Annotated in this window: 48 protein-coding genes, 4 tRNA genes, 2 other RNA genes and 1 pseudogene (1 of these 55 only partly in view); 43 read left to right on the forward strand and 12 right to left on the reverse strand. The window is 45.9% G+C overall.

Annotated features, from left to right (window positions below; translation table 11 throughout):
* The first annotated feature begins 76 nt into the window (after positions 1-76).
* The 3 genes from DWZ40_RS12515 to DWZ40_RS12525 all read left to right on the forward strand — a co-directional run bounded on the left by DWZ40_RS12515 (position 77) and on the right by DWZ40_RS12525 (position 5930).
* Positions 77-1033, forward strand: a complete 957-nt coding sequence (locus DWZ40_RS12515) for a HAMP domain-containing sensor histidine kinase (RefSeq protein WP_347560083.1) — start codon at positions 77-79, stop codon at positions 1031-1033.
* Positions 1034-1122: 89 nt separating this feature from the next.
* Positions 1123-2973: an ABC transporter substrate-binding protein gene (locus DWZ40_RS12520; protein ID WP_118543353.1), complete on the forward strand. Its 1851-nt coding sequence runs from the start codon at positions 1123-1125 to the stop codon at positions 2971-2973.
* A 5-nt stretch (positions 2974-2978) separates the two neighbouring features.
* Positions 2979-5930 (forward strand): response regulator, encoded by a 2952-nt coding sequence (locus DWZ40_RS12525; RefSeq protein ID WP_118543354.1) that lies wholly within the window; start codon positions 2979-2981, stop codon positions 5928-5930.
* 54 nt (positions 5931-5984) lie between these two features.
* On the opposite strand, the gene DWZ40_RS12530 is transcribed toward DWZ40_RS12525, so the two are convergent.
* A complete protein-coding gene (locus tag DWZ40_RS12530) occupies positions 5985-7745 on the reverse strand; it encodes a diguanylate cyclase (RefSeq protein ID WP_118543355.1) in 1761 nt (586 codons plus the stop codon).
* Positions 7746-8076: 331 nt separating this feature from the next.
* Between DWZ40_RS12530 and DWZ40_RS20340 the strand changes: the two genes are divergently transcribed.
* The gene (locus tag DWZ40_RS20340; protein ID WP_279220670.1) at positions 8077-9051 is read left to right on the forward strand and encodes a response regulator; all 975 of its coding nucleotides are present in this window, start codon (positions 8077-8079) and stop codon (positions 9049-9051) included.
* Between the two features lie 12 nt (positions 9052-9063).
* Here the strand turns inward: DWZ40_RS20340 and DWZ40_RS12540 are convergent, their stop codons facing one another.
* Positions 9064-9930: a YitT family protein gene (locus tag DWZ40_RS12540; protein ID WP_118543357.1), complete on the reverse strand. Its 867-nt coding sequence runs from the start codon at positions 9928-9930 to the stop codon at positions 9064-9066.
* 149 nt (positions 9931-10079) lie between these two features.
* Positions 10080-10520: a peptidylprolyl isomerase gene (locus DWZ40_RS12545; protein ID WP_118543358.1), complete on the reverse strand. Its 441-nt coding sequence runs from the start codon at positions 10518-10520 to the stop codon at positions 10080-10082.
* A gap of 129 nt (positions 10521-10649) precedes the next feature.
* On the opposite strand from DWZ40_RS12545, the gene DWZ40_RS12550 reads away from it, so the two are divergent.
* On the forward strand, positions 10650-10967 hold the full coding sequence (locus tag DWZ40_RS12550) for a DUF3837 family protein (protein WP_118543359.1): 318 nt from the start codon (positions 10650-10652) through the stop codon (positions 10965-10967).
* 1 nt (position 10968) lies between these two features.
* Here DWZ40_RS12550 and DWZ40_RS12555 read toward each other — a convergent pair whose 3' ends face one another.
* Positions 10969-11340, reverse strand: a complete 372-nt coding sequence (locus tag DWZ40_RS12555; RefSeq protein WP_118543360.1) for a hypothetical protein — start codon at positions 11338-11340, stop codon at positions 10969-10971.
* 61 nt (positions 11341-11401) lie between these two features.
* Here DWZ40_RS12555 and DWZ40_RS12560 point away from each other — a divergent pair, with 61 nt between their 5' ends.
* Positions 11402-11923, forward strand: a complete 522-nt coding sequence (locus DWZ40_RS12560) for a DUF5058 family protein (RefSeq protein WP_347560084.1) — start codon at positions 11402-11404, stop codon at positions 11921-11923.
* Positions 11924-11951: 28 nt separating this feature from the next.
* Here DWZ40_RS12560 and brnQ read toward each other — a convergent pair whose 3' ends face one another.
* On the reverse strand, positions 11952-13316 hold the full coding sequence (brnQ, locus tag DWZ40_RS12565; protein ID WP_118543361.1) for a branched-chain amino acid transport system II carrier protein: 1365 nt from the start codon (positions 13314-13316) through the stop codon (positions 11952-11954).
* 200 nt (positions 13317-13516) lie between these two features.
* Here brnQ and DWZ40_RS12570 point away from each other — a divergent pair, with 200 nt between their 5' ends.
* The 16 genes and pseudogenes from DWZ40_RS12570 to rplT all read left to right on the forward strand — a co-directional run bounded on the left by DWZ40_RS12570 (position 13517) and on the right by rplT (position 31732).
* Complete coding sequence (locus DWZ40_RS12570) at positions 13517-14407, forward strand: LysR family transcriptional regulator (RefSeq protein ID WP_118543362.1); 891 nt, start codon at positions 13517-13519, stop codon at positions 14405-14407.
* A gap of 626 nt (positions 14408-15033) precedes the next feature.
* Complete coding sequence (pheS, locus tag DWZ40_RS12575; RefSeq protein ID WP_118543363.1) at positions 15034-16077, forward strand: phenylalanine--tRNA ligase subunit alpha; 1044 nt, start codon at positions 15034-15036, stop codon at positions 16075-16077.
* 20 nt (positions 16078-16097) lie between these two features.
* Positions 16098-18518, forward strand: coding sequence for a phenylalanine--tRNA ligase subunit beta (pheT, locus tag DWZ40_RS12580; protein WP_118543364.1), 2421 nt, complete (start codon positions 16098-16100; stop codon positions 18516-18518).
* Between the two features lie 153 nt (positions 18519-18671).
* On the forward strand, positions 18672-18899 hold the full coding sequence (gene secG, locus DWZ40_RS12585) for a preprotein translocase subunit SecG (RefSeq protein WP_118543365.1): 228 nt from the start codon (positions 18672-18674) through the stop codon (positions 18897-18899).
* A 57-nt stretch (positions 18900-18956) separates the two neighbouring features.
* The gene (rnr, locus tag DWZ40_RS12590; RefSeq protein WP_118543366.1) at positions 18957-21104 is read left to right on the forward strand and encodes a ribonuclease R; all 2148 of its coding nucleotides are present in this window, start codon (positions 18957-18959) and stop codon (positions 21102-21104) included.
* 105 nt (positions 21105-21209) lie between these two features.
* A complete protein-coding gene (gene smpB, locus DWZ40_RS12595; protein WP_118543367.1) occupies positions 21210-21671 on the forward strand; it encodes an SsrA-binding protein SmpB in 462 nt (153 codons plus the stop codon).
* Positions 21672-21910: 239 nt separating this feature from the next.
* Positions 21911-22951, forward strand: a complete 1041-nt coding sequence (locus DWZ40_RS12600) for a branched-chain amino acid aminotransferase (protein WP_118543368.1) — start codon at positions 21911-21913, stop codon at positions 22949-22951.
* A 187-nt stretch (positions 22952-23138) separates the two neighbouring features.
* Positions 23139-23478, forward strand: a transfer-messenger RNA (tmRNA) gene (gene ssrA / locus DWZ40_RS12605).
* Positions 23479-23582: 104 nt separating this feature from the next.
* Positions 23583-24578: a DUF5688 family protein gene (locus DWZ40_RS12610; protein WP_118543369.1), complete on the forward strand. Its 996-nt coding sequence runs from the start codon at positions 23583-23585 to the stop codon at positions 24576-24578.
* Between the two features lie 288 nt (positions 24579-24866).
* Positions 24867-25466 (forward strand): annotated as a pseudogene (locus tag DWZ40_RS12615) (DNA/RNA non-specific endonuclease); the annotation flags it as partial.
* 243 nt (positions 25467-25709) lie between these two features.
* On the forward strand, positions 25710-27329 hold the full coding sequence (locus DWZ40_RS12620; protein WP_118543371.1) for a hypothetical protein: 1620 nt from the start codon (positions 25710-25712) through the stop codon (positions 27327-27329).
* 491 nt (positions 27330-27820) lie between these two features.
* Positions 27821-29758, forward strand: coding sequence for a threonine--tRNA ligase (thrS, locus tag DWZ40_RS12625; RefSeq protein ID WP_118543372.1), 1938 nt, complete (start codon positions 27821-27823; stop codon positions 29756-29758).
* A 157-nt stretch (positions 29759-29915) separates the two neighbouring features.
* On the forward strand, positions 29916-30230 hold the full coding sequence (locus tag DWZ40_RS12630) for a DUF1540 domain-containing protein (protein ID WP_118543373.1): 315 nt from the start codon (positions 29916-29918) through the stop codon (positions 30228-30230).
* Between the two features lie 386 nt (positions 30231-30616).
* Positions 30617-31111 (forward strand): translation initiation factor IF-3, encoded by a 495-nt coding sequence (gene infC, locus DWZ40_RS12635; RefSeq protein ID WP_118543374.1) that lies wholly within the window; start codon positions 30617-30619, stop codon positions 31109-31111.
* A gap of 33 nt (positions 31112-31144) precedes the next feature.
* A complete protein-coding gene (gene rpmI, locus DWZ40_RS12640; RefSeq protein ID WP_118543375.1) occupies positions 31145-31342 on the forward strand; it encodes a 50S ribosomal protein L35 in 198 nt (65 codons plus the stop codon).
* Positions 31343-31375: 33 nt separating this feature from the next.
* Positions 31376-31732, forward strand: coding sequence for a 50S ribosomal protein L20 (rplT, locus tag DWZ40_RS12645; RefSeq protein ID WP_118529968.1), 357 nt, complete (start codon positions 31376-31378; stop codon positions 31730-31732).
* A gap of 62 nt (positions 31733-31794) precedes the next feature.
* Here rplT and DWZ40_RS12650 read toward each other — a convergent pair whose 3' ends face one another.
* Entirely contained in the window at positions 31795-33267 is a 1473-nt protein-coding gene (locus DWZ40_RS12650; protein WP_182431735.1) for a sensor domain-containing diguanylate cyclase, read from the reverse strand.
* 220 nt (positions 33268-33487) lie between these two features.
* On the opposite strand from DWZ40_RS12650, the gene DWZ40_RS12655 reads away from it, so the two are divergent.
* The 12 genes from DWZ40_RS12655 (at position 33488) to DWZ40_RS12710 (ending at position 42889) form a co-directional block, all read left to right on the forward strand.
* Positions 33488-33571, forward strand: a tRNA-Leu gene (locus DWZ40_RS12655).
* Between the two features lie 30 nt (positions 33572-33601).
* Positions 33602-33674: transfer RNA gene (locus DWZ40_RS12660), tRNA-Asn, on the forward strand.
* Between the two features lie 4 nt (positions 33675-33678).
* Positions 33679-33762 (forward strand) — tRNA-Leu (locus tag DWZ40_RS12665).
* A gap of 238 nt (positions 33763-34000) precedes the next feature.
* Positions 34001-34084, forward strand: a tRNA-Leu gene (locus DWZ40_RS12670).
* A gap of 127 nt (positions 34085-34211) precedes the next feature.
* On the forward strand, positions 34212-35222 hold the full coding sequence (locus DWZ40_RS12675) for a deoxyguanosinetriphosphate triphosphohydrolase (protein WP_118543377.1): 1011 nt from the start codon (positions 34212-34214) through the stop codon (positions 35220-35222).
* A 15-nt stretch (positions 35223-35237) separates the two neighbouring features.
* A complete protein-coding gene (gene dnaG, locus DWZ40_RS12680) occupies positions 35238-37013 on the forward strand; it encodes a DNA primase (RefSeq protein ID WP_118543378.1) in 1776 nt (591 codons plus the stop codon).
* 62 nt (positions 37014-37075) lie between these two features.
* A complete protein-coding gene (gene rpoD / locus DWZ40_RS12685; protein WP_118543379.1) occupies positions 37076-38194 on the forward strand; it encodes an RNA polymerase sigma factor RpoD in 1119 nt (372 codons plus the stop codon).
* A 62-nt stretch (positions 38195-38256) separates the two neighbouring features.
* Positions 38257-38964: a class I SAM-dependent methyltransferase gene (locus DWZ40_RS12690; RefSeq protein ID WP_118543380.1), complete on the forward strand. Its 708-nt coding sequence runs from the start codon at positions 38257-38259 to the stop codon at positions 38962-38964.
* Entirely contained in the window at positions 38942-39739 is a 798-nt protein-coding gene (locus tag DWZ40_RS12695; RefSeq protein ID WP_118543381.1) for a Nif3-like dinuclear metal center hexameric protein, read from the forward strand. The genes DWZ40_RS12690 and DWZ40_RS12695 overlap by 23 nt, the downstream gene beginning before the upstream one ends.
* Positions 39740-39808: 69 nt before the next feature.
* Entirely contained in the window at positions 39809-41464 is a 1656-nt protein-coding gene (locus DWZ40_RS12700) for a nucleoside kinase (protein WP_118543382.1), read from the forward strand.
* A gap of 98 nt (positions 41465-41562) precedes the next feature.
* An RNA gene (rnpB, locus tag DWZ40_RS12705) (RNase P RNA component class A) lies at positions 41563-41909 on the forward strand.
* Between the two features lie 86 nt (positions 41910-41995).
* The gene (locus DWZ40_RS12710; RefSeq protein WP_118543383.1) at positions 41996-42889 is read left to right on the forward strand and encodes a hypothetical protein; all 894 of its coding nucleotides are present in this window, start codon (positions 41996-41998) and stop codon (positions 42887-42889) included.
* Here DWZ40_RS12710 and abc-f read toward each other — a convergent pair.
* On the reverse strand, positions 42859-44835 hold the full coding sequence (abc-f, locus tag DWZ40_RS12715; protein WP_118543384.1) for a ribosomal protection-like ABC-F family protein: 1977 nt from the start codon (positions 44833-44835) through the stop codon (positions 42859-42861). The genes DWZ40_RS12710 and abc-f overlap by 31 nt on opposite strands.
* A 176-nt stretch (positions 44836-45011) precedes the next feature.
* Here abc-f and DWZ40_RS12720 point away from each other — a divergent pair, with 176 nt between their 5' ends.
* The 5 genes from DWZ40_RS12720 (at position 45012) to DWZ40_RS12740 (ending at position 50087) form a co-directional block, all read left to right on the forward strand.
* Complete coding sequence (locus tag DWZ40_RS12720) at positions 45012-45686, forward strand: redox-sensing transcriptional repressor Rex (RefSeq protein WP_118543385.1); 675 nt, start codon at positions 45012-45014, stop codon at positions 45684-45686.
* 186 nt (positions 45687-45872) lie between these two features.
* Entirely contained in the window at positions 45873-47387 is a 1515-nt protein-coding gene (locus DWZ40_RS12725) for an NAD(P)H-hydrate dehydratase (RefSeq protein ID WP_118543386.1), read from the forward strand.
* Between the two features lie 26 nt (positions 47388-47413).
* The gene (gene alr / locus DWZ40_RS12730; protein WP_118543387.1) at positions 47414-48583 is read left to right on the forward strand and encodes an alanine racemase; all 1170 of its coding nucleotides are present in this window, start codon (positions 47414-47416) and stop codon (positions 48581-48583) included.
* A 151-nt stretch (positions 48584-48734) separates the two neighbouring features.
* Entirely contained in the window at positions 48735-49082 is a 348-nt protein-coding gene (locus DWZ40_RS12735) for a type II toxin-antitoxin system PemK/MazF family toxin (protein WP_118543388.1), read from the forward strand.
* A 90-nt stretch (positions 49083-49172) separates the two neighbouring features.
* Positions 49173-50087: a hemolysin family protein gene (locus tag DWZ40_RS12740; protein WP_118543389.1), complete on the forward strand. Its 915-nt coding sequence runs from the start codon at positions 49173-49175 to the stop codon at positions 50085-50087.
* Between the two features lie 187 nt (positions 50088-50274).
* On the opposite strand, the gene DWZ40_RS12745 is transcribed toward DWZ40_RS12740, so the two are convergent.
* Positions 50275-51315, reverse strand: a complete 1041-nt coding sequence (locus DWZ40_RS12745; RefSeq protein WP_118543456.1) for an IS30 family transposase — start codon at positions 51313-51315, stop codon at positions 50275-50277.
* Between the two features lie 1324 nt (positions 51316-52639).
* On the opposite strand from DWZ40_RS12745, the gene DWZ40_RS19590 reads away from it, so the two are divergent.
* From DWZ40_RS19590 to DWZ40_RS12760, 4 genes are read left to right on the forward strand one after another with little or no spacing between them, the layout of a single operon-like run.
* Positions 52640-52813, forward strand: coding sequence for a hypothetical protein (locus DWZ40_RS19590; RefSeq protein ID WP_182431736.1), 174 nt, complete (start codon positions 52640-52642; stop codon positions 52811-52813).
* Positions 52814-52858: 45 nt separating this feature from the next.
* Positions 52859-53116: a hypothetical protein gene (locus DWZ40_RS12750; RefSeq protein ID WP_118543390.1), complete on the forward strand. Its 258-nt coding sequence runs from the start codon at positions 52859-52861 to the stop codon at positions 53114-53116.
* Positions 53117-53176: 60 nt separating this feature from the next.
* Positions 53177-53539, forward strand: coding sequence for a hypothetical protein (locus tag DWZ40_RS12755; protein ID WP_118543391.1), 363 nt, complete (start codon positions 53177-53179; stop codon positions 53537-53539).
* A 42-nt stretch (positions 53540-53581) separates the two neighbouring features.
* On the forward strand, positions 53582-53836 hold the full coding sequence (locus DWZ40_RS12760) for a hypothetical protein (protein ID WP_118543392.1): 255 nt from the start codon (positions 53582-53584) through the stop codon (positions 53834-53836).
* A gap of 53 nt (positions 53837-53889) precedes the next feature.
* Here the strand turns inward: DWZ40_RS12760 and DWZ40_RS12765 are convergent, their stop codons facing one another.
* The 4 genes from DWZ40_RS12765 to DWZ40_RS19595 form a co-directional block, all read right to left on the reverse strand.
* Positions 53890-54678 (reverse strand): hypothetical protein, encoded by a 789-nt coding sequence (locus DWZ40_RS12765; RefSeq protein WP_118543393.1) that lies wholly within the window; start codon positions 54676-54678, stop codon positions 53890-53892.
* 169 nt (positions 54679-54847) lie between these two features.
* Positions 54848-55063: a hypothetical protein gene (locus tag DWZ40_RS12770; protein ID WP_118543394.1), complete on the reverse strand. Its 216-nt coding sequence runs from the start codon at positions 55061-55063 to the stop codon at positions 54848-54850.
* A 633-nt stretch (positions 55064-55696) separates the two neighbouring features.
* A complete protein-coding gene (locus tag DWZ40_RS12780; RefSeq protein WP_118543396.1) occupies positions 55697-56137 on the reverse strand; it encodes a hypothetical protein in 441 nt (146 codons plus the stop codon).
* A gap of 14 nt (positions 56138-56151) precedes the next feature.
* A protein-coding gene (locus DWZ40_RS19595; RefSeq protein WP_182431737.1) for a hypothetical protein crosses the window boundary here: on the reverse strand, positions 56152-57671 show its 3' portion. 1093 nt of this gene lie beyond the right edge of the window; 1520 of the gene's 2613 nt are visible here — the last part of the coding sequence; its start codon lies off the right edge, out of view; the stop codon is at positions 56152-56154.

Consider the following 57671-nt stretch of genomic DNA (forward strand, 5'->3'; position numbering starts at 1 on the left):
TCAGGATTATGAAACGCAATGAACCAGATCATCCAAAGATCATCCAAAGGATTATCGGGAGACTATCGGAAGATCATTGGAAGATCGTATCATTGTACTGGATGCAGAAGGAAAGACGGACTGTGAATACAGCACGGACGAGTCTCTGGCTAATGAGATTACGGAGTATCTGCAAAAAGACATTATCATGGATTTTGCCGGATATGAAGAAAGATCTTATTCAGAACGGTTTGCCAGGGAGTTCCTCCAGCGTATGAGCCATGATATACGGACTCCGATCAATGGAATCCGAGGCATGGTCGATATGGCAGACCATTATGCAGATGATATGGAGAAGCAGGCGGAATACAGGACAAAAGTGAGAGAGGCATCTAATCTGTTGCTGGAACTGGTAAATGATGTCCTGGACATGAGTAAGCTTGAGTCTGGCGAAATCGTTCTGGAAGAGATTCCATTCAATCTGAGCAGTATTTACAGGGAAGTACTTGTTGTGATTGAGCAGATGGCTGCAGAACAGAATATCCGGATTGCGTGGGAGAAAAAAGAAATCACACACCGCGATTTTATTGGTAGTCCGGGATATGTGAAACGTGTGATGATGAATATTCTGTCCAATGCGGTGAAATATAACAGAGAAAATGGACACATCTATATCAGCTGCATAGAAATTCCATCCGAACATCCGGGAATGACGACAATGAAATTTGTCTGCCGGGATACAGGAATTGGAATGACTGAGGAGTTCCAGAAACATATTTTTGAACCATTTGCACAGGAATATACAGGAAGCCGAACCAAATTTGCCGGAACAGGTCTGGGAATGGCAATTGCAAAGAATCTGGTCGAGAAAATGGGGGGAACCATTTCCTTCGAAAGTGAAGAAGGCTTAGGAACTACATTTGTGATACTGGTTCCATTCCGGATTGATACAGACAGGAACAGCAAAGTTGAAACTGGAGAAATGGACAAAAGACAAAAAATACTGATTGTAGATGATTCGAAATTTAAAATGACCGTCAGCTGTATAATCTGAAATTGCATACGTTGTAGTCTTCATTAAAGAAAGATGGCTATATAGGAATTGTTGGATATATTGACAGGGCAAATTAAGGAGAACTCGTAATGAAAAAGATAAAATGGAACAGAGTTTTGGCTGTACTTTTGGCAATGGTGACAGCCGTATCACTTCTGTCAGCATGTGGCAGTAAAAGTGCAGAGAAAGAAGATGCAGACACAATCACGGTGTACTTATGGAGCACAAACCTGTATGATAAATATGCACCATACATTCAGGAACAGCTCCCGGATATCAATGTTGAATTTGTCGTAGGTAATAATGATCTGGATTTTTATAAGTTTCTTGATGAAAACGGTGGATTGCCGGATATTATAACCTGCTGTCGCTTTTCCCTGCATGATGCAAGTCCACTGAAAGACAGTCTGATGGATCTTTCCACAACCAATGCGGCAGGTGCTGTCTATGATACTTACCTTAGCAATTTTATGAATGAGGATGGAAGTGTAAACTGGCTTCCGGTGTGTGCAGATGCCCATGGTTTTGTAGTGAATAAGGATCTTTTTGAAAAGTATGATATTCCTCTTCCAACAGATTATGAAAGCTTTGTCTCTGCCTGTCAGGCATTTGAAGAAGTGGGGATCCGTGGCTTTACTGCAGACTGTTATTACGATTATACCTGTATGGAGACATTGCAGGGGCTGTCAGCATCAGAGCTGTCTTCTGTAGAAGGACGCAAGTGGCGCACCACCTACAGTGACCCGGATAATACAAATCGAGAAGGTCTGGATAGTACCGTCTGGCCGCAGGCTTTTGAACGTATGGAACAGTTCATACAGGATACAGGGCTGAGTCAAAATGATCTGAATATGAATTATGATGATATAGTTGAGATGTATCAAAGTGGCAAGCTTGCCATGTACTTTGGCAGCTCAGCTGGTGTGAAAATGTTTCAGGATCAGGGCATAAACACAACATTTCTTCCATTTTTTCAGGAGAACGGTGAAAAGTGGCTGATGACTACACCATATTTCCAGGTGGCTTTAAACCGCAATCTGACACAGGATGAGACACGTCGAAAGAAAGCAATGAAGGTACTGAGCACAATGCTTTCAGAGGATGCGCAGAACCGGGTCATTAGTGATGGACAGGATCTGTTAAGCTACAGCCAGGATGTGGATTTTAAGCTTACGGAATATCTGAAGGATGTGAAATCTGTGATTGAAGAAAATCATATGTATATCCGCATTGCGTCAAATGACTTTTTTTCTGTTTCCAAGGATGTGGTTTCCAAGATGATCTCAGGAGAATACGATGCAGAGCAGGCTTATCAGTCATTTAACACCCAGCTTCTTGAGGAAAAATCCACTTCAGAGAATATCGTGCTGGATTCAAAGAAAACGTATTCCAATCGCTTCCATACCAGTGGAGGCAATGAAGCCTATTCTGTTATGGCAAACACTCTGCGCGGTATTTATGGGACGGATGTGTTGATCGCAACTGGAAACAGTTTTACAGGAAATGTGCTGAAAGCCGGATATACAGAAAAAATGGCGAGAGACATGATCATGCCAAATAGTCTTTCGGCTTACAGCAGCAAGATGAGCGGAGCCGAACTGAAAGAGACAGTCAAAAATTTTGTAGAAGGCTATGAGGGCGGATTTACTCCGTTTAACCGAGGCTCTCTGCCTGTGGTCAGCGGCATTTCCGTGGAAGTCAAAGAAACAGATGATGGTTATATATTGAGCAAAGTTACAAAAGATGGAAAAAAAGTTCAGGACGAGGATACTTTCACGGTAACCTGCCTTGCGATATCTAAACACATGGAAGCTTATCCGGCAGATGAGAATATTGTGTTTGATGGAGAAGATGCCACTGTAAAAGATACCTGGACAGGATATATTTCAGATGGTGATGCCATTCTTGCAGAGCCTGAAGACTACATGACTCTGAGGTGAGAAGAATGGATATTAAGAATCATAATAAAGGCAGAAAGAAACTTGTCATGGGAAAACCATTCCAGATAGCTGTCTTTACAGCTGTTTTACTGGGAATTGTTCTGATGGTTTTTCAATATTTTGGATTTGTATCGAAAACCATTTATGAGGAAAGTGTTTCTCATCTGACGGAAGTTTTTCATCAGTCTGATAACATGCTGAGAGAACTGACAGATAAGAATCTGACTTATCTTCATATGTGGGGTGAGAATCTGCAGAATATCTCCAGTGAAGACGAAATTCGTAATTATATAAAGAAAGCGCAGGAAGATGCCAGATTTTTAGATTTCTTTTTTCTGTCAGCTGACGGGGACTACAAGATGGCGACAGGGGAAACCGGGTACCTTGGATTACAGGAAAACATTGAAGAGGATATCCGGCAGGGAAATGATGTGATAGCGAATGCAGCAGTTCCCGGAAAATCCCAGTTGCTTGTTTTTGCCACTCCCAGGGCGCATGGAATCTATCAGGGATTTGAATATGATGCAATTGCCATTGCGTATGAAAACTCTGATATTGTAGATGTGCTGGACATTTCTGCTTTCAATGGAAATGCCCAGAGCTTTGTTGTTCATCCGGATGGCCGTGTTGTGGTCGATCATTCTTCTGAGTCATGGGGGAATGTGTACAATTTCTTTGGTGTTCTAAGAGAGCATTCCAATATGTCTGAAAAAGAGGTCAATGAGCTTTCGGAGAAGTTTAAAGCGGGACGCACCGATGCGATGCTGGTAAATCTGGATGAAAGAAACTATTATCTGGTCTATGAAAAATCAGATATTCAGGACTGGGTATTTCTGGGACTTGTACAGGCGGATATTGTCAATGCCAGTATGAACAGTTTGCAGCGTAGTACAATGCTTCTTGTGGCTGCGGTTTTGTTCTGTATTGCCGCCTTTTTTATCGGCCTTATTATTCAAAAAAACAGGATAAGCCTTAGAAGAAAGGACACACAGATCCGGTACAGAGACGAACTTTTTCAAAAGCTGTCAATGAATGTGGATGACGTTTTTCTGATGCTGGATGCAAAAACATATCAGGCAGACTATATAAGCCCAAATGCGGAAAAACTGCTTGGTATTACGGTAGAACAGATCCGCAAAGATATTCGTGTTCTGGGAAACCTGCATCCAGAGGAACATGAAAATCCGGAGGAAAATTATCTTGAGGAAATCCAGGTGAATGAACAAAGAGAATGGGATTTTGAATATGTTCATCAGAAAACAGGGGAAAAACGCGGGTTCCATAATATTGCAATGGGCAGTGAGGTAAATGGGAAAAAGAAATACATCCTGGTTATGTCAGACCGTACTGCTGACTGGAAAATGAATCAGGCACTTTCTGAGGCAGTCCATGCGGCGGAGACAGCAAACAGGGCAAAGAGTACTTTCCTTTCCAATATGTCTCACGATATCCGGACGCCAATGAATGCGATCATCGGCTTTACCACACTGGCTGTAAGTAATATTGATAATCAAGAAAAAGTCCGGGATTATCTGGGCAAGATTCTTTCCTCCAGTAAACATCTGCTTTCACTGATCAATGATATCCTGGATATGAGTCGGATTGAGAGTGGAAAGATCCATCTGGAAGAAACGGAGGTCAGTCTGTCGGATGTGCTTCATGATCTGAAGACCATCATCAGCGGGCAGATCCATGCGAAACAGCTGGAGCTTTATATGGATGCAATGGATGTTACCAATGAGGATGTCTATTGTGACAAGACGCGTTTGAATCAGGTGCTGCTGAATCTTCTGTCCAATGCAATCAAGTTTACTCCTGCAGGCGGAACTGTATCTGTCCGGCTGAAACAGTATCCAGGGACGGTAAAAGGCAGTGAACTATACGAGATCCGGGTAAAGGATAACGGAATCGGTATGAGTCAGGAATTTGTACAGAAGATCTTTTCTCCTTTTGAGAGGGAGCGGACTTCCACTGTGAGCAGAACCCAGGGCACAGGACTTGGCATGGCCATCACCAAGAATATTGTGGATATGATGGGTGGCACTATTGAGGTCCGGACAGAGCAGGGGAAAGGTACCGAATTTATCGTCCGTCTGCCATTTCGGACTCAGCCTGAGAATCACCGTATAGAGAAGATTGCAGATCTGGAAGGTCTTAAGGCTCTGGTTGCAGATGACGATTTTAATACCTGTGACAGTGTGACAAAGATGCTTGTGAAGGTTGGAATGCGTTCGGAATGGACACTTTCCGGTAAGGAGGCTGTTCTGCGTGCAAGGCAGTCTATGGAGCTTGGGGATGCATTCCATGCTTATATTATTGATTGGCGTCTGCCGGATATGAATGGTATTGAGGTCACCAGACAGATCCGCAGCCTTGGTGATGATACGCCGATCATTATCATGACTGCTTATGACTGGTCAGAGATCGAAGTGGAAGCCAGGGCTGCAGGGGTGACTGCATTCTGTGCGAAGCCTCTGTTCATGTCAGATATCAGAGATACCCTGATGACTGCTATCGGCCAGAGTCAGGCTGAGCAGGAGAATCCCGTTCTTCCTGAGACAAGCTTAGATTTCAGAGGCAAGAGCATACTGCTTGTGGAAGATAATGAACTGAACAGTGAAATTGCGGTGGAGATCCTTAAGGAATATGGCTTCCTGGTTGATACTGCAGAAAATGGGGCAGAGGCAGTGGAGAAAGTTAAGAATTCAAAGTCATGTAATTATGATCTGGTGCTGATGGATGTGCAGATGCCGGTAATGAACGGATATGAGGCCACGAAGCAGATACGTGCCCTTACTGATCCGGCGCTGGCGGGAATTACCATCCTTGCTATGACTGCCAATGCTTTTGACGAAGACAAAAAGATAGCACTGGAATGTGGTATGAATGGATTTTTATCCAAGCCAATTGTTATAGAGGAATTGATCAGTACGTTACAAAACAATCTGGTAGATTAGTAAAAAAAACTGCTAAGAAGTTCGGTTGACAGCTTTTTAGCAGTTTTTTTTTATTTATTCGGAAAATTTATCACTGTAACGAAGCTGCATATCTTCCCAATCCATGAACAATACATAAAATACTTTTCCGTATTGCTGGCTTTCTACGATTCTTCCATGATCAAGCACGGAAAGATAAGTTCCGTCAGCTTTTCGAAGATGAAAGTGAATATAGTCATTGTCATTGCCTGCGTTAATCTGTTCCCAGATACTTGTTTCAATCTGTTGTTGTTCATCTGGTCGGATCAGATTGCGGAACCTTTTTTGAGTAAGCCTGAATAGTTCGTCCATGCTCTTATAACCAGTCATATGAAGAAATTCGTGGTTTGCATAAAAGAGCTCATCATCTTCTTTGTCTGCTCTGTATATGATAAATGCACCTGGAAGGTGTTCAGAGATATCCTTCAGCGCAAATCCAAGCTGTTTGCGCACTCCTGACTGGAGACCTTTTCTGTAAGCCATACATCCGTTTTTTCCATGCAGTTTTATTTCATAAAGAGCTGCATCTGCACATCGCATAAGCTGTGAATGGCTGGCTGCAAATGTTGGATATTCTGCATATCCGAGAGATATGTAAAATGCAACTTTTTTACCGTGATGTGAAAACGTTTTTGGAAGCTTAGTGAATTGCTGCAGCTGTTTATCTGCTTCATTAAAGGTACAATTTGGTAAAAGAATGCAGAATTCGTCACCACCATTTCTTCCAAGCAATGCATCGGATGGGAAAAAAGCTTTCATACTGTCTGCCAGACTCTTTAATGCTTTGTCTCCGTAACTATGGCCATAGATATCATTGACAAGCTTAAAGTCATCAATATCAAGGAGCGCAGCCACAAAATGTGTTTGTGGATTTTTAGAAATTATTTTTTCTGCTAATTCATCAAATCCATAGCGATTATAAATATTTGTAAGAGAATCTGTACGCGCCAGTATTTTATATTTGTTCTTGTGTTCTTTTGCTACCAGCCATACCCTGGTAAGCACTGACAGAAGAAGGCTTATAGTAAGAAATATTCCACTGATCATTATCAGTAGTGTGTTATTTCTCCATCCGGTTTTAGGAGTTATCTCAAATTTCCAGGTTTCATTTCCTATTATAAAAGCGTAAGAAACCGGATGAACTATTTGACCATTTGACTGATAAACCACTTTATAAGTATCACTCCAGGGAGTGTCTGTTTTTGAAATTTTGTATTCATATCCAAAATTTGAAAGTGCATTGACTGCATCTGAAAAAATATCCGGAACACGCAGGATAACAATGGTAAATCCCCAGAAATACTCTTGTCCGCCTTTATCTTTCAGGTAGACTGGATTGCGGACTGCAATTCCATAACCGCCCTGGTTTAATTTGAAGGGTCCCTGCGTAACAATTGTATGGTTATCTCTTGCATAACAGGAAATCTCTTTACGGTCTTTATCATGGAGCAGATCAATCTTGCCTGCCTCATTTCCTTCAGCAGGATAAATATCTGTTACAACACCATTAGGAGCGAGCTGCATGCTTTCAATAGAATCAGACATAAGATTCCCGGCAATCGTGTCAAACTGATGGATTTCGCCATTTTCACTGATTAAGATCTGTTCCAAAGCATTTGTAATTTCAATTCCATCTGCAATTTCATTCTTTATGTGTTCACCATAGGTGGTTGCGTTTAATTGTGCCAATATGTGTCTCTGATTTTTTTCATGGGCGTCTGTTCTGTATACAATTAAACCAACAAGGCATATGCCCAGTAAAAAAATAATAAGAGGCACAAGTGTTTTTTTCTTCACTTGGTTCACCTCATTTTATTCATTGGAGTTTTTATAATAAAGCATTATATCATAGAAGTTGAAAAACGGAATAAGTTTTAAAAAAAATGACAGTATAATGACAATATGTTTTTGGGCGTTAAAACGGTAATGTTTTTCTTGTGTACAGAAACCAGTTTTTTGCATAAAATGAGGTGCACTGTCTGTCTGACAGTGCTTTTTATGATATTATTTCATAGACGTAATAATAATGGTTTTATCAGGAAAGAATGAGGAAAATAAAAGTATAAAAAATGTAAAACGTTGTTTGATAGCAGTGGTGTCAGGTGTACTTGTTGTTGACAATGTGCTGATGGATTACCAGAAAACGGTGCTGTGTACAACAATTACTCGTGCGGAAAGTTCTCTTACAAACAAAATACAGGGAACCGGACTTAGAATGGCTATTACTAAGAATCTGGTTGAGGCAATGGGAGGTACCATTGATGTGGACAGTGGATTGGGACAGGGAAGGTGTTTTGAGGTTTTCATGGATCTGAAAATTGCAGAGGATAGAACGGTTACTCTGGCGGCACAAGAAGAAACAGATGAGCAGGATGGGAATATCCTTCAAGGAATGAGGTTCCTATGTGCAGAGGATAATGAACTGAATGCGGAGATCCTGATGGACATACAGATGCCTGTTATGAATGGTTATGAGGCAACGAAAGCAATCCGCAGAAGTTCCCATAAACTGGCAAAGACGACTCCGATCATTGCCATGACTGCCAATGCATTCTCAGAAGACATTCAGCATTCCCTTGCGGCTGGCATGAATGCACATGTTTCAAAACCGGTTGAAATGGATACGGTACTGTTTTCCGATACGATACAGAAGAATCTGCAATATGCCAGAGAGAATGCAACGATGGAACAATTGGAACAGGCAGTACAGATGAGCTGCAGCAAAGAAATGATCCACGCTCTGTCGCAAGGCTATCATAGCGTGCTGGAGGTGGGAGGAAGAAACATCAGTCAGGGACAGCGGCAGTTATTGGCCATTGCAAGGGCTTTTGTGGCAGATCCAGGCATTTTAATCCTGGATGAAGCTACATCCAACGTGGATACCCGCACGGAGAAAGCAATCCAGAGTGCCATGCACAAGATTATGGAAAACCGCACGAGTATCGTCATCGCCCACCGGCTGAGCACGATCCGTGATTCGGATTTTATCGTTGTTATGGACCAGGGAAAGATTGTGGAACAGGGTACCCACGAGGAACTTTTGGAGCACCATGGGAAGTATTACAGCCTGTACATGACTCAGTTTGCCGGTTTTGCTACATGAGTAGCCAGGCGATCATTCTTTTTTCCAGTGTTTTGGCTGGTACCGCATATCAGATACATTATAGATGGTAATGAAAGCGAGCGGATCTTCCCGGCTGATGTACTTCATGAGCTTCTGGTATTCACTCTTATCTACAATGGTGATGATCTCGTTGTGCTTTTCCATGTTGTATGCGCCGATCGCTTCGTAGATGGTGGCACCGCTGTGCAGCTCATTGATAATAAACTGCCGAAGCTTTTCTTCCTTTTTTGTAATGATGCACACGCGCCGCTTTACGTTATGATTGAAAATAAAGTGATCCAGGATGATGCCGTTGAAATAGGTGCCGAGAATGCTGAGAACAACCGTTTTCTTGTCGTAGACCAACGCTGCAGACAGCGCTACGCACATGCCGGATAAGGACATGGCCCGGCCGAGGTCCATATGAAGGTATTTGTTCATGATCTTGGCTACAATATCCAGGCCGCCAGAGGATGCGTTCCGGTTAAAAAGAATGCTTAATCCGATACTTACGACAAGAATATAGCAGAGGACATCGAGCTCCTGGCTGTCTGTCAGGGAGCCAATTCCTGGGAATAATGTCTCAAAACAGGCAAGAAAGACGGGGAGCATAATGCTGGTGTAAACAGTTTTGGCGCCGAATTCTTTTCCGCAGGTAAAGAAACCGATGATGAGGAGCAACACGTTTAAGATCATCGTGATCGCGGAAAGTGAGAGCGGGACGAAGTTGGAAAGTACAATGCCAAGGCCGGAAATACTGCTGACAGATGCATGGCTTGGGAGCAGAAAAAAGTAAACAGCCGCTGCGATGATGGCCACGGCCATGGTCAGAACAGCGGTCTCTTTCGCCAGGGATAAAGGATTATGATGTTGATTCATGACAGACCTCCAAAAACAAAAATGATCCAGCTTATTTTATCACGGAGAAACCGGTGCGGCAACCTCCAATTCGGTATTACTTTAGGATAACAAACCATGAGCCTCTACTTCAGGTATAAACTTAAGTGGAGGCTCATGGCTTTTCGTTATTATTTTACTTCAACCAGTTCAATCTTGAAATTCAGCTCTTTTCCAGCCATTTCGTGGTTCGCGTCGAAGGTGATAACAGTTTCTGTTTTTGCGGTTACACAAACTGGGAACTGCTGACCGTTCTGGTTTGCCAGATAGATACGCTGTCCTACCTGCAGTTCCTCAGAACCAGGAAGATCTGCAATCTCAACTTCAAAAATAGCATCCGGGTTTGGCTGTCCATATGCTTCTTCCGGCATCAGATGGATCTCCTTAACTTCTCCAACTTCCATGTCTGCAACAGCAGCGTCAAAGCCTTTGATCATCTGTCCGGCGCCGCAGACAAATTCCAGCGGTTCGCCGCGGTCGTAAGAAGAATCAAATTGGGTTCCATCGTTAAAAGTTCCTTTGTAATGTGTGCGGCAGGTTTTGCCGACATTGCGTCCTGTGATTGTATCCATAGATATTTTCCTCCGTTTAATTCATGCATCTTTCAGTATACTAAAAAAACAGTGAAATGGAAAGAGAAATAATAATTACAATTGGAACAAAACGTGTTATCCTATGTTTAGAGAGGAAGGAGAAAAAACATGGTTCATGCACTTACAGTACAGTCGGTAATTTTAAAAACTACAATTTTTACACCACCCTCCCGCCTGATCAACACCAACGAGTTGACTGCAGCGGTTGGTATGGCGTATCAAAAGGCGGGAGCTGCATTGCCTGATGTATCGGTCGGATATAAGATTTCAGAGTTGATCCATAATATTCCGCAATCCGTGTTTGACGCAGCGGGAGAGAAACTGACGGGGGCGATTCAGAACTATGTTTACCGCGATGAAGATGAAGTCACGGAGGATGCACGGATCACATTGCGGATGGGATACGAAGGAAATACGAAAGGCTAGGTCACGCCTTGTAGTGCTTGAGCCGGTATAATTTCATGGCAATTTCAATCAGGATCCGGTCGAACCACTGGAGGGAATAACCGAGGTTGATCGCGACTCTGGCTTCGGAGTAGCTTTTGGAAATATCGCGGATGTTCTCATAATACTGTCCGATTCCCAGCGTGATCGTGAATGGGCTGACGTGGGAAAGCTGTTTTTGCAGGCGTTTAAAGGTCTGCTCCAACTGATCGGCAAGTGTTTCCCGTTCCCCGGCGGGTACAGAGATGATAAATGCGATCAGGTCGCTCTGACGGAAATATTTGGCCTGTGGGAAGGTCTGGCGCATCTGACGGATGGAGTGACGGAAGATGATCTCAGTTGCTTCTTCCAGCATCCGGTTTGTGTTGGAATCCAGCGGGTCGATAAAGTATTTTTTGATGTTGTTGATAAAATGTATGGACTATTTGACAATCGCGAATGCTCCGGTTTTCTGGGGGCTATGTGGCATTACGGTCGCAATTTCCTTTGCGCAGGCGCTTTTGTTTATGCGTCAGGCATCAAAAACTTCGGCACAGGTTGGACTGGAGGCAGAGCTTCCGGGGAAAGCGTTTAAGATCGGTCTGATCTCGGCTATCGGACCTGCATGCGGCGTTTTCATTGTCATGGTAGGTCTTATGGCTTCCATCGGAGGACCCATGGCATGGCTCCGTCTTTCCATCATCGGTGCGGCAGCAACAGAACTTTCTGCATTTTCCGTATATGAAAATGCTGCCAGAAGGGTGACCCTGGTAGAATTTGTAAAGGATAATCTTTTACTGGTTACAACGGTGTTCGCAGTGCTGAGTCTTTTGATCATACTGGTTATTCTTCGGCTGCTGATGAAAGCAAAGAAGGCACTGGAACAGGCGGAGACTGCCAATGCGGCAAAGACAGAATTTGCAATGGACAATGATAATAATAGAACTGTAATATTTTAAGATTTTAACAGCAGAAAACCCTGCAGCTTTATGCAAAAGCCTGCAGGGTTTTCTGTCTTTTCCGGGACAGAAGTCCGAGAAAAAGTCCGATCACGGCAGGAAGAATCCAGCCGAGATTTAAATTATAAAAGGGAAGAAACTGTGCGGCAAACCCGATTGCTGCCTGCAAATGGAAGTGTGTCTGCATCGGTTCCGGGAGTGCTTTGAAAAAGTCGAACAGGGAGGCACACCAGGTGCATACGGTAACCCAGAAGTAGATCTTTGGGTTATGATCAAAGTGTTTTCCGAACAGCGCCAGCAGGATCAGGGCAATGGCAGGCGGGTAAATAAGCATCAGGACCGGCACAGAATACCGGATGATGGTGGAAAGTCCTGCGTTTGAGATCAGGAAAGAAAATGCGGTAAAGAGTACAGCCCAGGCTTTGTAGGAAAGCCGTCCTGGAAACATTTTTTCGAAGGTTTCCGCGCAGCTGGTCACCAGGCCGATGGAGGTTTTTAAGCAGGCAAAGGTGATGGTGACAGCCAGGATCATAAGCCCGGCCCGGCCAAGGTAGTGGTTGGAAATCTGGGACAGGGCGATGCCGCCGTTTTCGGAGACAGCGAATAAGCCGAGAGACTGGGCACCCATGAGGATGGTCAGCATGTAGATGAAAGCCATCAGGAGTCCTGTCAAAATCCCGGAATGGAGCACTTCACTGGCAATCGCCGTATCATCCTGCACACCCATCTGCCGGATCACCTGAATGACTACGATGCCGAAAGCGAGACCGGCAATGGCATCCATGGTGCCGTAACCTTCGGAAAGTGCATGGAACAGGGCTCCATTCTCATAGGAAGCATCGGGTGCCGTGGAAAAGACCGGTGCGCCCGGATGCAGCAGGGCAGATACAATGAGAATCGCCAGGAAAAACAAAAACAGCGGGTTGATGATCTTGCCGATCCAGAGCGTGATGTTGCCGGGGCGGAGGGAAAAAAACAGTACCAGTGCAAAGAACACTGCAGAAAAGAGAAACAGTGCCATGCGTGGGGATACTGCAGTGCCGAGCATGGGAGCAATGCCGGTCGTAAACGATGTGGTGGCACAGCGTGGAATGGCAAAGCATGGACCAATGGTTAAGTAGAGCAGGCAGGTGAAAAAGCAGCCGTACCGTTTTCCAACCCTGGAAGCCAGCGCCTGCAGGCCGTCTGAATGGGTGTTGCCGATGGCTGCAACACCAAGGATCGGAATGCCCACGGCAGTCAGGATAAAACCAGTCATGGCCGGAAGCAGGTTGCGTCCGGCTAACTGACCTAAATGAACCGGAAAGATCAGATTCCCGGCACCGAAAAACATGCCAAACAGGGTGGTGGCTACCAACAGCCTCTGTTTGAAAGAAAGATGCATTTGTTTCATAATGGTTGAACACCTCAAATCTTTAAATTATTTATAATCGTTTTGTAATGTGAAGCATCAGCAAAATCGGTTGCTGACTTCGCAATGTGTGAGCAGTAGATTGATATTTATTGTACTGTCCATCTTGCGGTTTGGGAAATCCATGTTTATAATAGAAATATGACAAATTGTAATACCCTGTAAAGGAAAGGAATTGTGTAATGGATGCGAAGAAACTGGAAATCTTAATGACAGCAGTAGACTTAGGCAGCTTTTCCAGGGCATCGGAGGTGGTCGGATACACCCAGTCGGGGCTTACCCATCTGGTGAACAGCCTGGAGCGTGAAATCGGTTTTCCGCTCATCATCCGGAGCCACAATGGAATCGCCCTGACAGAGGAAGGGCGGGAACTGATGCCTGCGATTCGCCAGTTTTTGCAGGCAAATGCAAATCTGGAAAACCAGATCCAGAGCATCACAGAGAAGCAGACAGAAACGATCCGCATCGCGGCTTACGCCAGCATTGCCATGTTCTGGATGCCGGAAATCCTGTACCGCTTCCGCCGGATCTGCCCGAATGTCGATGTTGATCTGCGCATGGTGGATCATGCGCTGGAGCCATTTGAACTTTTACAGGATCACAAAACAGATGTGATCTTTGCCAGCAGGCAAAACTATGGGAACTGTGAGTGGACGCCCCTTTATCATGAATTACTTTACGCGATTCTGCCGAAGAATTATCCGCTTCATGGACGTACAGAATTCCCACTGAAGGAGTTTGAGGGAAAAGAATTCCTGATGCCGTATGGGCGGTTTGATATTGATGTGCATGCGGCTTTTCGCGCAGTCGGGGTGAAGGCAAAGGAACAGACCGTGTATGTTGATGATGAGACACTGATCCGTATGGTGGGAAAGGGTCTTGGCATTTCCATGATGTCAGAACTGATGATCCGCGGCAATACCGATGATGTCTGCTGTGTCCCGGTCATGCCAAAGAGTATCCGCGAGCTTGGCATGGGAACGGAGAAGGGTGTGGAACTGCCGGAGAGTATGCGAAAATTGAAGGCGTGTGTGGTAGAATATACATCACAGTTAAAAGGCAGAGATTTCTGAAACTGAAAATCCGGAAGCAAGCAGTGCTGCTGGCCGTTTTTGCCGTTACGATCCACGCAGGCATGCACGGTATCAGAAAAAGACCTTGACTTTTGTGCACAGAATGGCTAAAATATTTCATAGATTATGGATGTCCGTTTCGGACAGACATACCTGCAATCACAAATAAAACTAAGAAAAGCGAAGATCGTGTATTTAAGATCCTGTTTCCGGTCAGAGAGAAGAGGTCATCGGCTGTGAGCCTTTTTCCGTTCAGACAGGTATCCGAGTTTCCCACGGGAGCTGCATTGCTGAATGGCGAGGTGCTGTAAACGCTGGCTGAGTAGGCATTGCCGTCTGGTGTACGTTACATACCGGAAAGTGTCTGCGGCAGTTTGTGTCTGTCTGCAGGAAGCTGGGTGGTACCGCGGTAAGAATTATCGTCCCTTTGCGCATTTGCGTAAGGGGATTTTTTTATGCCTGAAATCCACGGAAACCTGCAAATTGCAGATTTGCATAGATGTGAGCGAACGGTATGAAATGTTTCCCCCAGGCAGGTGCGCAGGATTGCAAACATAAGTAGTAACTGCGCAGACCTATTGAACAGTTACCATAAGTATCACAATTATGGATAAAGGAGAAGAATCATGCAGGATTTAAAAGAGCTGAATGAAGTGATCGCTGCGATCAAAGAAGAGATCCGTCAGGGCGCAGATGCTCTGACCACTTCCAGAAGTGTCTATGAGTTCAAGAAGACCTTCCTGGACAATAAGCAGGGCCGGATTGGTCTTTTGATGAAAGAAATGCGCAATGTGGCAAACGAGCAGAAAGCGGAGTTTGGTAAGACTATCAACGGCGCAAAAGAGTGGGCAAACCAGTTCTTCGATGAGCTGGATCAGAATTTAAAAGAGAAAGAGCAGCAGCAGCGCTACGAATCCGAGAAGATCGATATTTCCATGCCGCCGGTTAAGATCCGTTACGGCAATCTTCACCCGGTAACCACCGTGCGCAACCAGCTGACCGACATTTTCGCATCCATGGGCTTTGAGGTGTATGAAGGAACCGAGATCGAGACCGATTACTACAACTTCACCGCGCTGAACACCCCGCAGGATCATCCGGCACGCGATATGCAGGATACCTTCTATCTGTCTCCGGAGTTCTTGCTTCGTACCCAGACTTCTGCCGGACAGGTTCATGTCATGGAAGCAAAGAAGCCGCCGATCAAGGTTGTTTCCCCGGGTAAGGTATTCCGTTCCGATGACGATGCAACCCACTCCCCGATGTTCAGCCAGATGGAGGGCCTGGTTGTCGATGAGGGCATTACCCTTTGCGACTTAAAGGGCATGCTGGACATGTTCGTACAGAGAATCTTCGGTGAGAGCACCAGAACCAGACTTCGCCCGTCCTACTTCCCGTTCACGGAGCCGTCTGTTGAGGTTGATGTCAGCTGCTTCCAGTGCGGCGGCAAGGGCTGCAGACTGTGCAAGGGCACCGGCTGGATCGAGGTCCTGGGTGCAGGCGTCGTAAACAAGAAGGTGCTGGAGAACTGCGGCATCGATTCCGAGAAATACAGCGGCTTTGCGTTCGGCCTTGGCCTGGAGCGTATTGCTATGCTGAAATACGGCATCAACAACATCAAGATGCTTTTTGAGTCTGATCTGCGTGTGCTGGATCAGATCGATGACTGATCAGGACAGGAGGATTAGAAATGCTTGTACCATTAAGCTGGTTAAATGACTATGTAGATATCAATGTTTCCGCAGATGAACTGGAGACCAAACTCTTTGACTGTGGATTTGAAGTAGAAGAAAAATGGCAGGTGGGTAAAGACATCAGCGGAATCGTGGTTGGTTACGTGGAGTCCTGCGAGCCGATCCCGGAGACCCATCTTCACGTGTGCCAGGTCAACGTAGGCGGTCCGGAGCTCTTACAGATCTGCTGCGGCGCGGACAATGTCAAGGCAGGTGGCAAGTACCCGGTTGCTATGGTTGGAGCACAGGTTTATGCAACTGCAAAAGACCACGTTACCATTGAAGGTGTGGCTACCATTAAAAAAGGAAAATTAAGAGGCTATGAGTCCCACGGTATGCTTTGCTCCGGAACCGAGCTTGGCTTAAACGAAGACCTGTATCCGGGTGCCGGCTACAACGGACTTCTGGTTTTGCCGGAGGATGCTGAGATTGGCGCTGATGTAAAGGAACTGACCGGATTAAACGACTGGATCTTCGATGTTTCCATTACGGCAAACCGTCCGGACTGCCAGAGCATCTTCGGTCTGGCAAGAGAGGTGGCAGCAGCACTGGGCCAGCCACTGAAGACTCCGGCTCTGGACTATACCGAGACTGAGGTAGAAAAAGAGGGCTTTGAGGTCACCGTAGACGCACAGGATCTCTGCCCGCGCTACATTGCCCACTATGTATATGATGTCAAGCTGGGACAGTCCCCGGCATGGATGAGAAGACGCCTGGCCCTGGTCGGCAACAACTCCATTTCCAACATCGTTGATATTACCAACTACATCATGCGTGAGCTGGGGCAGCCGCTTCACGCATTCGACTGCGACTATCTGGAGGGCAACGCAATCCAGGTAAGACGTGCAGCCGAGGGTGAGAAGATCGTTACTCTGGATGAGAAGGAGTTCACCTTAAATCCGAATAATCTGGTCATCTGTGACGGCAAGAAGCCGGTTGCACTGGCTGGTATCATGGGCGGCTTAAATTCTGAGATCCGCGATACGACCACCGAGGTTATGTTTGAGTCTGCAAAATTTGCCCGCGACAACATCCGCAGAAGCTCCCGTGCCCTGGGCCAGTCTTCCGACGCAAGCCAGAGATACGCGAAGGGTGTCGATGAGTACGCAACCGAGATGGCTATGAAGCGTGCCCTGCATCTGATAGAAGAGCTTGGTGCCGGAAAGGTTTCCAGGACCCACAAGAACGTCAACACCGGAAATTCCTTAGAGCCGGTTACCTTTAATACCAGCATTAAGAAAGTAAACGGAGTTCTGGGCATTACCGTTCCGGACGAGGATATCGTTCGCATCCTGACCGGCTTAAACTTCCAGCCAGAAATCAACGGCGACGAGCTGACCCTGCACTTCCCGGCATACCGCGAGGACATGGAGGATTACCCGGATGTCGCAGAGGAAGTCATCCGTATGTACGGCTATGACCACATCAAATCCACCTTCCTCCCGACTGCAAAGGTAACCATCGGTGGAAGCAACCTGCGTCAGAAGACCATCCTGAAGGTAAAGAGAGCACTGTGCAGCGTTGGCGCATTCGAGGGAATCCATTATTCCTTCTTCTCCCCGTCTGATTTAGACCAGATGGGCTTTGCAGAGGACGCACCGGAGCGTAAGGCGATCCGCATCATGAACCCGATCAACGAGGATCTGTCCCTGATGAGAACCACCCTGGCTCCGCAGATGATTCACGCAATGGGACGCAACCAGAAGAGAGGCATCTTCGAGGGCCGTATTTTCGAGATCGGAAACGCATTCATTCCGAAGTCCCTGCCGCTGACCGAGTATCCGGAAGAGCGTGAGACTCTTTGCATCGGTGCATTCGGCAAGAACGAGTCCTTCTTTACCTTAAAGGGTATGGCAGAGACCGTTGCAGATGTGCTCCATGTTTCCTTTACCTACGAGAAGGCAGAAAAGCCGTTTTTACATCCGTACCAGACCGCAGCAATTTTCTGTGAGGGCGAGGAAATCGGTTATCTCGGCAAGGTAAAATACGAGATCATGAAAGACGAGGCAATGCGTGAGGATGCCTATGTTCTGGAGATCAGCATGAAAGCTCTGGAAAAATGGTATGGCAAGGCTCCGGTATTTGAGCCGCTTCCAAAATTCGCAGAGGAGAAACGTGACCTGGCTCTGGTTATGGACAAAGAAATTACCTGCGGCCAGGTTGAGACCTGCATCCGTGAAGCATGCGGTTTCGTTAAGGATGTCACACTGTTTGACGTTTACGAAGGAAAACAGATCTTAGGAAACAAGAAATCCATGGCATTCACCGTTTTGTTCACTCCGAAGGACGAGGCCTTTGGCGCAGACAGCGTAGACGGATATGTAAAGAAGATCCTCAAACAGCTGAACAAGACCTATGGTATTGAGTTAAGAAGCTAAGTGCAGAAAACAAAAAATGTACTGGAATCTGACACAAATGATGTTAGAACTGTCTTTTCTGTGCATTCTGGGGCTGGCAGCGAGAAAAACGCTTGTATTTTCAGTCTGGCTATGTTAGAATGTCAGTGTTTGACTATTAGGAGGTGCATTTAGATGCTGAAAACGATTTTATCCGTGATCTTCGTTCTTATATGTCTGGCTTTGACCGTGATCGTATTACTTCAGGAAGGAAAGTCTGAGGGTCTTGGCGCGATCGGCGGTATGGCAGAGACTTACTGGGGAAAGAATAAGGGACGTTCCATGGAAGGAACCCTGGAAAAGTTCACGACATTTGCTGCAGTAGCATTTATGGTACTGGCAATCGTATTAAACTTAGTCTAAGCATAAGAAAAAGCACTCTTGGAAACAAGGGTGCTTTTCGTTTAAAAGAGAGGAATTATGACAGAAGAGTTATTAAAAGAAAGAAAAGAAGCAATGCTGGCCTTGATCAACGATCCGACCTACGTTCCCATGAAGATCAAAGAACTGGCTATGCTGTTAGATGTCCCGCGGGAAAAACGGGATGAGTTAAAAGAAGTTCTGGATGCCCTGGTGGCAGACGGCAAGGTTGGCCTTTCCAAGCGCGGCAAATACGGAAAACCGGAGGCATTTACCATGGTCGGAACTTTTTGTGGCCATGCAAAAGGCTTTGGTTTTGTGACCGTGGAGGGCATGGACCAGGACGTGTTTATTCCGGCAGAAAAAACGAAGGATGCCATGCATGGCGATACGGTGCAGATCACGGCAAGCCCGGCAGCAAAGGGCAAACGCCCGGAGGGAGCGGTGATCAAGGTGCTGGAGCGTGCAAACCAGACCCTGGTGGGCTTTTACCAGAAAAATAAAAATTTTGGCTTTGTGGTGCCGGACAACCAGAAGATCAATGCCGATGTATTTATTCCGCAGGGCAAGGATATGGGTGCGGTGACGGGCCATAAGGTTGTTGTGCGTCTGACTGATTTTGGCGGGGAACGCAAGAATCCGGAGGGCATTATCACGGAGATCATCGGCCATGTAAACGATCCGGGAACCGATATTTTATCGATCGTAAAAGCTTACGGCATTCCGGAGGAATACCCGCCGGAGGTCATGAAGCAGGTGAGCCGCATCCCGGATGAGGTGGATAAGGCTGACATGGCTGGAAGAAAGGATATCCGCGACTGGCAGACGGTTACCATCGACGGGGAAGACGCGAAAGACCTCGACGATGCCATTACCATCAGCCGGGAAAGCTACGGCTACAAGCTGGGTGTCCACATTGCGGATGTCAGCCACTATGTGACCGAGGGCAGCCCGCTCGATGAGGAGGCGTTAAACCGCGGCACCAGTGTCTATCTGGTAGACCGTGTTATCCCGATGCTTCCGCATAAGCTTTCCAATGGCATCTGCTCTTTGAATGCAGGAACAGACCGTCTGGCATTAAGCTGCATTATGGAGATCGACCCGCAGGGCCGCGTGCTGGGGCATGAGATCGCGGAAACCGTGATCCGGGTTGACCGGCGCATGACCTACACGGCAGTCAATGCCATTGTGACCGACCGCGACCCGGACACCATGGCAGAATATGCGGATTTCGTGGATATGTTTGATTTGATGAAAGAGCTGGCCGATATCCTGCGTGAAAAACGGCGTCAGCGCGGCTCCATCGATTTTGATTTCCCGGAGTCCAAGATCATTCTGGATGAAAAGGGAAAGCCGGTGGACATCAAGCCATATGAGCGGAACGCGGCAACCAAGATCATCGAAGACTTTATGCTGATGGCGAATGAGACCATTGCAGAGGATTATTTCTGGCAGGAAATCCCGTTTGTATACCGGACCCACGATAACCCGGACCCGGAGAAGATGAAACGTCTGGGCGTCTTTATCAACAACTTTGGCTACACCATCCGCACACACGACGGGGAAGTGCATCCGAAAGAACTGCAGAAACTTTTAAAGAAGATTGAAGGAACCGAGGAAGAGGCACTGATCAGCCGTCTGACCCTGCGCTCCATGAAGCAGGCAAAATACATGCCGGTCTGCAGCGGACATTTTGGCCTGGCAGCAAAGTATTATACCCATTTCACGTCCCCGATCCGCCGTTATCCGGATCTGCAGATTCACCGTATCATTAAGGAAAACCTGCGGGGCGGCTTAAGCGAGAAGCGCATCGCCCATTACGACAAGATTCTGACCGGAGTGACCATTCAGTGCTCCGCAACGGAGCGCCGCGCGGAAGAAGCAGAGCGCGAAACCATCAAGCTCAAGAAGTGCGAGTATATGTCTAAACGCATCGGTGAGATCTTTGAGGGTGTGATTTCCGGTGTGACGAACTGGGGCTTCTATGTAGAACTCCCGAATACCGTAGAGGGTCTTGTGCATGTCAACGAGCTGCACGGAGATTACTATGTGTTCAATGAAGAGCGCATGGAACTGCGCGGGGAAATGAGCGGAAAAACCTACAAGCTTGGACAGAAGATCCAGGTGGTGGTAACCGGAACCGACCGGTTAACCAAGACAATCGATTTTATTCCGGCGAAGAATATGGAGCTTCCGGAGGAAGCGTAGAGGAAACAGGGCTGCTGCTGTGCCGGCAGAGAAGACTGGAACACGGACAGCAGCGCTGTTCCTGGAAATTCCACGAAAACCGGAGAAAAGACAGGAGGTTTTGTTGTGAAAGAAGCAATCAAACTGGTGGCCAACAATAAGAAGGCCTATCATGATTATTTTATTGACGAGAAATTTGAGTGCGGCATTGAGCTGTTCGGAACCGAAGTCAAGTCCATCCGTATGGGAAAGTGCAGCGTGAAGGAAGCGTTTGTCCGCATCGACAAAAATGAAGTATACATTTATGGCATGCACATCAACCCATATGAGAAGGGCAACATCTTCAACAAAGACCCGCTTCGTGCACGTAAACTGCTCATGCACCGCAGCGAGATCAACAAACTGGAAGGTAAGATCCGCGAAAAAGGACTGACCCTGGTGCCGCTCCAGGTTTATTTTAAAGGCAGCCTGGTAAAGGTCGAGATCGGTCTGGCACGCGGTAAGAAGCTGTATGATAAACGCGACGATATTGCGAAAAAAGATGCGAGACGTGAAGTGGAGCGGGATTATAAGCAGAAACTGCGGTAAACTTTTTTGTGGGAAGAAAATCTGCAAGATAGATCTTGTGGTTATGAAAAACTGCATGGATATAAGTAATAGTCATATCTAATATGAAGCACATGTATAGTCAAATTGAAAATCAACCATTGATTTTCAGAACAGTCAGGGCTATAATGTTCATTAATCAATCGATTACAAATCTTCCCGCGGATGACAAAACGGCAAAAGCAACAGGATACCGCATCAGGGTCCATGGGAAACCAGAGATGGAGGATAAGACAATGGAAAAGAAAAATCTTGACTGGGGCAATATCGGATTCAGTTATGTAACCACTGATTACCGTTATGTGTCAAACTATAAAGACGGAAAGTGGGATGAAGGAACCCTGACTGAGGATCCAAACGTCGTGATCAACGAGTGCGCAGGCATCCTGCAGTACTGCCAGGAGTGCTTCGAGGGCTTAAAAGCATACACCACCGAGGATGGCAGCATCGTAACCTTCCGCCCGGACTTAAACGCAGAGCGTATGATGGACTCCTGCGCAAGACTGGAGATGCCGCAGTTCCCGAAGGAGCGTTTCATGGATGCACTCGATAAAGTCGTAAAGGCAAACGAGGCATGGGTACCGCCGTATGGCAGCGGAGCAACCCTTTACATCCGCCCGTACATGTTTGCATCAGGTCCGGTTATCGGTGTAAAACCGTCTAACGAGTATCAGTTCCGTATTCTGGTAACTCCGGTAGGTCCGTACTTCAAGGGCGGCGCAAAGCCGATCACCATCTGTGTCAGTGACTTCGACCGTGCTGCACCTCACGGAACCGGTCATGTAAAAGCTGGTTTAAACTATGCAATGAGCTTACATGCACATGAGGTTGCACATGACAACGGATTCGACGAGAACATGTTCCTGGATCCGGCAACCAGAACTTATGTAGAGGAGACTGGCGGTGCAAACTTCTTATTTGTAACCAAAGACGGTGAGCTTGTAACTCCGAAGTCTGATTCCATTCTGCCGTCTATTACCAGACGTTCCCTGGTTTATGTAGCAGAGCACTATCTTGGCATGAAGGTAACCCAGCGCCCGGTAAAACTGTCCGAACTTGGCGATTTCGCAGAGTGCGGTCTGTGCGGTACCGCAGCTGTTATCTCCCCGGTAGGCAAGGTGGTAGACCACGGCAAAGAGATCTGCTTCCCGAGCGGCATGGAGAAGATGGGACCGGTTACCCAGAAGCTGTATGATACCTTAACCGGCATCCAGATGGGCAAGATCGAAGCTCCGGAAGGATGGATCCACAAGATCAAATAAGAAAATCAGGCAAGAAACATTTGATTTTTAAACCAGAAGTTGAAAATTTAGACACCCGGATCTCGTTGACAAAAACGGATCCGGGTGTTACAATATCACATACTTGCAGCGGCGGTTTCACTTCTTTGCGATGCGCCTGCAGCAGGTATTTGTTATGTATCACCGCTGAGTCACGGTGAGCCAGTAAGGGGTTGTACTGGTTTCGACGGGGGTCATGCAGCTGGTGAAGCTATCCGCATGCGGTGCGTCAAACGGCAAAATTAAAATTAAACGCTGAAGATAATTTAGCATACGCAGCCTAATGGCTGCTGTCAGCCTTAGTGCACTCACACATTAAGAGTCTGGCATCGACTATGTGAGAAACGACATGCATTAAGCTTTGCGTGCATGGGCGTATCATGAAGCTACTGAAACTGCGAGGGTGTCTGTTTTCGCGCGGCAGAGGGAATATCAAATAACAGACTATGATAGTAGAAGAACAGGGAATTGATTTTCGGACAGGGGTTCGATTCCCCTCAGCTCCACGCTAAAAGCCGCGTATTTACGCGGCTTTTTTTATCAAAAGAAACAGTGGAAAAAAGAACGTGAGTTCTGCATAATGAAATATAGAAAACGAAAAGGAGAAGACGGTATGAACTATGAGGAATTTAAAACAGAGTTTATGAAGCGGCTTACGGAAAAGATGGCAGGCATGGAAAACATCTGGAAGTTTAAGCTGTTTGAAGATGGGGCGGTTTCTGAAAATCCAGAGGAAGGTGCTTTTATCCGGGCAACGAATGATAAATACAGCCAGACAGAGAGCGATACGCTGATTGGAGATTTTCTGCGGATCGCGCCGGTAGATAAAACGGAGGGCGGCGAAGCCAGATTTGAGATGAAGTACCTTTACGAGAGCTTTCAGGAAGCAGGATGGGACTTCATCTGGAAAATTGTGGAGGCGAATATGCGCTGCGCGAAAAACATCGACATCAAAGACATCAGCAGTGTGATCGATCAGTATGACCAGATCAAAGGCAGGCTGATTTTGCGCCCGCTGAATTATACAGACAACAAGTATGCATTGAAACACTGCATATACAGACAGGTTGGAGATATGGCGCTGGTTTTATATCTGCTGCTCTCAGACAGCAGTGAGTTTGGCCTCACAACGACGAAGATCCAAAAAGAAATTGCAGAAAAATGGGAAAAGAGTACCGAAGAACTCATGGAGACGGCACTGATCAATACCAACATTCGTTCCGTGCCAAGAATGTACAACAGTCCGGCAGAGTCTGCAAATCCGAAGTATCAGACCGGTGCGTACATGTCGGTAGGAGCAAAAAGCAGACTTGCAGCCGGGATGAACAGCAGCATATTTACGACATATCCGAGTGTGAATGGCGCGATCAGTTTCTGGTATCCGGGCGTACAGAAGAAACTGGCTGAGATGGCTGGCGGGGATTATTATGTTGCATTTACGGGAATCCATGAGTTTCATATTCATCCGGTGGGCAGTACGACCCCGCGGGAAATCCTGGAACGGATCAAGCAGATGAACCGCTACATGAACAAGAAAGAAGAAATTCTGAGCAGAAAGGTCTATCGTTATCAGGCCGAAACGGGAGAATTAAAAGAACTGGAATTGTAAGGAAGTAATATGGGCAGAAAAAAGAATGTTTATAATCAGGCAAAACGAGGAGTGAAGCGTTATCAAAAGGCAAAACAGGGGAAAAAGGGCAGAGCAGCAGTGCTTGCAGCTGTGGCGATCATTCTCGCGGCGATCGGTGTCAGCCAGAAAGACATTGGGCGGCTGGAACAGGCAGCAGAACGGGTTCTTGATGCATATGAGACGACTGCGGAAACATCTGTGCAGGGACAGGGAAATTCTGCACCGGGACAGCAGACGTATGATGTGGAAAATCCTTCCGGTGTTCAGATTGGTGCTGGCGTAGAAGTTTATGTGGACCTGGCGGCTATCCCGCCTTATTCCGGTGATCCTTATGCGGTTGTGAATGGAAACGTTCCATACTTTACCGAATCGGATCTGACGAGCGAATCATTTGAGTATTACAGCGACTTAGATGAGCTGGGACGCTGCGGTACTGCCTATTCCAGCGTAGGAACCGATCTGATGCCGACGGAAAAACGCGGTTCCATCAGTAAGGTGAAGCCCACAGGCTGGCAGACTTCGGAATATGAGTTTGTCGATGGAAAACATCTCTACAACCGCTGCCACCTGATCGGATACCAGCTGACGGCGGAGAATGCGAATGAGAAAAATCTGATCACCGGTACGCGTTACCTGAATGTAGATGGTATGCTGCCATTTGAAAACCTGGTGGCAGACTATGTAAAGGAAACAGAAAACCATGTGCTGTACCGTGTGACTCCGGTGTTTGAGGAAAATAATCTGGTAGCATCCGGTGTACTGATGGAAGCGGAATCGGTAGAAGATAAAGGGACAGGAGTCGCGTACTGCGTTTACGTTTATAATGTGCAGCCGGGTGTTGTGATTGATTATGCAACGGGCGAAAATCATGCGGCAGAATAATGTTTTTGTTAACCAGAAAATTACTGCCTGGGAGCAGGAATAATTTCTGCCTGTATACAGTGACCTTGCATATTCAATACTGCTTCGTTGACGGATGCGCTGCAACTATGTTACAATGTAACCTGGTTTTTGCGCAGGAACGACGAAAAACGTTACGCAAAATAAAAATGTGACTGTGGAGCTACGCAGCAGTTGCGAAGAAATACAAATGGCGGGGTTACATTACATATGAGAAAGAATAGTCTGGTCCGTATGCTTGGAATGAACATGACCGCGCTTGCGGCAGCGGCGGCAATGACGGTATCTGGGATAGAGAGTGAGGCGTCATCCTCTTATTTAAAAGCGGCAACGTATGTGTCAGATGCCTGGGTGAGCAATTTCTGGAATTCGGAAAGTGATCACATGGAGGAGGAACTGGCGCAGATCGCGGCAGATGGGTTTAACAGCATTGTGCTGGTGGTTCCGTGGCGCGAATTCCAGCCTGGCGTGCTTCCAATCTCTTATAACCGTTATGCGTTCCAGAAACTGGACAGGGTAATGTCGGCTGCGCAGGCAAAAGGACTTATGGTGGAACTGAGAATTGGTTATGTCTGGGACTACTATTCAGACGATGTGGCGACGACACGCTATAAAGAACTGTTGAAGGATTCTTCCACCCGTGCTGCCTGGCTCGCATACGCAAAGCAGATTTACCGGACGGCATCGGCGCATTCCAACTTCCATGGAGGTTTTATCACCTGGGAGGATTTCTGGAATTATGTGGAAGATGCAGCAAATCTGGGAAAGGGCGCAAACAGCAGAACAGCAGCAAAGGACTGTGGATATCAGGTATGGCTGAAAAAACATTACTCTTTAAAGCAGGTGAATGAGTATTATCAGCCGGCAGAAAGCTTTACCAAATTTGATGATGTCTACATTCCGTCCAGAACCAGTTATGCTTATAAACTGTTTTACGAATTTTACGATGATTTTTTAAATGATCTTCTGGAAGATACGCAGAAAGTATTTCCAAATCTTTCCATGGAGGTCCGACTTGATGTTGACCCGGTCGATGCAGCCGATGAAAATGGACAGGTCGGAGCAGCCCACTATGGGACATTTGCCTGCAAAAATGCAGATCATACGGCTTTGATGTACAGTGTTTCCATGGGACAAAGTTTCGGAGCTGTGATTTCTGCACAGGAAGCAATCCGGACCATGAATGAGCAGCTTTCCATCGTACGTTCCAATAATGGAGGCAAGCCGGTATTCATTGACCAGCTTCTCTATATGGATGCGACGGAAGGGTTCGAGCAGAATGCCAGACTGGCAGAAAGTCATCGCGGGGCATATCTTACCGGGCTTCCAGATACGCTGCGTACCTACACGAACGGATATGCGATCTGGACTTACCGGAATTATACCAATAATCCGGTTTACAATCATCAGTTTGCGCTTGGTACCCGTGGCTGGGAAGTGACCGGAGGTTCCGTGAAAGAACGAAATGACAGTAATCAGCTCTTTTTGCAGAAAGGTGGCAGGCTGTCACAGAAGGTTGGGCACCGGATCGGTGGGCGTTCTACCCACGATGGTCATGTGCGTTTTACGGCGGACAGCGACGAGCCGGTGACACTGACGGTAAAGCTTGGTTCCATGAGTCAGACGGTAGAAGTAAATGGACCAAACCAGTATGATCTGAACCTTGGACGCAAAGGCTTCTATGACGTAACCTTTGAAACGGACGGAGATGTATATCTGGACAATATTCATGTATATAATTTTGTGCAGGATGGTCAGTTATATGATGTGGATGGAAATCCGCTCAGCTGTCTTGGTGCTATGCGGATGCTGAATGCGAGCATGCACTAAGTCAGACTCTGCCAGTTTTGAAAGAAATTTTCAGGCACCTTTCCAAATAGTTTGGAATGATTTTAGCAAAATTTTTATGCTTGACATATTTTCCGACCGTGCTATAATCAGTGACAGATATGAGAAAAGTTTCATATTTACGAACACGTTGATGAGAAGAGTACTTCGGCAGGATCATGCAGAGAGAGGTGCATCTGGTGCGAGCATCTTATGAGAAAACCGGTAGGAAAACCAGCTCGGAGTGGTCCTTAATCGGATCCGGTGATTCCGTTACCATCAGAATGAAGCGGCTGTGTGAATTTACATTCAGGCAGCAAACAGGGTGGAACCGCGATAAATGAATTGTCGTCCCTTGTCCGGTGTGGAAACACATCAGGCAGGGGACTTTTTTATTTCCGTATGCAAAATTTGTTTGTGGAGGTTTTGCATCGCTTACCAAAACTTATCGTCCCTTGTATCATAAGAAAGAAAAATACCAGGAGGAAAAAAGCATGATCATCACATTAAAAGATGGAAGCAAAAAAGAGTATGCGCAGGCTATGTCCATTATCGATATTGCCCGTGACATCAGCGAAGGACTGGCACGTGTTGCATGTGCCGGCGAGGTAAACGGCGAGACCGAAGATCTGCGTACCGTTATCGACAAGGACTGCGAGCTGAATATCCTGACTGCAAAGGATGAAGCAGGACTTGCAGCACTTCGTCACACCGCAAGCCATGTTATGGCCCAGGCGATCAAGAGACTGTATCCGAGCGCAAAGCTGGCAATCGGTCCGTCTATCGCAGATGGTTTTTACTACGACATCGATTTTGAGACCCCGATCACTGCAGAAGATCTCGAAAAGATCGAAGCTGAGATGAAAAAGATCATCAAAGAGGCACTTCCGCTGGAGCGTTTCACTCTTCCGAGAGAAGAGGCACTGGCGCTCATGAAAGAGAAAGAGGAGCCGTACAAAGTTGAACTGATCGAGGATCTTCCGGAAGGCGAAGAGATCAGCTTCTACAAGCAGGGGGAGTTTACCGATCTTTGCGCAGGCCCGCACTTGATGAATACCAAAGAGGTTGGAAAGGCTTACAAACTGACCAGCATTGCCGGTGCATACTGGAGAGGCAATGAGCATAACAAGATGCTGACCCGTATCTATGCAACTGCATTCGCAAAGAAAGAAGAGCTGGAAGCATACTTAACCATGATCGAGGAAGCAAAGAAGCGTGATCACAGAAAACTGGGCAAAGAGCTTGGTCTGTTCATGATGCACGAGGCTGGTCCTGGCTTCCCGTTCTTCTTACCGAAGGGCATGGTATTAAAGAACACCCTGTTAGAGTACTGGAGAGAGATCCATAAGAAGGCTGGTTATGTAGAAATTTCCACCCCGGTTATCTTAAACAGAAGCCTGTGGGAGACCTCGGGTCACTGGGATCATTATAAGGATAACATGTATACCACAGTCATCGATGACCAGGATTATGCGATCAAGCCGATGAACTGCCCGGGCGGCGTTCTGGTTTATGCATCTGAGCCGCGCTCTTACCGTGACCTTCCGCTCCGTATGGGCGAGCTTGGACTGGTTCACCGTCATGAGAAATCTGGCCAGCTTCACGGTCTGATGCGTGTACGCTGCTTTACGCAGGACGATGCACACATCTTTATGACTCCGGAGCAGATCAAGGACGAGATCAAAGGTGTTGCACAGCTGATCGACAGCGTATATAAACTGTTCGGTTTCAAATATCATGTAGAGCTTTCTACTCGTCCGGAAGACAGCATGGGAAGTGACGAAGATTGGGAGATGGCTACCGATGGTCTGAGAAATGCTCTGGATGAGATGGGCCTGGATTATGTGGTAAATGAAGGTGACGGCGCATTCTACGGCCCGAAGATCGACTTCCACCTGGTAGATGCGATCGGAAGAACCTGGCAGTGCGGTACCATCCAGCTTGACTTCCAGCTTCCGCAGCGCTTTGAGCTGGAGTACATTGGTGCAGACGGCGAGAAACATCGTCCGATCATGATCCACCGTGTAGCATTCGGTTCTATCGAGCGTTTCATCGGTATCCTGATCGAGCATTTCGCAGGTGCATTCCCGACCTGGCTGGCTCCGGTACAGGTAAAGGTACTGCCGATCTCTGATAAGTACATGGATTATGCAGAGAAGGTAAAGGCTGCCCTGGATGCTGCTGATATCCGCACCGAGGTAGATACCCGTTCCGAGAAGATTGGCTACAAGATCCGCGAAGCACAGAAAAACAAGATTCCGTACATGCTGGTCGTAGGCCAGAAGGAAGAGGAAGAGGGCGTTGTATCTGTCCGCAGCCGTTTCAAAGGCGATGAGGGACAGAAGTCCTTAGAGAGCTTCATTGAAGACATCAAAAAGGAAATTGCTTCCAGAGAAGTACGTGCTGTGGAAGTAAAACCAGAGCAGAAATAATACCGGAACAAAAATAATGACGGTACAATGCTAGTGCAGAAATAAAAAATACGTTGTTGTTTGCGTGATGTGTGAGCAGCAACGTATTTTTTTAATGAAAAAGTCCATACTAGTCCTGTGGAATTATTTAAAATAAGAAACAGGAGGTATGGGTTCCATGACGAAATTAGAGTGCAACGTAACAAACTGTCTTCACAATGCAGATAACTGCTGCTGTAAGCAGGCTATCATGGTAGATGGCCATGATGCAAAAGAAAAAGAGCAGACCTGCTGCGGAAGCTTCGACGAAAACAAAGGTGGTCTCTTTAAAAATGTCTTTAAGACACCAGAAAGCCGCCTGGAGGTTTCCTGCGAGGCAGTGCAGTGCATTTACAATGAAAATCACCGCTGCGCAGCCGAGCATATCGGCATTGCGGGAGACGGCGCAAGCAGGGCGGAGCAGACACTCTGCACGACGTTTGAAAAAAATTAAATGTGTCCTGTAGAGGTAAAATGAATCGCAAAAAATCAAAAAAGCAGAAATAAAAGCAGAGACAAAACCTCGAAAATGATTTCTGGAAAATTTCTGGAAAAAGTTTTCTGGAAAAAATGAAAAATCCCCGGAAAAATCGCTTGACTTTTCCGGGGATTCATAGTATAGTAATGAAAGTTGTGAGAACAACACAGGAAAGTAGGTATCCACCTCACCTCGGCACGAGCAAGTGACCCTGGTTTATAGCAAAGAATGCGTATATGCGGCGGCAACGACGTCCTATGCGATGCTTTTGAGGGTGGGTAGAATATTCTATCTACTTTTTTTATGCAGAAAAACAAACATGCAGAATTCTATGATGGGGGTGCACGACTATTAGCGAGTTAATGATTAACGAACAGATCAGAGACAAAGAAGTTCGATTGATTGGTGCGGACGGCGAGCAGCTGGGAATCATGTCTGCGAAAGAAGCCTTCAAACTGGCTCAGGACGCAGAACTGGATCTTGTAAAAATTGCTCCGACGGCGAAGCCACCGGTTTGTAAGATTATCGATTACGGTAAATATCGTTACGAACTGGCAAGAAAAGAGAAAGAAGCTAGAAAAAAACAGAAGGTAATCGAGGTTAAGGAAGTGCGGTTGTCTCCGAACATTGACACCAACGACTTAAACACAAAAACGGGCGCAGCACGGAAATTCCTGGAAAAGGGAGACAAAGTCAAAGTTACCTTACGTTTCCGTGGTCGTGAGATGGCACATATGTCCAAGTCTAAGTATATCCTGGACGATTTTGCTGAGAGCTTAAAAGATATTGCAACCATCGACAAACCTTCCAAAGTGGAAGGAAGAAGCATGGTTATGTTTTTGACTGCCAAGAAGTAAAAGCAAAGAGAAAGAATTAAGGAGGAAGTTATAATGCCTAAATTAAAAACAAGCAGAGCAGCTGCAAAACGTTTCAAAAAGACCGGTACCGGTAAGCTGGTAAGAAATAAAGCATACAAATCTCACATCTTAACTAAGAAGTCTACCAAGAGAAAGAGAAACCTTAGAAAAGATATCGTTACCGATTCCACCAACGCAAAGGTAATGAAGAAGATTTTACCATATCTGTAATAGACTGATTAGATTAAGAAGGAGGAAAAACCGATGGCAAGAATTAAAGGCGGTATGAACGCAAAGAAGAAACACAATAGAGTGCTGAAAATGGCTAAAGGCTACAGAGGAGCACGTTCTAAACAGTATAGAGTAGCAAAGCAGTCTGTAATGAGAGCTCTGACCAGCTCCTACGCAGGCCGTAAGCAGAGAAAGAGACAGTTCCGTCAGCTGTGGATCGCTCGTATCAACGCAGCAGCACGTATCAATGGTCTGTCCTACAGCAAGTTCATGTATGGCTTAAAGCTGGCTGGTGTTGAGATGAACCGTAAAGTTCTGTCTGACATGGCTATCAACGATGCTGAGGGCTTCGCAAAACTGGCTGAGCTTGCAAAAGCTAAATTAGCTTAATAGGCTTTATAAAAGAACATAAAAAGAGGATCGGCATTTGCCGGTCCTCTTTTTGCTGTTTGTTATGCTTTTTCATATACGGTGTAGTTATTGCGTCCGCCGCGCTTGGTCTGGTAAAGCGCTTTGTCTGCGTTGCGGTACAGATTGTCAAAACGGATTCCCTGTTCCGGGCTGAAAGCAACACCAACGCTGAATGTGATGGACTGGTTGTCCATTTCCGGTTGTTTGATGGAACGAATCTGATTCAGCATGGTTTCTACCCGGTTTAACGCAATGTCTTTGTTGCCGATATTTTTCATGAGAATGACAAATTCATCTCCGCCGATCCGTCCGATGATATCGTCATCCCGAAACTGGTTTTTCAAAAATGCACCTACGCGCTGGAGAATCAGATCTCCGACGGCGTGTCCCCAGGTATCGTTTACATCTTTGAATTTATCGATATCCAGGATCAGGAAAGCGTGCAGGGTGTCTGGGCGGCATGTTCGCAGAAAAGCATCTATGACAGGCTGCGTATGTTCTTTATTATATACAGCGGTTAAACCATCAATCTGTGCGGAATGAACCAGTTCTTTCCGGTCCCTGGTGTGGATCACGGCGATACGCCAGATCAGCAAAAGAACCAGAACCATAAAATAACCATTTAATGCCAGTTCGTAATCGTGGACAAACATATAACTCTCATTCGCAACCGATACGGGAATGATGTAACACATCATCCAGTTGTTTAAGTGGAGTGGTGTGTAGGCAATGTAGCGGCTGGAATCTGGATCTTCCGGCTGGATCAGTTTCAGCACACCATCGGACTGGGTTTGGAAAGCATCACGGATTTCCTGAAGAGAATTGTTGCTGCGGAAATTCCATTTGTCAAAAAATTCAAAAAAGTTATCGGTGTAACTGATTTTCTGCGTGTCGGAATTGCCGTCCAGCGTGATGATATTTCCATCCTCGTCGATAATGATACAAAATCCTTTGCTCCCAAACAGGTCATCAAACATCAGGTGGTTGAGTGCGGTAACATTGTAAGAAGCCCCAAGAAGTCCGATGACGGAATCATTGTGCAGGACCGGAACTCCGAGAATGACTCTGGTCTCGTGGTCGACACTGCTTTGTACTGGATCGCTCAGAATGCGCTGACCGGTAATGCCTTCCTTGAAATAATCGCGGTGGGAAACGTCTTTTACGTCTCCATTTTCATAATGAGAAGTGCCGTCTGGTTCGATCAGAGCGACGTGGTTGATGGAAGTGGTGGACTTGATGGCGGAAAGCATATCCTGGTTTTTCTGGGAGAGAAGAACACCATCTTTTCCAATCTGTGCGGCAACTCCATCCAGAAACTGGTAGTTGACGTCCAGAATATCTTCAAAATGTACGCTCTGCCTGGAAACGTTCATCATCAGTTTTGACTGGGCGAGTGATTCTACTGCACGTTGGGAAACAGCAGAAAATACAACAATACCAAATGCGGTTGCGATAATGAAGGCGACAATGCTGGAGAGGTATCCCTGAAGGGGTGTTTCGATTTTCTTTTTCATGTAAGTCACCTCGGTATGTGTCATTTGTTTTTCTTCATTATACTAATATTTTCTCGGAAAATCCACAAATAAATGGGCTGAAAATGACAAAAAGCGGTGCATAAATGCTAATAAAAATGAATCCGTGGAATTTGGGGGGAGATTGGCAAAAGAAATTGGAAAAGAAAATGTAAAAAGTACTTGTCAGATCCAGGAAACTGTGGTATAGTATTAAACGTTCGCGGGAGTGCTGGAATTGGCAGACAGGCTAGACTAAGGATCTAGTGGCAGTTATGTCGTGTGGGTTCAAGTCCCATCTCCCGCAGTATCTTCTGAAAAGAAGATGCGGGAACATTCCTCGATAGCTCAGTCGGTAGAGCACGCGGCTGTTAACCGCGCTGTCGTAGGTTCAAGTCCTACTCGGGGAGTTTTGCAGAAGTGGCGGAATTGGCAGACGCGCACGGTTCAGGTCCGTGTGGTAGCAATACCTTGTGGGTTCGACTCCCATCTTCTGCATCAGAGGCGAAGAACTGTTTGTTCTTCGCTTTTTTGATTTCATGGAACATTACGTTCTGCAGCATAGGTGTCTTCCTACATTCTGTTTGGAAAGCAGAAGCGTAAATTCACATAGTTCCACATGTTTTCATGGAAACATAAATTTTTATAAAAATTAAAAAATCAGTTGACAAATCATCATGGGTTGGATATAATATACGTGTTGATTCGGTAAAACACTTTACCGGGTCGATGGTTCGCAGAAGTGGCGGAATTGGCAGACGCGCACGGTTCAGGTCCGTGTGGTAGCAATACCTTGTGGGTTCGACTCCCATCTTCTGCATGAGCAGAGCGAAGAACAATCAGTTCTTCGCTCTTTTTGCATACCCTGGAACGGAAAATAGTATGAAAATTTCGGAAATTATGATATACTTATTATAATTATGAGTCCGGAAAGGGGGAATTGGTTTATGAATATACGAGAGATGAGAGAAGCCTGGGAAGCGGATTATTTAAGTCCTTATGCGTCATTAAGCCAAAACACGCAGGGACGTGACCGCGAAGAACAACCATGTGACATTCGCACGGCATATCAGCGGGATCGCGACCGTATTCTTCATTGTAAGTCTTTTCGCAGATTAAAACATAAAACCCAGGTATTTCTGGCTCCAGAAGGAGACCATTACCGGACACGCCTGACGCACACACTGGAAGTTGCGCAGATTGCAAGGACTATTTCCCGTGCGCTCCGGCTGAATGAAGATCTGACAGAGGCTATTGCACTGGGGCACGATCTTGGTCATACACCATTTGGTCATTCCGGGGAACGCATCCTGAATGAACTTTGTCCTTATGGATTTTCCCATTATCTTCAGAGTGTGCGTGTGGTCGAAGTACTGGAAAAAGACGGTAAGGGTCTCAATCTTACGAAAGAGGTCCGGGATGGAATCAAAAATCACAGGACCAGTGGCCATCCTTCCACACTGGAGGGATGCGTTGTGCGGCTTTCCGATAAAATCGCGTATATCAACCACGATATTGATGATGCGATCCGGGCAAAAATCTTCACGGAAGATCAGCTTCCGGCGCAATATACCGACGTTCTTGGACATAGCGTAAGGGAACGTCTGGATTTACTGATTCACGATATTATCGGGCAGAGTATGGACCGGTCGGAAATCCGGATGTCGCCTCATATCGAGGAAGCCATGCAGGGACTGCGCGGTTGGATGTTTGAAAATGTTTATGAGAATAAAGTTCCGAAAGCAGAAGAGGGAAGAGCACAGCAGCTTTTGGTATTTTTATACCAGTATTATCTGGAGCATACGGCAGAACTCCCAGAAGAATATCTGTTCATGATCTGGGAACGGAAGGAACCCAAAGAACGCGTGGTATGTGATTATATTGCTGGTATGAGCGACAGCTATTCCATCGATAAATTTGAAGAACTGTTCATTCCAAAATCCTGGAAGGTGCATTAAAGAAAGGAGAGGCTTATGTATTATCCGGAAGATGTCGTAGAAGAAGTGCGGACGAGGAATGACATTGTAGATGTGATTTCTGGATATGTAAAACTACAGAAGAAAGGTTCCAACTATTTCGGCCTTTGCCCGTTTCATAATGAAAAATCCCCTTCCTTTTCGGTGTCGCCGCAGAAGCAGATGTATTATTGCTTTGGCTGTGGTGCCGGCGGAAACGTGATCACCTTTGTTATGGAATATGAAAATTATTCGTTTCCGGAAGCTTTAAAGGTACTGGCAGACCGGGCTGGCATTCATCTGCCGGAGGTGGAGTACTCGAAAGAAGAACGGGCAAAAGCAGATAAACGTTCCACGCTTTTGGAAATCAATAAGCTTGCAGCCAATTATTTTTACTATCAGCTGCATCAGCCCCAGGGAAAGATCGGGTACGATTATTTCCGGAAGCGGGAATTGTCTGACGACACGATCCGGCATTTTGGGCTTGGATTTGCCAATAAGACGAGCAATGATCTGTATCAGTACCTGCGCTCAAAAGGCTATACCGATGAAATTCTGCGTGACAGTGGTCTGGTCACGATGGAGGAGCGCGGCACATATGATAAATTCTGGAATCGTGTTATGTTCCCGATCATGGATGTCAATAACCGCGTGATCGGATTTGGCGGACGCGTGATGGGAGACGGGACTCCGAAATATTTAAACTCACCGGAGACCATGATCTTTGATAAAAGCCGGAATCTGTACGGGTTAAATTATGCCCGTACCAGCCGGGAAAAGTATATACTGGCCTGCGAGGGCTATATGGATGTCATTGCCATGCACCAGGCGGGCTTTACCAATGCGGTAGCGTCGCTTGGCACGGCTTTTACGACCCAGCATGCGGTGCTGCTCAAACGTTATACGGACACGGTGATCCTGACGTACGACAGTGATGGGGCGGGGGTAAAAGCAGCACTCCGCGCAATCCCGATCTTAAAAGAGGTCGGCATCTCCACAAAAGTGCTGAATTTAAAACCTTATAAGGATCCGGATGAATTTATCAAAAATCTTGGGGCAGATGCATTCCGGGAGCGGATTGCCAATGCGCAGAACAGTTTCCTGTATGAAATCGATGTTATGAAGCGGGAATATGATCTGGAAGATCCGGAACAAAAGACCCGTTTTTACAATGCGGTTGCGAGAAAGCTTCTGGAATTTGGGGAGGCACTGGAACGGGATAATTACACCAGGGCTGTTGCGCAGGCGCAGTTTATTCCTTATGAAGATCTGCGCAGGCTGGTGAACCGGCTTGGAAACCAGCTTGGTTCGGTTCCACTGCAAAAATGGGAAGAAGACAGAACAGACCCGCGTGAGCGGAAAAAGAAAAAAGAAAAGGACGACGGCATTCGTAGGTCGCAGCGCCTTCTTTTGACCTGGCTGATCGAACGGCCGCAGCTTTTTGAGAAGATTGCCGGCATCATTGATGCGGATGATTTTCGGGAGCCATTATATCATGAAGTTGCACAGATGGTTTTTGATGGTCATAAAGAAGGGAACTTAAACCCGGCCGGGATCCTGAATCGATTTATCAACGATGAAGAACAATACAAACAGGTGGCGGCGTTGTTCAACGCAAGCCTGAATGATTCCTTAAATAATGAAGAACAGCGAAAAGCATTTTCTGAAACAGTGCTGAAAGTGAAGAAAAACAGCCTGGATGAGGCAAGCCGGAGCGCAACCGACATTGCGGCGCTCCAACAGATCATCCGGCAGCAGGCGGCGCTGAAAACGCTTCAGATATCCATTGACTAGTGAAAGGACCGGATGGGCAATTCCTTTTCCGGTGATCTGCATTTGAGAAAGGGCGGATAGATATGGAAGAACGTACACAGACATTTGATGAGAAACTGGGACTGTTGTTAGAAGAGGCAAAAAAGAAGAAAAATGTGCTGGAAAACCGGGAAATCCTGGATTTTTTCAAAGGCGAGATCCTGGATCCGGAAAAACTGGACCGCATTTATGATTTTCTGGACAAACATAACGTAGATGTCCTTCGTACAGAGGAAGAAGATGATATGGAACCGGATCTGTTTCTGGACGAGGACTCTGAAGAGGAAGAAGAAGCGGAACTGGATAAAATCGATCTTTCTGTACCGGAAGGAGTCGGGGTGGAAGATCCGGTCCGGATGTATTTAAAGGAAATTGGAAAAATTCCGCTTTTGACCACGGATCAGGAAATTGAGCTGGCAAAACGCATGGAACTTGGCGATCAGCAGGCAAAAAAACGTCTTGCTGAGGCAAACTTAAGGCTGGTGGTCAGCATTGCCAAAAAGTATGTAGGAAGAGGCATGCAGTTTCTTGATCTGATCCAGGAAGGCAATCTCGGTCTCATCAAAGCTGTGGAAAAATTCGATTACCGCAAAGGATATAAATTTTCGACTTATGCTACCTGGTGGATCCGGCAGGCAATTACGCGTGCGATCGCGGATCAGTCCCGCACAATCCGGATCCCGGTACACATGGTAGAGACGATCAACCGTCTGATCCGTACGTCCAGACAACTGGTGCAGGAACTTGGCAGGGAGCCAACGGCTGAGGAAATTGCAGCCAAAATGGAAATTCCGGTAGAACGGGTACGGGAAATCCGGAAAATATCCCAGGATCCGGTGTCGTTAGAAACGCCGATCGGCGAGGAAGAAGACAGCCATCTTGGCGATTTTATTCAGGATGACCATGTGGCAGTTCCGGCGGAAGAAGCGACATTCACCCTTCTTCATGAACAGTTAATGGAAGCTTTGGGTACGCTGACAGACCGGGAACAGCAGGTGCTGCGTCTTCGGTTCGGGTTAGAGGATGGAAAACCGAGAACGCTGGAAGAGGTTGGGAAGCAGTTTCATGTGACAAGAGAGCGAATCCGCCAGATTGAAGCAAAAGCGCTTCGGAAACTGCGTCATCCAAGCCGCAGCAAGAAATTGAAAGATTATCTTGACTAAACAATATAGAAAAGGAAGGTAACTGGGCGAACAAAAACAGTTACAAAAGGAACAGAGATAAGATGAAATTATCAGACCGGTTAGAACGGATCGCTGCACAGGCAGCGGAGGTTACAGAAGGATATGTGGCAGATGTTGGGACGGATCATGGATTCGTCCCGATTCGCCTGATCGAAAGCGGAAAAGTAAAGCATGTGATCGCCATGGATGTGCGAAAGGGACCTCTTGCCAGAGCCCGTGAGCATGTCCGGGAGTTTGGCATGGAAGACCAGATCGAAACGAGGCTCAGTGACGGCTTAAAGGAATTAAAGCCGGGAGAGGCAGACACGGTGATCATTGCGGGAATGGGAGGCGAGCTGATGCTGCGCATCCTCCGCGATGGTGCGCATATGCATGCAAGTGTAAAGCATTATGTGCTTTCCCCGCAGTCAGAACTTTCTGCATTCCGTCATGGGCTGGAGCAGTTGGAATTTGCAATCCAGAAGGAACAGATGCTGGTGGAAGACGGTAAGTATTATGTGATCATGCATGTCAGTCCTGGAACGATGCATTATGAACATGCACATGAGTATCGTTATGGTGCGGATCTGATCCGGAAAAAAGATCCGGTTCTGCAGGAATTTCTGGAACGGGAACTGACGCAGGGAGAAGAACTTTTTGTGCATTTGTCCCAGGCAAAAACAGAAGGAGCAAAAAAACGCGCGGAAAGTCTGAAAAACGAATTGATGGAGACAAAGGAGGCATATCATGCTCTGCAGGGAATTGATTGAAAAACTGGAAGAACTGGCTCCGAAAAGTCTGGCCTGTGAGTGGGATAATTCGGGTTTTCTGGTCGGACGAGGAGAAAAAGAGATAACGAAGGTTCTGGTTGCGCTGGATGCGACAGACCGGGTCGTGGAACAGGCAGTTAGGGAGAAAGCAGACTTTCTGCTCACGCATCATCCGTTACTTTTCCGTGCAATAAAACAGGTAACGGATGCGGATTTTATCAGTCGGCGGATCGTAACATTACTGCAGGCAGATATTTCTTATTTTGCCATGCACACAAATTTTGATGCGGCACCAGGCTGCATGGCCGATCTGGCGGCGAAGCGTCTGCAGATTCAAAATGGGGAACCGTTAGAGGTGACCGGAGAAGTGCAGGGCGTTTCTGCAGGCATCGGAAAAACTGGGATTTTACCAGAAACCTGCTCGCTGGAGCAATTGGCAGAGACGGTGAAAGAAGTGTTTGGTCTGCCCTTTGCATTGGTTTATGGAAGTGATACGGCAAACAAACCGGTAAGTCGTGTGGCGATCTCTCCAGGCGCAGGCGGCAGTATGATCCGTTACGCACTGGAAAAGCATGCGGAAGTGTTGATTACGGGCGATATCGGGCACCATGACGCAATCGATGCAGCGGCGCAGGGACTGGCCATTATCGATGCCGGACATTATGGTCTGGAACACATTTTCATTCCATTTATGGCAGAGTATATCAGACAGGTTTCTGACGGTACGATCGAAGTAATCCAGGCAGAACCGGACTTTCCGGCAAAGGTAATCTGATACGAAACGGACTTTTCCCGGAGTTACGGATTTGAAAAGGAATCCGATCGGAAAGAAAGGAGAACGTTTATGCTTCATGTGTGGGTGTTAGGGCAGGAAAAGCAGTATCGCGAAGATACACTTTTAAAAGATGTAGCAAAAGAAGTGCAGGATCATTTTCGGCATGAAATTTTACTGGCAACGGTAGATGGAAAACTGCAGGAACTTCACAAAAAGGTAAAAGAAGGAAGCCGGATTGAGTTTTTGACTGCTGCGGATAAACCGGGCATCCAGACTTACCGGCGCAGTGTTCTGCTGATTTTGTTAAAGGCATTCTACGAAGTCGTTGGGGCAGAGCATATCAAAAAAGTTTCCGTGGAATACGCGATTGCCAATGGTTTATTTATTGAATCAGAAGGAACGTTTGAAAAAAATCAGGAGCTGGTTGATCGCATCAAAGAAAAAATGCAGGAGTATGTTGCGGCTGAAATTCCGATCATGAAGCGGAATGTGACGACGGATGAGGCTATTGAAGTTTTTCACCGTCACCGGATGTATGAGAAAGAACGTCTCTTCCATTACCGCAGGGTTTCCAGGGTAAACTTATACAGCATTGGCGGGTTCGAGGATTATTATTACGGATACATGGTACAAAATACCGGATATCTGAAATATTTTGATCTGATCCTTTACCGGGATGGCATGATGCTGCTTTTGCCGGAACAACATAATCCGGAACAGGTAGCAAAATTCCATGACAGGGAAAAGCTGTTTGAGGTACTGAATGAAACGGAAAGCTGGGGCAGGCAGCTGGAGGTGCCGACCGTTGGAGCGCTGGATGATGTGATCTGTCATGGCAGAATCAGCGAACTGATCCTGATGCAGGAGGCGCTGATGGAAAAGAAAATCGGTGATATTGCAGAACAGATCGCCAGCAGGCCGGACAAGAAAATTGTGATGATCGCAGGACCATCTTCTTCCGGAAAGACGACCTTTTCCCACCGGCTTTCCATTCAGTTAAAGGCGAAGGGCTTAAAACCACATCCGATCGCGGTAGACAATTATTTTGTAAACCGGGTCGACAGTCCGCGGGATGAAAATGGCAATTATAATTATGAGGCACTGGAATGTCTGGACGTGGCGCTGTTCAATCAGAACATGACCGATCTTCTGGCGGGTAAGACCGTGGAAATGCCGGAATATAACTTCATCAAAGGTGTGCGGGAATACCATGGCGATTATCTGACACTGGGCGCGGATGATGTGCTGGTCATTGAGGGAATTCACTGTCTGAATGAGAAACTTTCTTATGCATTGCCGCGAAAGAATAAGTTTAAGATTTATATCAGTGCACTGACGCAGTTAAATATCGATGAGCATAATCGTATTCCGACTACGGATGGACGCCTGATCCGCCGGATCGTGCGCGATGCGCGTACCAGAGGTTCCTCCGCCCAGGATACGATACGGATGTGGCCGTCCGTCCGCCGCGGAGAGGAAGAGAATATTTTTCCGTATCAGGAAGAGGCAGACGTAATGTTCAATTCGGCCCTTGTTTATGAACTGGCTGTCTTAAAACAGTATGCGGAGCCGGTTCTGTTTTCCGTACCGCGTGACAGCGCAGAGTATGTGGAAGCAAAACGGTTGTTAAAATTCCTGGATTACTTCCTTGGTGTCAGCAGTGAGGAAATTCCGCATAATTCCCTGATCCGGGAGTTTATCGGCGGATCCTGTTTTAAAGTCTGAACACGGACAGTTTGTGTGTGATGTGTCCGACGTGGTGGTGGAGTTGCTTGAAAGTCTAAGTTGACAGCACCCCGGAATCGTGGTAGAATTGGGAGCATTGAGTAAGACAAATGGTCGCTGCCGCAGAAACGAAAGGCTGCGGGAGAGGAAAGTCCGGGCTTCACAGGGCAGGGTGCCAGATAACGTCTGGCGGAGGTGACTCCAGGGACAGTGCAACAGAAATATACCGCCGGCTTTGCCGGTAAGGGTGGAAGGGCAGTGTAAGAGACTACCGCCCGTCTGGTAACAGACGGGGCACATGTAAACCCCACTCGAAGCAAGACCGAACAGAAAGCATAAGGCGGCCCGTCTGCTTTCGGGTAGGTTGCTTGAACCAGGTGGTGACATCTGGTCTAGATAGATGACCATTCAACGACATAACCCGGCTTATCGTCTTGCTCATAACCTGATCTTACGAGGGTGGCGCTTCTTAGTGCCCCCTCTTTTTGTATATGTGGAGAGATCGCTTTGCTTTGGAAACGAGGTGGATTTATGAAACAGCATCGAATGCGCATAAAAAGTACCGGTTTGTTTTTTCTGCTTTGCTTTTGGCTGTTGTTTGTTTTTCCGTCCTATGCGATGGATGCTCCCGGAAGCGGAGGGAAAAACTGGAGTTACGGAAAGGATCATCACTGGACTTACCGGGATCAGGACGGGCAGCTGCATACAGGCTGGCTGTACTATGAAGGGGAATGGTACTGGTTCGATGAGCATGGATGGATGCAGACCGGAGGAACCAGAACCATTGACGGGATCCGTTATTTTTTCTTCAGCAATGGACATATGGCTCATAATCAGTATGTGGATTTAAAGTTTTTGGGAGAAGACGGCCAGGAGGATAAGAAAGGGGAAATCCGGGTGATCGGAACCAGAAAACCGGATTCCGAAGACAAGGATCTGATCACGGATTATCTTTATGAGGTGCCAAGAGGGTGGATCCGGCAATTTGTGAAGGACGGCTGGCAGTTCCTTTTTTACACGAAGAAAACTTACTTTGAGGCTCCATCTACTTCTTCCGGGATCTATTATGTCCGCTACAGTACGGACCGTCGCTATAAAAAAGTGAAGTTTTGTGATGCCGATTCCATCTTACAGGCGTTTGGGGAATACGTCGCCTATAAAGCAGGATGTTACCGGGGAGACAGCGCCGTAATGCAGGAATACTGGAAAGTCAGTCCGGTGCTGGAACGCATTTTGGAGATCCCGGATTACTATGCGGAAGATGCAGGCTTTTGTTTTGGAACATTGTTTTCTGCCTATGTAAGCGGAGAAAAAACGGAAGAACTGCGCCGGAAATTTCCAGAACTTTGCGAAAAACTGGAAATGATCCTGCATCAAAAAGAAGAGCCGGCAGATCATTCTGCCAGCTCTTCCCATGTCTCATAGAGTTCTTCCAGTTTTTTCTGGAGGGACTCTTTTTCATTATTCAGTTCTACCAGGCGTGCTACATCGGTGTAAATTTCTTCCTGTGAGAGCAGCGCGTCAATTTCACCATCACGGGTTTCCAGACGATGGATTTCGTCTTCGACCTTCTTTAAGTCATTCTGGCGTTTACGGATGCGCGCCTGTTCTTCTTTCTGGGCTTTCCAGTCCAGCTTTACCTCTGTTTCCGCTGTGGATTTTGCCATACCGGGAACGCCTGTGGCTTTTAAATTTCCGTTTGCTGCAGCTGTTCCAATCGCACGGTCGCGTTCTGTGTGTTCCGAATCCACGTAGAGCTCTTTCATGAGATCCTTCTTTTCCAGATAGTAATCGTAGTTACCGATATAATTTAAGAACGTCTGACCGGTCAGTTCCAGAATCCGGGTTGCAGTCTGGTTGATGAAATAACGGTCGTGGGAAACGTAAAGCACGGTTCCGGTATAATGTTTCAATGCATTTTCCAGAATTTCCTTGGAGGTAATATCCAGGTGGTTGGTTGGCTCGTCCAGGATCAGGAAGTTGGCCTCCGAGAGCATAAGCTTGGCGAGGGAAACACGTCCGCGCTCCCCACCGCTTAAATCGGAGATCCGCTTAAATACATCGTCCCCGGTAAAAAGGAACGCGGCAAGAATGTTGCGGACTTGTGTGTTGGTCAGGTTCGGATAGGCATCCTGCACTTCCTCGAAGACTGTTTTTTCCATATGGAGAACGTGATGCTCCTGATCGTAGTAACCGATATGGACTTTGGATCCCAGCGTGATGGTTCCGGTGTCGGCCGGGAGCATACCGTTGATGATCTTTAATATGGTAGTTTTTCCGGTGCCATTGTTTCCGATGATGGCAACCCGTTCTCCGCGTTTGACTTCCATATCTACATGGGAGAACAGGTGGGTGGAACCAAAGGATTTGCTCAGATCTTTGATGGTGAGGACATCGTTTCCGCTGACAATGTTTGGCTCCAGGGTGATCCGCATCTCATCCTGGATCTCGGCAGGCTTTTCTAAAACCTGGATCTTGGAGAGCATTTTCTCGCGGCTTTCTGCACGTTTGATAGACTTTTCCCGGTTGAAGGATTTTAATTTGGTGATGACCTCCTCCTGGTGTTTGATTTCCTGCTGCTGGTTTAACCAGGCCTTCATCTGGGCAGAGCGGATCATGGCTTTCTTTTCGCTGTAGGCAGTGTAATTTCCAAGGTAGACAGAAGCATGTCCCTGCTCCAACTCCACAACTTTTGTGACAACGCGGTTTAAGAAGTACCGGTCATGTGCTACGATGATCACGGCACCGTTATAGTTTAAGAGATAGGTTTCCAGCCAGGCGATGGATTCCATGTCCAGATGGTTGGTTGGCTCATCGAGGAGGATGATATCCGGGCGGGAGAGCAGAAGCTTGCCGAGGGATACACGGGTCTTCTGACCGCCGGAGAGGGTTGAGACTGTTTTGTCAAATTCGTCTTCCGTGAATCCGAGACCTTTTAATACTCCGGTCAGTTCGCTTTTCCAGGCATATCCGTTTTCCAGCTCGAATGTATGGCTTAAACGGCTGTATGTAGAAAGCATCTGCTCCAGTTCTTCGCCTGAGGCATGCTGCATACGGATCTCCAGTTCCCGGATCTCAAGCTCCATGTCGATGATGGGCTGCTTGACTTCTTTTAATTCTTCATAAATGGTACGGCTGCTGTCCAGATCCTGATGCTGTGCCAGGTATCCGAGTGTTTTGCCTTTTGCAAGGACAACTTCGCCGGAATCTGCAGCGAGTTCGCCGACGATGATCTTTAACAGAGTGGACTTTCCGGCTCCGTTGATTCCGACAATCGCGGCTTTTTCCTGGTCTTCTATATGGAAAGAAACTTCGGACAGGATTTCATCTGTACCAAATGCTTTGCTGATGTGATTGCATGATAAAATCATAGATAACTCCATTTCGTTACGTTTTCTACTATAAGACTTATCAAGTATAATATAGGTTTTTGGCACTTGTAAAGGCTTTCTGTGTATTTTTTGCTCAGGAATTGTTTGAACATTGACATAGATTTCGCAAACGGTTATAATAGATTACAATAGTTTACGTATAGGAGATGTGCAGCATGGAAAACAGAGAGATATCCAAAGCAGTCATTACAAGGCTTCCGCGGTATTACCGTTACCTCGGAGAGTTATTGGAATCAGGTGTAGAGCGTATCTCATCCAATGAACTCAGTACCCGGATGAAAGTGACTGCTTCCCAGATTCGTCAGGATTTAAATAATTTCGGAGGATTTGGCCAGCAGGGCTACGGGTATAATGTAAAATACTTATATACAGAAATCGGTAAAATTCTTGGAATCGACCGCCAGCATAACCTGATCATCATCGGTGCCGGAAATTTAGGACAGGCGATTGCGAATTATGCAAACTTTGAAAAGCGTGGTTTCATTATCAAAGGAATGTTTGATATCAATCCAAGACTGATCGGTCTTGTGGTACGCGGTATAGAGATCCGTGGTGTCGACGATCTGGAACAGTTCATCAAAGACAATAACGTCCAGATGGCGGCACTGACCATCCCGAAGACGAAAGCACCGGAAATCGCGGACAGGCTTGTGAATGCGGGAATCAAGGCAATCTGGAATTTTGCGCATGTGGACCTGAATGTACCGGATGATGTCGTTGTTGAAAATGTACATCTTTCGGAAAGCCTGATGCGCTTGTCCTACCGGGTATGCAGCATGCAGGACCGAAAGAAAGAAGAAGAGCAAAAGAAGGCGCAGGGCGAATCATAACAGAACCGTGTGAAGGGGAAGCGCGTTATTGTTCACAGGCTGGTTTTTGAACAGTAATGCAAGGGCCGGCAGGCAGGGGTAAGCGAATTCTCCTGCCTGTCGTTTTTTGCTACATGGGAAAATGAGAGTTGCCGGGCACGTATGCGCAAACAGCAGCAAACGATGTCCTATTCAAGGAGGCGGAACATGAATTATGCAGTAACTGCACAGCAAATGAAAGCAGTCGACCAGAATACAATCAGGGAAATCGGGATTCCGTCAATGGTTTTGATGGAGCGCGCAGCGCTTGCAGTTGCTAAGACAGCAGAACGTATGGCAGCCGAGCGGGGATGGGGAAAAAATGCCCATATTCTTGCGGTATGCGGGACAGGAAACAATGGGGCAGACGGTGTGGCAGCCGGGCGGATTTTGCAGGAACGCGGCTATGAAGTCAGCCTTTTCTTTGCCGGAAATGCGCAGTACGATTCGGAAGAGATGAAACATCAGAAGCGGATTGCAAAAAATTTAAATGTGCCGAAACTATCGGCAGAAGAATATGAAAACGCAGATTGCGACATCATTCTGGATGCCTTGTTTGGAATTGGTCTTGGCCGCGATATTACCGGGGAATACCGAAAAGTACTGGAAATACTGGAACGCATACGTGAGCGGTGTGATGCTGGTGTGATCGCAGTCGATACACCATCCGGAATTCATGGAAGTACGGGAGAAATCATGGGAGCAGCACTGGCTGCCGACGTGACGGTAACGTTTGGATATCCAAAAACAGGACTGTTATTGTATCCTGGAAAAAAATATGTTGGAAAACTTGAGGTGGCTGATATCGGCTTCTCAAAGATCAGCCTGTTAAAGAGCGGATGGGATGCAAAGGTCCTGACGCCGGAGGATTTAAGCAAGCTTCCCAAACGGCAGGAAGACGGCAACAAAGGGACTTTTGGAAAAGTCCTTGTGATCGCGGGAAGCCGTGGAATGAGCGGGGCTGCTTATTTTACAGCGCTTGGCGCATACCGTACGGGAGCGGGGCTGGTGAAAATCCTTACTGTGCCGGAAAACCGGACAGTCTTGCAGACGCAGCTTCCGGAGGCAATCGTATCCTGCTATGATCCGGATGAAGAAGAGACCATGCAAACAATACTGGAAAAGGAGTGTGCCTGGGCTGATGTGATCGCAGCGGGACCCGGACTGGGGCAGGATGCTTACACAGAGTATCTGTTGGAAACGGTTCTGTCCGACGCTTATGTGCCGATTGTTCTAGATGCAGATGGGTTAAACTGTGTGGCATCCCATCCGTATCTGACACGTTATTTTACAGAGAATATTATTATTACACCGCATATGGGCGAAATGAGCCGGCTGACCTCGGTTCCGGCAGCTGATCTGAAAAAGGCACCGCTGGAAGAGGCTAGGGCCTATAGTGCCCGTTATGGCACCGTTTGTGTGTTAAAAGATGCAGTTACTGTGATCACGGATAAGGATGGCGGTACCTGGATCAACCAGAGCGGCTGCAGTGCCATGGCAAAAGGCGGTTCCGGCGATGTCCTGACCGGCGTGATCGCAGGTCTTTTGGCCCGCGGCATGGAATGTGCTGAGGCAGCAGCGTTTGGCGTGTATGTTCATGGACGTGCGGGAGAGTATGCGGCAGACAAATTTGGAGAAAACGGAGTGCTTGCCACGAATCTGGCAGACAGTATTTTAAAATAGATAGAAACGAGGAACAAAATTAAATTATGAATCACAGGCAGTATACACGGGTTTATGCACCGGTAGATTTGGACGCAATCAGGTTTAACATGGAGTCCATGCGCAGGAATATTGACAAAAGCACTGGTATGATCGGAGTCATTAAGACAGACGCGTATGGTCATGGATCTGTCCCGGTGGCGGAGGCGATTGAGGACTATGTGGATGGGTATGCGGTAGCAACGATCGAGGAAGCCATGCTTCTTCGCCGCAATGGCATCAAAAAAATGATTCTGATCCTGGGTGTGACACATCCATCTGCCTACCAGGAACTGATAGAAAATGAAATCCGGCCGACTATTTTTACCATGGAACAGGCAAAGCCTTTGTCGGATCTGGCCGTCAGCATGGAGAAAACAGCCCGGATTCATCTTGCACTCGACACCGGAATGCGCCGGATTGGTATGGAAGCAGATGAGTCCGGCGCGGATCTGACAGCAGAAATCGGCAATCTTCCAGGCATTGAGATCGAAGGACTGTTTACCCATTTTTCCAGGGCAGACGAAGAAGAAAAAACATCTGCCATGACGCAGTTAAACCGTTATCTGCATTTTACAGATTTATTAAAGGAACGCGGAATTGAAATTCCCATGAAACACTGTTCCAATAGTGCAGGAATCATTGATTTGCCACAGGCAAACTTAAACTATGTTCGCGCCGGTATCACCATCTATGGAATGTATCCGTCTGACGAAGTGCAGAAAGACCGAGTGCCGCTAAGACCGGCACTCGGCCTGAAATCGTTTGTCACCTATGTAAAGGAGATTGGACCGGGAGAAGAAATCAGCTATGGCGGCACCTATGTAACGGAACGCACCATGCATGTGGCTACTGTTCCGGTGGGGTATGGAGACGGTTACCCGAGAAGCTTATCCAACCGTGGCTATGTTCTGGTAAACGGAAGACGCGCGTCAATTCTGGGCCGTGTCTGCATGGATCAGCTTATGATTGATGTCACGGATATACCAGGTGTCTGTGTCGATACGCCGGTAACCCTGATCGGAAAAGATGGCAAAGAAGAGATTACCATGGAAAAGCTGGCTGAGCTTTGCGGCGGCTTCCATTACGAGATGGTCTGCGATATTGGAAAGCGGGTACCGCGTGTTTATTACCGCGGGGGGCAGGTTGTCGGAACCATGGACTGCTTTAAGGAATAAGATAATCACAGGAAGAGATATCTTGTGCTGCTGTTTGTGTCATTGAGGACAGAAACAAAACGTCACTGCGATACGGAAAAAAACAGGCAGGTATAGACTGCCTGACATCAGGCAATAATACCCTTGAAAACCAGTGACGGAGAGTGATACTGTGATTATCAGACGAGGGGATATTTATTATGCGGATCTGCGACCGGTGGTAGGCTCAGAGCAGGGAGGCGTGCGCCCGGTTCTCATCATACAGAACAATGTAGGAAACCGGCACAGCCCTACCGTGATCTGTGCAGCCATTACATCCCGTATGAACAAGGCAAAGCTGCCGACGCATGTGGAATTGTCTGCACGAAAAAGTGATATGGTCAAAGATTCTGTCATTTTATTAGAACAGCTTCGGACGATCGACAAACAGCGTTTGAAGGAGCGGATCTGCCATATTGATGATGAATTATTGGAACAGGTAAATCAGGCGCTTATGGTAAGTCTGGATCTGCCTACATAGTTCGCCATTGACGAAAGACGGGAAGTTTAGTAAACTGGAAACGATATAGTGTATACAAACAAAAGAGAAAAGAAGGAGATAAAAATCAGTATGGACGATGTCTGTTTGCGCCTGCTCTCACTGGCAGGTGTAATGATCCTTTTTCTGGCTGCAGGTTACGTGATCTGGAAATATGTCCGGTCAAGGCAGGAAAATGTAACGGAAGAAGATATTATGACCATGGTGAATGAGGGGCATGAGCAAGGCGTGCTGGAATCCAGCGAAGCGGAGATGATCACGAATATCTTCGAATTCGATGAGAAAGAAGCCGGCGATATCATGACCCACCGCAAGAACATTGTAGCGCTGGATGGTTCTATGACTTTAAAAGAAGCGGCGCGTTTTGTCTTGAAAGAAGCAAGCAATTCCAGATATCCGGTATACGGAAAAGATCTGGACGATATCATCGGCACCGTACATATGCGGGACGTACTGGTTCATGCAGAAAATCTGCAGGAATCGCGCATGGAAATTGCCAATGTTCCGGGTGTTTTGCGTCCGGCGCATTTTATTCCGGAAACACGCAACATCAATTCCCTGTTCCAGGAAATGCAGTCCCAGAAGATCCATATGGAGATCGTGATCGACGAATATGGACAGACTGCCGGAATTGTCACTATGGAAGATATTCTGGAAGAAATTGTAGGAAATATCCTGGATGAATACGACGTGGACGAGCAGTATATTGTCCGTGGAGAAGGCGATGCGCTGATCATGAGCGGTATGACGCCTCTGGAAGATGCCCAGGACGAGCTTGGCATTACGTTTCCGGAGGAAGATCTGGAAAATTATGATACCATCAATGGGCTTCTCATTTCCCGCCTTGACCGGATTCCGGGAGAGGAAGAACAGCCGGAAATCCAGTACCTCGGATACCGTTTCTGCGTATTGAAGGTAGAAAATAAGACGATTCATTCCGTAAGAGTAACAAAAATGGTAAATGTCAAGAATAATATGTCATTTTAATACGAAATAGCAAAATGCACAAATACAGGCTGATATAATGTTAATATCATGTCTATATTTGTGCATTTTTACTAAAAGTACCATTTTGTCCAGACGTTTGGACAAATTTGTAGACACAGATACTTATTTTTACGCATGGCAAACAGGCATACCGCGTATGCCGATTTTGTCCAGATGTGTGGACATTTTATGCTATTTCTTTTTCCAACATCTCACGCGATGATAGACCACCAAACATAGGACGGGGATAATCGTTCATCCATGTTTCTACGCGCTTCACTTCTTCATCGGAATAAACCGCTATATCCGCGCCTTTCTCGATGTGCCGCCGTATCATTTTATTTTGATTTTCGTTACTCCCGCGCTCAAAACTGCAATACGGGTGGCAATAGTAAGCTATCGTGCGTTTCTGGTCTCTTACGAGTGCCGAACGCTCCACACCTATCATATCTAAAAATTCAGTTCCGTTATCCATGGTTATCGTCTTAAAGGTTTTCACAAAGTTTTCCGCACCATAGGTTCTTTCTAAATCGTCCAGAACTTTCACAACACTACATTGCGATTTATCCGGGATTTTGAAAATGTATTCGTAACGGGTCTTTCGTTCTGTTAGAACGAGCAAGCAATCCTTATTGCCGCCTTGACAGCCCACGACCGTATCCATTTCCCAATGTCCGAAATCGTTTCGCTCCATTATCTCTTTCGCACGATCTTCGATACTGCGCCCTTTGATGTTGTTCTTTGAGATTTTGGAAATCTTTCTCATATTGCGCTTTTTTCGCTTCGACTTCACCGGAAGATGTTTGTTCGTTACGTTCAAGAACAATCCCTTATCAACGTAGTTATACAGGGTATTAAGACATACTTCTGTCTTAAATTTCAAGCCATTCTTCTTGATGTGCAAAAGGACTGCTTCCGGGGAATATCGTTCTTCCAGAATCATCTTTTCCACAAAGCGGATAAAAGCAAGGTCGTTTCCTACTTTGGGTTCTCTGCCTTTTTCTGCTTTATTAAGGTCTGCTTTCGCTTGCCCGGTATCCGCACAGTATTTCTTGTATGTTCTCAATTCAGAATCTAACATTTCAACTGTACCGCGCCGAATCTCACGGTATATTGTCTGATAATGCCGACCCAACAGATCAGCAATTTCCCTTACACTCTTTTTATCGTTCCGATATGCTTCAATAGCATATCGTTCTCTTTCCGTCAAATCTTTTCTCTTTCCCATGCCACGCACCCCGTCTTTTGTTTTATTAAGACTACGGCAAAACGGGCGGTGTGTAAAGTGTAAAATGAACGCAAGCGCACTTGACACACCACCCGCTTTGCCGTGGGTGCGTGGCATGGCTCCCAACTCAAGGTCGTTCACCGAATAGCCCCTACAAGGGGAACAACCACGCTCCATAGTCGTAAAATCGCACGTCGCACGACTTTGCGGCTATGGTAGCGAGACTGTTCCCCTTTTCCAACCGGACCAAGAAAGGCGTTTTAGGCTTGTCGTTTTACGACTGCGCCACCCACTCTCATTGCCGAGTCACGCATAGCGCCCACCCACTCTGGCTAGTCTCCGACGGTTACTCCCCATTATTATTTAACCGTTCTCTACAACAACAACGTAAAGTCCCACTCCCTCCGTTTCCGTTCACTGGCTGTCTCTACCACTACGTTTTCTCAATGCACAACGATATACCGACCGCTACCGCCTATATCTGCCGAAAGGCTTCTTGTTCCTTTTCTACAGCATTTCGTCCGCTGTTCCCTGTTTCGATTTCTTTGTTTCAAGCATAGGCTCTTTCAATAACACCATGTACCTTTAGAATCATATCCACTTATACGGTACGTTCCATTCTTTCTTTGGGTACAGGAGTATATTTCTTTTGCACTAGTTGAAACGAAAAATCTTTACAGAAACATCTGACTTAATGATTTCGCAAAGGACAATAAGCGTTTCGTTACGATATAGCAATACTGTCTTAATTATCGTTTTTTCATTTCGATACTCCGTTATGAGACTTAGTTTTTAAATAATAACACCGCAGAGACGTAAACGTATTTCTGCGGTGAAAGAATCATAAAGATTATAAAATTATTACTGTTAAGAGTAATAATTATTGATTAAGAAAAGATAGAAGATTATGCCGTGAAAGCGTTGTCCACCCCTACGGGGATGTACGCGGGTCAAAAGGTCGAACCGCCCAAAGGGCACCCGGTTCTCAAGATTTCCTGTGTTTATCCCGGAGATTTCCCTCTGTCCGTCTAAAATCTGTGCGTTCCATTTCCATTCCCCTTTCTGGCTTTCCTTTATTCGTTGTCATGCACTTGTTACTTACGCATCATAGCAGACTGGAACCAGAAGAAAAGGGGTAAAATGTACTACCCAAATATTTTTTGAATTTTTACATGGGGGGGTACATAAGGTTTTATGTTGTGTTGTAAAAATTAAAAAAATATCCGTGCAGCCCCTTTTCTTCTGGTTCCAGTCCGCTAAAAGCAGATGCCGTAACAAAGCACATTGACAACTGAATAAAGAAAATCCAGAAAGGGGCTTGAAAATGTACCGTGACAGATATTTAGACGAACAGAGGGAAATCTCCAGAAAGAACGGAAGCACGAACTGGTTCAAACTTGAACAAATGAAGTTTGAAACGGTTCGGGAACCGGAAGATGAAGTCCGCAAGGATGAAATCTTCGCAGACGTTGATAAAAATATATTCTGGTATGATTAATAAATCCCCGGCGAAAGCCGGGGAATAAAAGAAAGGAAAAAATCCATGAAAGATAACAAAATCACCCGTAAAAAATACCGTCTGGAAGTGCTTGAAAGAGCATTGAATAGCATCTACGATGCAATCGAAGATTATGATAATTCGCTCAAATACAACACAGAGGACCTTACCGAAGAACTTGACAAGCCAGAGGAAGAACAAAGAGAGTGGACTATTAAAGATAGACGCGAAAATATAGAGCAATTTACCCTCAAAATCGAAGAAGCTAAAAAGTTAATTACAGACCTCGAAAAAATGGTGTAAGGCGAAAGCCTTGCACCTGTTTTAAATTACAGAAAATTCAAGCCCCAAGGAGAATATAAGATGTACGATTACTACGGAGCAGTAAAAGAAGATGTATTGAAATACATTGAGGAAAACGTCGATATGGAAATCACTGATTTCAATGAACTGGAAAACCAGTTAGTTGAAGACCTGTGGGCTGAGGACAGCGTTACAGGTAATGCGTCTGGCTCCTACACATTTTCCAGAGCAGAAGCACAGGAATACGTTGAGGATAACAAAAACCTCGTTCGGGAAATGTGTGATGAATTTGACTGCAAACAGAGAATCATGGAAAACTGGTTCGATAATGATTACGAGTCCATTGACGTTTCGCTTAGATGCTACGTTCTGAACAGCGCCATAAGCGCCGCCCTTGAAGAACTCCGCGAAACGGCTGAATAAGTCGCAAGCCCCTTTCTGGAAGATTCAGGGAAAGGATAAATTATGTACAACATGACATTTGATATTAAAGGAATCCAGTATAAACGCGTAAGCAAGCCAATGGCTAGAAAGGCATATGACACAGGCAAGGATGTTGTAATTTGCGCGTGCAAGTTAAGACCCGGCAAGCCGTGGTATCCAGAAGCTATCATTAACAATCTTTCTAAAAATAGCTTCAATAGTTCCGTAAATGAATATGAATGGTACAACTGTAATGCAGAAGCCGGATATTATGCCGCATTCTACATTGAAGTATAAGAAAAGCCCGGGGATAATCTCCGGGCTAATTTTGTCCAGACGTTTGGACATTTTTAAAACTGGTAGTATTTCATTTGATTATATGGTGTATCTACCGTTTTTAAGCTTTGGGGTTCACCGAAGCTATTGAGAAGCATTTCCAGTTCTGAGGGAGTCAAAAGCATAGTAGTGTGCGATCCAGAAGAAAGGTTTCTGGTGGACCAATAGCGTTTCTTATTTTTGATGCTATCGAACATATCTTTCGTTATGTACTTTGATATGTAATGGGAAACACGGGTGGTGCTTTGTACCTGTGTGGCTGTTGTAAAGCCATACGGGAAGCCGCCGATATTGTAAATCGGTAAGCCGCCTTTTGTGGTATGCCCGGAATACTGGAACTTCCATAGTGACATATCCATGTTACTAAACACACCATGCAGATGATAGCGCCCGGACTTATGCTTTTCGGGTACAATAAGATACTTTGTATCTGTTAAGGAGTGATCTCCCATATATCTGAGGAAATCTGTCATTGTTTTGGTTACTTCATTGTAATTGAATGAATCAACCTTTTGAGGATCAAAAGTAAAAGTCAAGAACCATTCCCATACATTGTCTCTTGCATAGTTATAGATTTTATTTTTCGTTCGATTATAAGAAACATAAAACGAGTGGAGTGGATTTTCTTCCTTTATCTCTTTTTGTGGTTTCGTACCGAAAGCCATAAAGGAATAAAGTTCGTAAATGTCATTATCACGTTCCACGATAAAGGAATCTTTTTCTTTTTCGTGACCCGTGATAGCATTGGAATAGTAAACTATTTCCGTAGATTCAAGATATTCAGAAACTTTTACATTGTACATTTTGTCAACCCTTTCATTTTGTCCAGATGTGTAGACAAAGTGATGAAATAGAGAAAAATCTGCGATTTTTCTCGGTTAAGTGTTGCCATAGTCAAGTAGGCAACACCTAACCGCCCGATAGCCAGGATTCTTTTTGATTATCCGTGATAATTCTATGGAATGAAATGGGCTACGCGGTAGCCTTTTTTCTCCTAAAGTTAAAGACCATTTCTTTCCATACGACCTCTATGCGCTCTTGAACTTCTGCGGCGGCATCAGAGGGCGAAAGACCGTCTTTCAGTTTATTGGTATAGAATCGGTCGGGATAGCATCCGTATTTGATACGGAACTCTTTTTCAATCGTAGGGTTTTCTGTTTCTCTGGAATTTCTTTCATAATATGCCATAATGTTTCTCCTTTGGATTTATTTGGTTTTATTACTGTCTGGTATGTTATACAGACAGGTCTTTGAAATGCGGCACAGGGAACAGGAACTTTTGCAAGTGTATCCTGTCTTTTTGCAATCGCGGTAGCTTCTGCAAAACTTCTGTGCGCATTGGTAAAATTTACATGATTGCATGGACTTCTCCTTTCATTTTGTCCAAACGTTTGGACATTTTGTCGGAAAGAAAAATAAATTGTCCGAACTGGTTTACCACAATCCCCCATTCTGATACAATAAACATGAATGGGGGTGCGGTATGGAAATATTGATACACTTGTTATGCAAACTCGTTCCATGGTTAATATCAGTAAAATATTTATGGGACAGTTTAAATAATTGGTATTGTAAGTACGAAAATTATAAGTTGGATAAAAAACAAGTTCGTGAAAATATCTTAAATAAAAGGCGATATGATTGGGGCACAGGAAAAGAATTAAACTGGCGCTACAAATGGAACTCAAACAATCCCAAGGAACATAAATGGATTGAATTTATTTTTGTACTAATAAAATCAACCATTCTATTTTTAACCTTATCTGTTCTGTTTAGAGTAATGGACATAATAATAGTAAGAGATATATTCCCATTAATTTATTAGCCGAATAGCTTTGAAACAAAAGAAAGCAGTCCTTTTGATGTTTTTCCAGTCCCGGTAATACTATTTCGCATTTCCTTAAATGTTTTGATGAACAGGAGAACCAGTTTGTAAATGGTGAATAAGCACCCGGTAACTACTAGAATATACGTCATATAGAAAACCGGGTCTCCCATTAAGTAACGGTATAGCCCGACTGTTTCAAGAACGGGTATACCGTTAGTAATTCCAGATTGAGCGGAATTACCAAGGTCAATAACGTAAGTATTAACTTCCACCAAGGTATCGTAGAAGTTCGTCATTGCCGTTACAACATTTCCAATAAATGTGAAAATGAAATCAAAGAATGAAACAATGCTTTCTAAAATATTTCCATTTAAGAAGCCCTCGCCCGAGGGTGGGGTGATAGGCTTAATATTAGTTAGGAGAAAATAAAGCATAAGACACCGCCTTTCTAAATATGCATCTTATCAATTTTCCTACGGATTGCCGCAATTACCGTCATAAAGATTACAAAGTAAGCACAGGATAAAAGCAAAGTCCATAAGGAAACTCCAAAAACAGGTAATTGAAGATTCTTCATATATTCAATGCCTTGCATCATGTCCGAATGAATAAGCGCGGAACTTGCCGGGATATTGAAAACCAGAACAATAAAGCGCAAACAATTAATGAACAGAATCATCAACAAGATGATAATAAGGAGCGCAATCATAAAAAGATTGAGGAAGTTATGAAAACCAGAATCGTTTTCACCCTCTTCTGGCTCACTAGGTCTCCAGTTTGGCAATGCTGTTGTAATTGCCGCAACAATAGCCGCGGGAAGCGTTTTAACAAGGTCAATTAATTCTGTCAAAGAAAATGTTCCTAACTTACTTAGGATATTTGTTAAAACTCCGAGAAGTGAGCCGAGTCCTAGGGCAGTAAGAACTTCTCTTAGAATATCCGATAAACCACTTAAATCAGCGCCGATTTTCAGATTACTAAGAGTATCTAATAAAGCCTTTAGCTTATCTGCAATGTCAGTCAATTTCGTACCAGTCAAATCTTTTAATCCGCTAAGTAATCCAGATAAAGTGTCAAGTCCGAGAGCAGACAAAGCGAGTTCCAATGCTTTCATAAATGTATCTCCATAATTGTCGATACTCCATGTTTTAAGGGAATCTACAATATCAGCAAGACTTACAGCCATTTTCAAAAGAGGGGAACTGTTAGCTAAAGCAGAACCGATAATGCCGCCTAGATTATCAATATTAGGAAGATTCGCTAATTTCGCAGAAAGCAAGTCTCCAATATTATCAATACTGATTCCTAAGTCAGCCATAGAACTGCCAATCCATGCTTCAATATCCCAATCGACAATATCTTGCAAGCCTGTTGATATTAGTGACAGATAAAGCAATGCACTTTCAAAGAATGGAATATCTTTGATTGCGTTCACTATGCTATCTTTAATTGTTGTCGGTAATGCTTGAAACAACGTAAAGATATTAGGAATAATATTAACCCCCGCAAGAATAGAAGTAATAATTCCAATAATACTTGAAAAGGAACCAGAATAATCCGGGGATGTTGTAGTGCCACTGCCCGTGCCAGTTCCCGTACCCGGCTTTGTTTCTGTACCGGGTTTCGTTGTTGTACCGGGAGCGGTTACAACACCCGCGGCTGAATTAACACCTGTAACGGTTTGGAGAACATTTTTTTCAGATTTAACCATATCAATAATATCACCATTAAGTGATACCGTAGTTAAGTCCATAAGAGCGTTCAGTGAGCAAATTTTTCCGCTATAACAAAGACTTAACAAATTAAAGTCTTTAGCGGGAATATATTGTGCAGCTTTTTCTATACTTCGCGTGCCAGAAAGCACAGGGAAAGGCATAGCACCAATAAATTCATATAAACTTGTATAACTAGAATCACTATTATAATAATCTGAATCTGCACCTGTGTTATATTCATACAATCTGGAAA

Source organism: Clostridium sp. AF32-12BH (genome assembly GCF_003477935.1).
Classification (GTDB): domain Bacteria; phylum Bacillota; class Clostridia; order Lachnospirales; family Lachnospiraceae; genus Brotaphodocola.

Bases quoted from the DNA above. Each gene is read 5' to 3' on its own strand.
- DWZ40_RS12520 (WP_118543353.1), top strand. From the start codon at position 1,123: ATGAAAAAGATAAAATGGAACAGAGTTTTGGCTGTACTTTTGGCAATG.
- DWZ40_RS12525 (WP_118543354.1), top strand. From the start codon at position 2,979: ATGGATATTAAGAATCATAATAAAGGCAGAAAGAAACTTGTCATGGGA.
- DWZ40_RS20340 (WP_279220670.1), top strand. From the start codon at position 8,077: ATGGATTACCAGAAAACGGTGCTGTGTACAACAATTACTCGTGCGGAA.
- DWZ40_RS12540 (WP_118543357.1), bottom strand. From the start codon at position 9,930: ATGAATCAACATCATAATCCTTTATCCCTGGCGAAAGAGACCGCTGTT.
- DWZ40_RS12545 (WP_118543358.1), bottom strand. From the start codon at position 10,520: ATGGATACAATCACAGGACGCAATGTCGGCAAAACCTGCCGCACACAT.
- DWZ40_RS12550 (WP_118543359.1), top strand. From the start codon at position 10,650: ATGGTTCATGCACTTACAGTACAGTCGGTAATTTTAAAAACTACAATT.
- DWZ40_RS12555 (WP_118543360.1), bottom strand. From the start codon at position 11,340: ATGCTGGAAGAAGCAACTGAGATCATCTTCCGTCACTCCATCCGTCAG.
- DWZ40_RS12560 (WP_347560084.1), top strand. From the start codon at position 11,402: ATGGACTATTTGACAATCGCGAATGCTCCGGTTTTCTGGGGGCTATGT.
- brnQ (WP_118543361.1), bottom strand. From the start codon at position 13,316: ATGAAACAAATGCATCTTTCTTTCAAACAGAGGCTGTTGGTAGCCACC.
- DWZ40_RS12570 (WP_118543362.1), top strand. From the start codon at position 13,517: ATGGATGCGAAGAAACTGGAAATCTTAATGACAGCAGTAGACTTAGGC.
- pheS (WP_118543363.1), top strand. From the start codon at position 15,034: ATGCAGGATTTAAAAGAGCTGAATGAAGTGATCGCTGCGATCAAAGAA.
- pheT (WP_118543364.1), top strand. From the start codon at position 16,098: ATGCTTGTACCATTAAGCTGGTTAAATGACTATGTAGATATCAATGTT.
- secG (WP_118543365.1), top strand. From the start codon at position 18,672: ATGCTGAAAACGATTTTATCCGTGATCTTCGTTCTTATATGTCTGGCT.
- rnr (WP_118543366.1), top strand. From the start codon at position 18,957: ATGACAGAAGAGTTATTAAAAGAAAGAAAAGAAGCAATGCTGGCCTTG.
- DWZ40_RS12600 (WP_118543368.1), top strand. From the start codon at position 21,911: ATGGAGGATAAGACAATGGAAAAGAAAAATCTTGACTGGGGCAATATC.
- DWZ40_RS12610 (WP_118543369.1), top strand. From the start codon at position 23,583: ATGAACTATGAGGAATTTAAAACAGAGTTTATGAAGCGGCTTACGGAA.
- DWZ40_RS12620 (WP_118543371.1), top strand. From the start codon at position 25,710: ATGAGAAAGAATAGTCTGGTCCGTATGCTTGGAATGAACATGACCGCG.
- thrS (WP_118543372.1), top strand. From the start codon at position 27,821: ATGATCATCACATTAAAAGATGGAAGCAAAAAAGAGTATGCGCAGGCT.
- DWZ40_RS12630 (WP_118543373.1), top strand. From the start codon at position 29,916: ATGACGAAATTAGAGTGCAACGTAACAAACTGTCTTCACAATGCAGAT.
- infC (WP_118543374.1), top strand. From the start codon at position 30,617: ATGATTAACGAACAGATCAGAGACAAAGAAGTTCGATTGATTGGTGCG.
- rpmI (WP_118543375.1), top strand. From the start codon at position 31,145: ATGCCTAAATTAAAAACAAGCAGAGCAGCTGCAAAACGTTTCAAAAAG.
- rplT (WP_118529968.1), top strand. From the start codon at position 31,376: ATGGCAAGAATTAAAGGCGGTATGAACGCAAAGAAGAAACACAATAGA.
- DWZ40_RS12650 (WP_182431735.1), bottom strand. From the start codon at position 33,267: ATGAAAAAGAAAATCGAAACACCCCTTCAGGGATACCTCTCCAGCATT.
- DWZ40_RS12675 (WP_118543377.1), top strand. From the start codon at position 34,212: ATGAATATACGAGAGATGAGAGAAGCCTGGGAAGCGGATTATTTAAGT.
- dnaG (WP_118543378.1), top strand. From the start codon at position 35,238: ATGTATTATCCGGAAGATGTCGTAGAAGAAGTGCGGACGAGGAATGAC.
- rpoD (WP_118543379.1), top strand. From the start codon at position 37,076: ATGGAAGAACGTACACAGACATTTGATGAGAAACTGGGACTGTTGTTA.
- DWZ40_RS12690 (WP_118543380.1), top strand. From the start codon at position 38,257: ATGAAATTATCAGACCGGTTAGAACGGATCGCTGCACAGGCAGCGGAG.
- DWZ40_RS12695 (WP_118543381.1), top strand. From the start codon at position 38,942: ATGCTCTGCAGGGAATTGATTGAAAAACTGGAAGAACTGGCTCCGAAA.
- DWZ40_RS12700 (WP_118543382.1), top strand. From the start codon at position 39,809: ATGCTTCATGTGTGGGTGTTAGGGCAGGAAAAGCAGTATCGCGAAGAT.
- DWZ40_RS12710 (WP_118543383.1), top strand. From the start codon at position 41,996: ATGAAACAGCATCGAATGCGCATAAAAAGTACCGGTTTGTTTTTTCTG.
- abc-f (WP_118543384.1), bottom strand. From the start codon at position 44,835: ATGATTTTATCATGCAATCACATCAGCAAAGCATTTGGTACAGATGAA.
- DWZ40_RS12720 (WP_118543385.1), top strand. From the start codon at position 45,012: ATGGAAAACAGAGAGATATCCAAAGCAGTCATTACAAGGCTTCCGCGG.
- DWZ40_RS12725 (WP_118543386.1), top strand. From the start codon at position 45,873: ATGAATTATGCAGTAACTGCACAGCAAATGAAAGCAGTCGACCAGAAT.
- alr (WP_118543387.1), top strand. From the start codon at position 47,414: ATGAATCACAGGCAGTATACACGGGTTTATGCACCGGTAGATTTGGAC.
- DWZ40_RS12740 (WP_118543389.1), top strand. From the start codon at position 49,173: ATGGACGATGTCTGTTTGCGCCTGCTCTCACTGGCAGGTGTAATGATC.
- DWZ40_RS12745 (WP_118543456.1), bottom strand. From the start codon at position 51,315: ATGGGAAAGAGAAAAGATTTGACGGAAAGAGAACGATATGCTATTGAA.
- DWZ40_RS19590 (WP_182431736.1), top strand. From the start codon at position 52,640: ATGTACCGTGACAGATATTTAGACGAACAGAGGGAAATCTCCAGAAAG.
- DWZ40_RS12750 (WP_118543390.1), top strand. From the start codon at position 52,859: ATGAAAGATAACAAAATCACCCGTAAAAAATACCGTCTGGAAGTGCTT.
- DWZ40_RS12755 (WP_118543391.1), top strand. From the start codon at position 53,177: ATGTACGATTACTACGGAGCAGTAAAAGAAGATGTATTGAAATACATT.
- DWZ40_RS12760 (WP_118543392.1), top strand. From the start codon at position 53,582: ATGTACAACATGACATTTGATATTAAAGGAATCCAGTATAAACGCGTA.
- DWZ40_RS12765 (WP_118543393.1), bottom strand. From the start codon at position 54,678: ATGTACAATGTAAAAGTTTCTGAATATCTTGAATCTACGGAAATAGTT.
- DWZ40_RS12770 (WP_118543394.1), bottom strand. From the start codon at position 55,063: ATGGCATATTATGAAAGAAATTCCAGAGAAACAGAAAACCCTACGATT.
- DWZ40_RS12780 (WP_118543396.1), bottom strand. From the start codon at position 56,137: ATGCTTTATTTTCTCCTAACTAATATTAAGCCTATCACCCCACCCTCG.